This is a genomic window from Mycobacterium sp. AZCC_0083 (assembly GCF_014202335.1).
In the GTDB taxonomy this organism is placed as follows: Bacteria; Actinomycetota; Actinomycetes; order Mycobacteriales; family Mycobacteriaceae; genus Mycobacterium.
This window is the reverse complement of the sequence record NZ_JACHGP010000008.1, coordinates 113465-171135: the sequence shown is the minus strand read 5'-3', so window position 1 is coordinate 171135 and position 57671 is coordinate 113465. Positions and strand designations below refer to the sequence as shown.

Annotated in this window: 54 protein-coding genes and 3 tRNA genes (2 of these 57 running past the window's edge); 17 read left to right on the top strand and 40 right to left on the bottom strand. The window is 63.6% G+C overall.

The window, feature by feature from the left end:
- The 14 genes from HNP02_RS20825 to HNP02_RS20760 all read right to left on the bottom strand — a co-directional run.
- Positions 1–611, bottom strand: the 5' portion of a protein-coding gene (locus HNP02_RS20825) for a glycoside hydrolase family 16 protein (protein ID WP_184442046.1). It extends 160 nt beyond the left edge of the window; 611 of the gene's 771 nt are visible here — the first part of the coding sequence; the start codon lies at positions 609–611; its stop codon lies off the left edge, out of view.
- Between the two features lie 29 nt (positions 612–640).
- Positions 641–1216 (bottom strand): acyltransferase, encoded by a 576-nt coding sequence (locus tag HNP02_RS43565; RefSeq protein WP_309241644.1) that lies wholly within the window; start codon positions 1214–1216, stop codon positions 641–643.
- Positions 1213–2430, bottom strand: a complete 1218-nt coding sequence (locus HNP02_RS20815) for a glycosyltransferase family 2 protein (RefSeq protein WP_184442045.1) — start codon at positions 2428–2430, stop codon at positions 1213–1215. The genes HNP02_RS43565 and HNP02_RS20815 overlap by 4 nt, the downstream gene beginning before the upstream one ends.
- A gap of 23 nt (positions 2431–2453) precedes the next feature.
- Positions 2454–4145, bottom strand: a complete 1692-nt coding sequence (locus HNP02_RS20810) for a GMC oxidoreductase (protein WP_184442044.1) — start codon at positions 4143–4145, stop codon at positions 2454–2456.
- Positions 4142–5167: an aldo/keto reductase gene (locus tag HNP02_RS20805; RefSeq protein WP_184442043.1), complete on the bottom strand. Its 1026-nt coding sequence runs from the start codon at positions 5165–5167 to the stop codon at positions 4142–4144. Before HNP02_RS20805 ends, HNP02_RS20810 begins: the two co-directional genes overlap by 4 nt.
- Positions 5164–6195: a polysaccharide pyruvyl transferase family protein gene (locus HNP02_RS20800; RefSeq protein WP_184442042.1), complete on the bottom strand. Its 1032-nt coding sequence runs from the start codon at positions 6193–6195 to the stop codon at positions 5164–5166. Before HNP02_RS20800 ends, HNP02_RS20805 begins: the two co-directional genes overlap by 4 nt.
- Positions 6192–7157, bottom strand: coding sequence for a glycosyltransferase family 2 protein (locus tag HNP02_RS20795; protein WP_184442041.1), 966 nt, complete (start codon positions 7155–7157; stop codon positions 6192–6194). Before HNP02_RS20795 ends, HNP02_RS20800 begins: the two co-directional genes overlap by 4 nt.
- Entirely contained in the window at positions 7154–7969 is an 816-nt protein-coding gene (locus HNP02_RS20790) for an alpha/beta hydrolase (RefSeq protein WP_184442040.1), read from the bottom strand. Before HNP02_RS20790 ends, HNP02_RS20795 begins: the two co-directional genes overlap by 4 nt.
- Positions 7966–9204 carry a hypothetical protein gene (locus HNP02_RS20785; protein ID WP_184442038.1) on the bottom strand — a complete coding sequence of 413 codons (1239 nt, stop codon included), beginning with the start codon at positions 9202–9204 and terminating at the stop codon, positions 7966–7968. The genes HNP02_RS20790 and HNP02_RS20785 overlap by 4 nt, the downstream gene beginning before the upstream one ends.
- Positions 9205–9206: 2 nt before the next feature.
- Positions 9207–10940 carry a hypothetical protein gene (locus tag HNP02_RS20780; RefSeq protein ID WP_184442036.1) on the bottom strand — a complete coding sequence of 578 codons (1734 nt, stop codon included), beginning with the start codon at positions 10938–10940 and terminating at the stop codon, positions 9207–9209.
- On the bottom strand, positions 10937–12598 hold the full coding sequence (locus tag HNP02_RS20775; protein WP_184442034.1) for a glycosyltransferase family 2 protein: 1662 nt from the start codon (positions 12596–12598) through the stop codon (positions 10937–10939). The genes HNP02_RS20780 and HNP02_RS20775 overlap by 4 nt, the downstream gene beginning before the upstream one ends.
- Positions 12595–13917 carry a lipopolysaccharide biosynthesis protein gene (locus HNP02_RS20770; RefSeq protein ID WP_184442032.1) on the bottom strand — a complete coding sequence of 441 codons (1323 nt, stop codon included), beginning with the start codon at positions 13915–13917 and terminating at the stop codon, positions 12595–12597. Before HNP02_RS20770 ends, HNP02_RS20775 begins: the two co-directional genes overlap by 4 nt.
- Positions 13917–14867, bottom strand: coding sequence for a glycosyltransferase (locus HNP02_RS20765; RefSeq protein ID WP_184442030.1), 951 nt, complete (start codon positions 14865–14867; stop codon positions 13917–13919). The genes HNP02_RS20770 and HNP02_RS20765 overlap by 1 nt, the downstream gene beginning before the upstream one ends.
- Before the next feature lie 66 nt (positions 14868–14933).
- Positions 14934–15758, bottom strand: a complete 825-nt coding sequence (locus tag HNP02_RS20760; protein ID WP_184442028.1) for a glycosyltransferase family 2 protein — start codon at positions 15756–15758, stop codon at positions 14934–14936.
- A gap of 831 nt (positions 15759–16589) precedes the next feature.
- On the opposite strand from HNP02_RS20760, the gene HNP02_RS20755 reads away from it, so the two are divergent.
- On the top strand, positions 16590–17351 hold the full coding sequence (locus HNP02_RS20755) for a glycoside hydrolase family 16 protein (RefSeq protein WP_184442027.1): 762 nt from the start codon (positions 16590–16592) through the stop codon (positions 17349–17351).
- 10 nt (positions 17352–17361) lie between these two features.
- Here the strand turns inward: HNP02_RS20755 and HNP02_RS20750 are convergent, their stop codons facing one another.
- The 3 genes from HNP02_RS20750 to HNP02_RS20740 form a co-directional block, all read right to left on the bottom strand.
- Positions 17362–18615, bottom strand: a complete 1254-nt coding sequence (locus HNP02_RS20750; protein WP_184442025.1) for a DUF1501 domain-containing protein — start codon at positions 18613–18615, stop codon at positions 17362–17364.
- 12 nt (positions 18616–18627) lie between these two features.
- A complete protein-coding gene (locus HNP02_RS20745; RefSeq protein WP_184442023.1) occupies positions 18628–19941 on the bottom strand; it encodes a DUF1800 family protein in 1314 nt (437 codons plus the stop codon).
- 425 nt (positions 19942–20366) lie between these two features.
- Positions 20367–20987 carry a M15 family metallopeptidase gene (locus tag HNP02_RS20740; protein ID WP_184442556.1) on the bottom strand — a complete coding sequence of 207 codons (621 nt, stop codon included), beginning with the start codon at positions 20985–20987 and terminating at the stop codon, positions 20367–20369.
- Positions 20988–22186: 1199 nt separating this feature from the next.
- Between HNP02_RS20740 and HNP02_RS20735 the strand changes: the two genes are divergently transcribed.
- The 3 genes from HNP02_RS20735 (at position 22187) to HNP02_RS20725 (ending at position 26462) form a co-directional block, all read left to right on the top strand.
- On the top strand, positions 22187–23899 hold the full coding sequence (locus HNP02_RS20735; protein ID WP_309241643.1) for a DUF4012 domain-containing protein: 1713 nt from the start codon (positions 22187–22189) through the stop codon (positions 23897–23899).
- 167 nt (positions 23900–24066) lie between these two features.
- Complete coding sequence (locus HNP02_RS20730) at positions 24067–25527, top strand: polysaccharide biosynthesis tyrosine autokinase (RefSeq protein WP_184442019.1); 1461 nt, start codon at positions 24067–24069, stop codon at positions 25525–25527.
- 50 nt (positions 25528–25577) lie between these two features.
- Complete coding sequence (locus HNP02_RS20725; protein WP_184442017.1) at positions 25578–26462, top strand: glycosyltransferase family A protein; 885 nt, start codon at positions 25578–25580, stop codon at positions 26460–26462.
- Here HNP02_RS20725 and HNP02_RS20720 read toward each other — a convergent pair.
- Positions 26419–27576 carry an NAD(P)-dependent oxidoreductase gene (locus HNP02_RS20720; protein WP_184442015.1) on the bottom strand — a complete coding sequence of 386 codons (1158 nt, stop codon included), beginning with the start codon at positions 27574–27576 and terminating at the stop codon, positions 26419–26421. The two genes, HNP02_RS20725 and HNP02_RS20720, sit on opposite strands and share 44 nt — an antisense overlap.
- A gap of 8 nt (positions 27577–27584) precedes the next feature.
- Positions 27585–28580 carry a Gfo/Idh/MocA family protein gene (locus tag HNP02_RS20715; RefSeq protein ID WP_184442013.1) on the bottom strand — a complete coding sequence of 332 codons (996 nt, stop codon included), beginning with the start codon at positions 28578–28580 and terminating at the stop codon, positions 27585–27587.
- 267 nt (positions 28581–28847) lie between these two features.
- Between HNP02_RS20715 and HNP02_RS20710 the strand changes: the two genes are divergently transcribed.
- The gene (locus HNP02_RS20710) at positions 28848–30386 is read left to right on the top strand and encodes a hypothetical protein (RefSeq protein ID WP_184442011.1); all 1539 of its coding nucleotides are present in this window, start codon (positions 28848–28850) and stop codon (positions 30384–30386) included.
- A gap of 149 nt (positions 30387–30535) precedes the next feature.
- Entirely contained in the window at positions 30536–31783 is a 1248-nt protein-coding gene (locus HNP02_RS20705) for an oligosaccharide flippase family protein (protein ID WP_309241642.1), read from the top strand.
- A gap of 114 nt (positions 31784–31897) precedes the next feature.
- On the opposite strand, the gene HNP02_RS20700 is transcribed toward HNP02_RS20705, so the two are convergent.
- The gene (locus tag HNP02_RS20700; RefSeq protein WP_375373699.1) at positions 31898–32782 is read right to left on the bottom strand and encodes a glycosyltransferase family 2 protein; all 885 of its coding nucleotides are present in this window, start codon (positions 32780–32782) and stop codon (positions 31898–31900) included.
- Between the two features lie 139 nt (positions 32783–32921).
- Complete coding sequence (locus HNP02_RS20695) at positions 32922–34181, bottom strand: O-antigen ligase (RefSeq protein ID WP_184442005.1); 1260 nt, start codon at positions 34179–34181, stop codon at positions 32922–32924.
- 531 nt (positions 34182–34712) lie between these two features.
- Between HNP02_RS20695 and HNP02_RS20690 the strand changes: the two genes are divergently transcribed.
- The 5 genes from HNP02_RS20690 (at position 34713) to HNP02_RS20670 (ending at position 39691) form a co-directional block, all read left to right on the top strand.
- Positions 34713–35231, top strand: a complete 519-nt coding sequence (locus HNP02_RS20690; RefSeq protein WP_184442003.1) for a low molecular weight phosphatase family protein — start codon at positions 34713–34715, stop codon at positions 35229–35231.
- Between the two features lie 276 nt (positions 35232–35507).
- Positions 35508–36338 carry a class I SAM-dependent methyltransferase gene (locus tag HNP02_RS20685; protein ID WP_184442001.1) on the top strand — a complete coding sequence of 277 codons (831 nt, stop codon included), beginning with the start codon at positions 35508–35510 and terminating at the stop codon, positions 36336–36338.
- Between the two features lie 65 nt (positions 36339–36403).
- Positions 36404–37450, top strand: a complete 1047-nt coding sequence (locus HNP02_RS20680; RefSeq protein ID WP_184441999.1) for a glycosyltransferase family 1 protein — start codon at positions 36404–36406, stop codon at positions 37448–37450.
- Between the two features lie 41 nt (positions 37451–37491).
- Positions 37492–38565, top strand: a complete 1074-nt coding sequence (locus HNP02_RS20675; protein ID WP_184441997.1) for a glycosyltransferase family 4 protein — start codon at positions 37492–37494, stop codon at positions 38563–38565.
- Positions 38566–38587: 22 nt separating this feature from the next.
- Positions 38588–39691 carry a glycosyltransferase gene (locus tag HNP02_RS20670; protein WP_184441995.1) on the top strand — a complete coding sequence of 368 codons (1104 nt, stop codon included), beginning with the start codon at positions 38588–38590 and terminating at the stop codon, positions 39689–39691.
- Between the two features lie 66 nt (positions 39692–39757).
- On the opposite strand, the gene HNP02_RS20665 is transcribed toward HNP02_RS20670, so the two are convergent.
- The 16 genes from HNP02_RS20665 to HNP02_RS20585 form a co-directional block, all read right to left on the bottom strand.
- Complete coding sequence (locus HNP02_RS20665) at positions 39758–40465, bottom strand: FkbM family methyltransferase (protein ID WP_184441993.1); 708 nt, start codon at positions 40463–40465, stop codon at positions 39758–39760.
- Between the two features lie 212 nt (positions 40466–40677).
- Positions 40678–41982, bottom strand: coding sequence for a sugar transferase (locus tag HNP02_RS20660; protein ID WP_255506789.1), 1305 nt, complete (start codon positions 41980–41982; stop codon positions 40678–40680).
- Positions 41983–43241: 1259 nt separating this feature from the next.
- The gene (locus HNP02_RS20650) at positions 43242–43571 is read right to left on the bottom strand and encodes a hypothetical protein (protein ID WP_184441989.1); all 330 of its coding nucleotides are present in this window, start codon (positions 43569–43571) and stop codon (positions 43242–43244) included.
- A gap of 828 nt (positions 43572–44399) precedes the next feature.
- The gene (gene rplA, locus HNP02_RS20645) at positions 44400–45107 is read right to left on the bottom strand and encodes a 50S ribosomal protein L1 (RefSeq protein ID WP_184441987.1); all 708 of its coding nucleotides are present in this window, start codon (positions 45105–45107) and stop codon (positions 44400–44402) included.
- Between the two features lie 72 nt (positions 45108–45179).
- Positions 45180–45611, bottom strand: a complete 432-nt coding sequence (gene rplK / locus HNP02_RS20640; protein ID WP_184441985.1) for a 50S ribosomal protein L11 — start codon at positions 45609–45611, stop codon at positions 45180–45182.
- 33 nt (positions 45612–45644) lie between these two features.
- On the bottom strand, positions 45645–46325 hold the full coding sequence (gene nusG, locus HNP02_RS20635; RefSeq protein WP_309241657.1) for a transcription termination/antitermination protein NusG: 681 nt from the start codon (positions 46323–46325) through the stop codon (positions 45645–45647).
- A gap of 211 nt (positions 46326–46536) precedes the next feature.
- Positions 46537–46989 (bottom strand): preprotein translocase subunit SecE, encoded by a 453-nt coding sequence (gene secE / locus HNP02_RS20630; RefSeq protein WP_184441981.1) that lies wholly within the window; start codon positions 46987–46989, stop codon positions 46537–46539.
- A 67-nt stretch (positions 46990–47056) separates the two neighbouring features.
- Positions 47057–47129 (bottom strand) — tRNA-Trp (locus HNP02_RS20625).
- A 137-nt stretch (positions 47130–47266) separates the two neighbouring features.
- The gene (hadC, locus tag HNP02_RS20620; RefSeq protein WP_184441979.1) at positions 47267–47779 is read right to left on the bottom strand and encodes a (3R)-hydroxyacyl-ACP dehydratase subunit HadC; all 513 of its coding nucleotides are present in this window, start codon (positions 47777–47779) and stop codon (positions 47267–47269) included.
- 2 nt (positions 47780–47781) lie between these two features.
- Positions 47782–48210: a (3R)-hydroxyacyl-ACP dehydratase subunit HadB gene (hadB, locus tag HNP02_RS20615; protein ID WP_149374855.1), complete on the bottom strand. Its 429-nt coding sequence runs from the start codon at positions 48208–48210 to the stop codon at positions 47782–47784.
- Positions 48197–48646: a (3R)-hydroxyacyl-ACP dehydratase subunit HadA gene (gene hadA, locus HNP02_RS20610; protein ID WP_221317836.1), complete on the bottom strand. Its 450-nt coding sequence runs from the start codon at positions 48644–48646 to the stop codon at positions 48197–48199. The genes hadB and hadA overlap by 14 nt, the downstream gene beginning before the upstream one ends.
- Positions 48647–48723: 77 nt before the next feature.
- Entirely contained in the window at positions 48724–48891 is a 168-nt protein-coding gene (rpmG, locus tag HNP02_RS20605) for a 50S ribosomal protein L33 (RefSeq protein WP_023985310.1), read from the bottom strand.
- A 39-nt stretch (positions 48892–48930) separates the two neighbouring features.
- A tRNA-Met gene (locus tag HNP02_RS20600) sits at positions 48931–49004 on the bottom strand.
- Between the two features lie 62 nt (positions 49005–49066).
- Positions 49067–49139 (bottom strand) — tRNA-Thr (locus HNP02_RS20595).
- Positions 49140–49221: 82 nt separating this feature from the next.
- Entirely contained in the window at positions 49222–49383 is a 162-nt protein-coding gene (locus HNP02_RS20590; RefSeq protein ID WP_184441961.1) for a hypothetical protein, read from the bottom strand.
- A 169-nt stretch (positions 49384–49552) separates the two neighbouring features.
- Positions 49553–49750 (bottom strand): hypothetical protein, encoded by a 198-nt coding sequence (locus tag HNP02_RS20585; RefSeq protein WP_184441959.1) that lies wholly within the window; start codon positions 49748–49750, stop codon positions 49553–49555.
- Positions 49751–49779: 29 nt separating this feature from the next.
- On the opposite strand from HNP02_RS20585, the gene HNP02_RS20580 reads away from it, so the two are divergent.
- The 5 genes from HNP02_RS20580 to HNP02_RS20560 all read left to right on the top strand — a co-directional run bounded on the left by HNP02_RS20580 (position 49780) and on the right by HNP02_RS20560 (position 54902).
- Positions 49780–50505 carry an MBL fold metallo-hydrolase gene (locus tag HNP02_RS20580; protein ID WP_184441957.1) on the top strand — a complete coding sequence of 242 codons (726 nt, stop codon included), beginning with the start codon at positions 49780–49782 and terminating at the stop codon, positions 50503–50505.
- A gap of 113 nt (positions 50506–50618) precedes the next feature.
- On the top strand, positions 50619–51893 hold the full coding sequence (locus HNP02_RS42885; RefSeq protein WP_184442554.1) for a DUF4352 domain-containing protein: 1275 nt from the start codon (positions 50619–50621) through the stop codon (positions 51891–51893).
- A gap of 171 nt (positions 51894–52064) precedes the next feature.
- Positions 52065–53057: a DUF2235 domain-containing protein gene (locus tag HNP02_RS20570; RefSeq protein WP_309241641.1), complete on the top strand. Its 993-nt coding sequence runs from the start codon at positions 52065–52067 to the stop codon at positions 53055–53057.
- A 219-nt stretch (positions 53058–53276) separates the two neighbouring features.
- Positions 53277–54119, top strand: a complete 843-nt coding sequence (locus HNP02_RS20565) for a hypothetical protein (protein WP_375373695.1) — start codon at positions 53277–53279, stop codon at positions 54117–54119.
- Between the two features lie 72 nt (positions 54120–54191).
- The gene (locus tag HNP02_RS20560; RefSeq protein WP_184441953.1) at positions 54192–54902 is read left to right on the top strand and encodes a crotonase/enoyl-CoA hydratase family protein; all 711 of its coding nucleotides are present in this window, start codon (positions 54192–54194) and stop codon (positions 54900–54902) included.
- On the opposite strand, the gene HNP02_RS20555 is transcribed toward HNP02_RS20560, so the two are convergent.
- The 3 genes from HNP02_RS20555 to HNP02_RS20545 form a co-directional block, all read right to left on the bottom strand.
- Positions 54899–55414: a M15 family metallopeptidase gene (locus tag HNP02_RS20555; protein WP_184441951.1), complete on the bottom strand. Its 516-nt coding sequence runs from the start codon at positions 55412–55414 to the stop codon at positions 54899–54901. The genes HNP02_RS20560 and HNP02_RS20555 overlap by 4 nt on opposite strands.
- Positions 55415–55582: 168 nt before the next feature.
- Positions 55583–55894: a protein UsfY gene (gene usfY, locus HNP02_RS20550; protein WP_184441949.1), complete on the bottom strand. Its 312-nt coding sequence runs from the start codon at positions 55892–55894 to the stop codon at positions 55583–55585.
- Between the two features lie 65 nt (positions 55895–55959).
- Positions 55960–56562 carry an HD domain-containing protein gene (locus HNP02_RS20545; protein WP_184441947.1) on the bottom strand — a complete coding sequence of 201 codons (603 nt, stop codon included), beginning with the start codon at positions 56560–56562 and terminating at the stop codon, positions 55960–55962.
- 73 nt (positions 56563–56635) lie between these two features.
- On the opposite strand from HNP02_RS20545, the gene recC reads away from it, so the two are divergent.
- Positions 56636–57671, top strand: the 5' portion of a protein-coding gene (gene recC / locus HNP02_RS20540; protein WP_184441945.1) for an exodeoxyribonuclease V subunit gamma. It continues 2276 nt past the right edge of the window; the window shows 1036 of its 3312 coding nt (coding positions 1–1036); the start codon lies at positions 56636–56638; its stop codon lies off the right edge, out of view.

Here is a 57671-nt window from a genome sequence, read left to right as displayed (position 1 = left end):
GGCGCGCCATCGACGTAGCCGGTGATGCGGTCGGGCGTCCAGTCCACCGCCCAGCTGTGCCACTGGGTGGCGTCGATGGCGATGTCCGCGTGGTCGTTCGGGTCGACCATCGCCTCGATGCTGGCCGGCCGGGCATGCAGCACCGAGGCGGTCACCTGGGTCCTGGCCGGGTCGAGGATCTCCATGAAGTCGATTTCGCCGTCGTTGGGCCAGACGTTGGAGTCCGGCCAGAGTAGTGCGACCGAGTGATAGTTCGGCGACGCCGGTGTGGATTTCATGCAGACCTCCCACCGGCCGTAGAGCTGACCGGGAAGCAATGCCAATCCGCCGGAGTTGCCTTGCTCGTCTCCGGTGATCGTGAGCACTCCGTCCCCAACGGTCAGGGCATTCGGTGTGCGAATGCCATTACCCCCGTGTCCGGCACCGGCGTAGACCTCCCAGTTGGGACCGGCCGGGTACTCGTCGAAGTCTTCGGCCCGATTCGGCGGGCCCCAGCCGAGGGCGTCGGCGGCGGTGGCCGCGCACGGGTTGGACGTCGGTTCGGCAGCGGCCGGTGCGGTCGGCGCCAGCATCGCCACCGTGGCGGTCACCGCTGCCAGCCGCAGGCTCATCACGGATCCATCCTGCCATTGCGGGACGGTCACGTACGCCGCCAACCGTCGTCGACGACCAGTGTCCGGACCACGCGTGCGGGGTTGCCTGCGACCAGGGTGGCATCCGGGACGTCCTTGGTCACGACCGCGCCCGCGGCCACCACCGCGTTGTCGCCGATCGAGACACCGGGCAGGATGATCGCCGATCGACCGATCCACACGTTGTCGCCGATGTGCACCGGCGCTCGTCGGACACCGCTGACGCTATCGACCTCGTGGTGGTCGGTATCGAAGATCCCGACCAATTCACCGATCCGGCAATCATTCCCGATCTCGACGTGGTGATGCGCGACCACTGAGGCCCCTTCGTTGATGAACGTGCGGGCGCCGACGCGGATCACGCCGCCCTCCGCCGCACCGAACTCGGATCGGAGCATCACTCCGCGAAACACGACGTCGGGCCCGACACTGACGTGGCCGCGGGTGAACAGAATGGGCGGCCGGCCCGTGCACAGCACCAAGCCTCTGCTGTCGACCTTGCGCATCCTGAAGTACAAGGTCGCGAACGCCGACGAGATGGCCGCCCGAGGGTTGGCGAAGGCGTCGGCGAGTCCGAACCTCACTCGGGGGCGTTCCTCGCCGCCCGCTGCTTGCGGGCCTCGCGCACGTACAGCCAAGCGCCCTCGAGCAGTCCTCGTCGGCCTGCCCGCAACAGGTGGTCGGGAAATCCCGCCGGCGGGCCGCCCTGGCCGCCCGTCTTACGGTTGGCGAGCATTCTGCGCATCCCGCTCGGCACGATGCCGACGATTCGCCAGATGCTGCGTGGCGACGCATGGAGAGTGCTCATGTAGAACGCGGTCAGACCCGCTGAGTAGCCGAAGAACTGCTTCTCCAGCGCTTCGTCGGTGCGCCGGTGATAGTGCCAGGTGACCGCAGGCGGCCAGTGCAACACTGCCGCGCCCTTCCGCAGCAGCAATGACAACGCCAGCGTCTCCTCACCGCCATGCGTCAACGTTCCGGCGCCGAGACGGGTATCGAAACCTCCGATTGCCCGTAGCGCGCCCGTGCGGAAGGCCATGTTGCCTCCGGCGCCGAAGTTGGGCAGCGGATACAACGGGTCCGGCACGGATGCCGTTCCGGCCCGCAGTGTCTCGGGCAGCATCCCCCTGCCCTTGTTGAACCCTCCGTACCGCTCGAAGTTCACCTGCGCGTCCGTCTCGAGTTCGGCGGGCAGCATGACTCCGGCGACCGCGTCCGGTCGCGACGACGCCGCGAAACCTCGCTTCATCCAGGTCATCCAGTCGCGGTCGGCCACCTCGTCGTCGTCGATCCACGCGATCACATCGGACTCCACCTCCGCGAGCCCCCGGTTCCGCGCCCTCGACAGTCCCGGAGCGGGTTCGTGGCAACTGCGAAGCGTCAGCCCGGTGAAGCTGGTCAGATCGGCCGCCACGCCACCATCCCGCGAGTTGTCGACCACGAGGACTTCGAACTTCGAATCCGACTGGGCGGCAAGGCTTGCCAGCGTGGTCAGCAGGCCGTCGCGGCGGTCGCGGGTACAGATGACCACCGTCACCGACAATTGCCCGGCGTCCGGGCAGTCGGGCATCGGCGGGATGTCGGGCACCGCGGCGCCGTCGACCACATCCGCCAGCGACAGTGACGTGTCGTCATCGACGTCGAGGAATCGCGTCGCGACGGCCACACCGTCGCGGCGGATCAGACACCAAGCCGAGGCATACTGCTCGACGTCGACGGATGCCCCGTCACAGGTCGCCAGGTCGACGTCCAGGACACATGCGGGGCCGCGGAGTTCACCGCGTTCGATATGGTGCACAGTCGCGCCTCGATTCGTCCGTGTTACCGCGGGCCATAGAGCTGGTCGATCAGTCGAACCGCGAAGACCACCACCATGAACGTCGAGTTGGCCTGTCCCGAGGTGACGAAGACGGAACTGCTGACCACGTGTAGATTTCCGACACCGTGGACGGCAAGGTTCTGATCGACGACGCCGTCCTCCGGCGCTTTCGACATCCTGGTGGTGCCCACCTGGTGGAAACCGCCTCCGGTGCGGTCCAATACAGCCGCTTCCAGATCGTCGGAGAGGTAGTCGAGCCTCCCGATGCCGGTATCACGCAGGTATTGGTCCCACTGTCGGTGCGCTTCGAGAACTCCACGAATGTCCGCGTCGGTGAACACGATGTCGATGTCGAGCTTGGGCATCCCGAGGTCGTCGGTCTCCTCCGCCAACGTAACCCGACTCTCGAAGTGCGGCAGGTGTTCGGCGTGGTACTGGAAGGGATAACGGTTCTCCGGGTTGGGCACGAAGAACCCCGGCGGTTTGCGCCCACGCGCGAAGAGACGCTTGACACCGAAGTCGACGATGAACCGGATGGTCGAGATCGGATGTCGCGCGATGTTGGCAAGGTGGGCTCGCACCGGTGACCTGGTCGCCATGCCATATGGAGTTCCTGGGATCCTGTTACCCGTCAATGAGAGTCGCTGCACCAGTGGCGCGAACAGGAATCCCAGCGGGGAGATGAGCAACAGGTAGGTCAGCGAGAGTTGGGCATTGGCGTGGCGAGCGTCGGCCAGTTCGGGATTGGCGATCCAGCCCGAGATGTTCGGCAGGCCGTGCTCGAGCTGGTATCCCTCGGCGAACGTGAAACGACGTCTGACGTAGGAGCCGTCGACGTCGCGTTCATACCAGTAGATCGTCTCCTCTGGCGGCGTGGTGAGCACCAAGTCGGCGACCACCCCTTCGAGGTGCGCCATGTACCACCGGCCCAGGTGCCCCGAGTGGTCGCCGATACTCCGATCGCCCGGCCCTGGAGAGCACATCAGCAATCTCGTGCTCTCCAGACCGCCATTGGCGATCACGATCTCGTCGCCACCGACACTGAACGACACCCCCGAAAGCGTTTGGCACTCGATCCCGGATGCGCGGGTCTGGTCGTCGTCGAGGTCGATCCGCACGCAGGTCGAGTCCGTGATCACCCGAATGCCCGGACTGTCACGCAGTTCGTCGTAGTACACCTTGCCGAAATCAGTGGGGAGCGACCACCTTTCCAGGGCCGACGTCGAGATGTCGCCGTCCGGCAGGCCCGGAATCATTTCTTCGGGAAGGTGATCGAGCACGTGCGCATCGAACACCGGCCGACCGCAGAGCATCCACTCGCACGCGCGCTCGAAGTGTCGCTGCACCTCGTCGTAGCCAATCGGCCACACGGACTCGGGAGCGATGTCGCGCTCGATGAAGTCGATGCGGTCGTACGGCACGCAACGGCCGCCCCAGATCGCCGAGGTGCCACCGAGTTGACGGCTGACCGCGAGCTCGACGGGAGCGTGCATCTCTGGCCGCTTCCTCCGTGCCACCGAGAGGTTCTGGTATGCCCTGCGCGGCTTGCGGTTACCGGTCTCGACGAGGATGACGTCGACACCGCGCCTGCAGGCCTCCAGCGCGGTGACGATGCCCGCGGGACCGGCCCCAACGACCACTAGCCGTGACCGCAACCTAGTGTCGTTGGCGAGATCGTTGCCCGAGATGATCATCGCGCGGCCTCCGTTGCACGGCAGGCCTGGCGGATGGTGCCGGCGACCTCGTCCTCGTGACGGAGCGCGACGTTCGCCGCGGCACAGGCTGCGCGGACGTTCTCGGTCTTCGTCGATGACAGCAGAACCACACCGAACGGGTTACGCCGCACCGCATCACGCACCAACAGCGCGAAGACGACGCGCTGGTCGGTGATGTCAGCGTCGAGCAGGTCGCTGCACCGCCGCCGCAACGCCGGATCCTTCTCCAGCACCGCGCGGACGATGGGCAACGTCGCGGCGATGAAACCGAAGGTGATCGTCGGCCGCTGCTGCTGCTCGGGATCCGGTCCCGCGAAGCCACCGGTGAGGTCGTAGGGGAACTGCATGGCCGACGCGCGCCGCGACAGTTCGGTGAGATTCCCGTCCATCTGGGACAGGTCACCGGCCGGTCCCCAGTGCCCGATGACACCCCGCGACTGCTCGGTATCCAGATAGTCGGCCAGTTCGCTGATACCCGGACCCAGTTGCCCAACGGGCTCGTGCAGGAAGAAGTAGTCGATGCGTTCCGTCCGCAGGGTCCGTAAGCTGGCAGTGAGGCAACGCCTGGCGTTGCCGACCGAGTAGTCGTGCGCCCCGTAGAGGAGCCGTCCGACGGTTCCGGAACCCCGCTTGGCACCGGAGGTCTTGACCTTCGCCTTCAGCCCGGACGACCGCCGCAACACTTGACGCGCCGGCGGTTGAATCCGACCAGCAACCCGGCACAGACGGGTCGGCCGGATTCCGAACTTCGTTGTGACACAGATGTCGTCACGCCCATTCAGGAAGGACGCCAACTCCGATTCGGCGACCCCGAGGCCGTAGATCGGCGCGACGTCGAACCGTCGAATTCCCGCGTCGTAGGCGGTCTCGAGCACGGCCATGCGATCCCGTCTTGCGGGAAGTCCGTAGAGGCTGGCGCAGCCGAAACCCAGGGCAGCCGTGCGCTGCTCGGCGGACCCGTCGGCCCGCACCGAGTGCTCACCACCGACAGTCGGCGTCATACCGCGACCTCCAGACGCGACCGAGCGTCGGCGTATTCGGCCAGCAACCGTTGGCGCAGCACAGAGACCGCCGCGCGCTTGCGGGCCCGGATCGTGGCCGATTCGGCCAGTGCAGCATTCACCTGGTCGAGAAGCGTTGCCGCAGTGAGTTGATCGGTGCGAATCAAGGACGCCTCGTCGTCGATGGAGCGCGCGAAGTCGCGACACTTCGGCTGATACTCCAACGCGACGACGGGGGTACCCGACAACGACGCCAGGATGGCGGCGTGGAGTCGGGTGACGATCGCGACCGAGCACTTCGCCAGTACGTCGGCCACACCCACCGCGTCGGCGGGCAGCACCACTTCGGTACTGATGCCGTCGAGTGCCGCCCTCGTCCACCGTTCGTCATCGGGGTTCAGCAGTATTCCGACCACCCGGTGACCGGACTTCGACAGCTCACGCAGGACCGCAGACGTCCGCTCGACGAGGGCGTCGGGATCGTGTCCCCACAGGTCGTCGCCGAACCCGAGGTTTACGCCGATGAGGCCATCCTCCGGTTCGACATCGGGCAGGGGTAGCACCAGAGCCGGGTCACCCGAGATCGCGACCTCGAAACCGGCGTCGGCGAGCAGTTCCGCGCTGCGGGGTCCGCGGACCGAGACGGTGTCGAAGTCCTTCAGTATCGGCACCCATCGGTCGATCTCACCGTCGCCGGAATGGCTGCGGTACCCACCGAACACGGGGTCTTCCACCCCGATCCCAATCGCGTACCGCTGCCGCGTTCCAGTCGTCTTCGTGGCCCGCGTCACGATGGCCCGCCAGTTGCTGCGGCCGACGCATGTCCCGCCACCGATCACCAGGTGACTGCGACGTGCCCGGCGATCGGACCCCGTGACGACGGCGCGCAGTCTCTCCCGAGGCAAGTGGGGGTGGTCCAGGAACGTCGCACCAGGAAGTTGGGCGCGCACGGCGTCGTACATCGCGTCATCGCCCAAGTTTCCGCGACCGTGCCAACCAAGGTAGGAGATGAGGGGACCTGTGGTCATAGTTGTACTCCGCACTGTCGTGACCGCACAGCCGCAAGCCATTCGCGGGCGCACTCGACGTCGTGTTCACCCACCATGCGCAACCGCAGCTCGCGCAGTCTGTGCTCGGGTAGTGCCAGCATTGCCACCGCCCAACGCCAGTCCTCCGGGGATCGGCGCAGAATTCGGGGCAGCTCCTTGACGAGGGACAAGCGCTGTCCATTGCACAATCGTTGCTGAATCTCGAACGCGCCCAGATGAAGTGGGCGGGATCGATACCTTACTGTACCGTCCCCGTACCGCTGGGTCATGTCGACGAATGCACGGTACTGGTCCTCGAGATTCTTGTGGCTGTAGGACTTCGACCACTGGCGCTGCGCGACCAGCAGTTCGTCCACGCACACCAAAGTGCCTGCACGCGAAGCCTTCAGCCACAGGTCCCAGTCCTCGACGAACTTGGCGTCCTCCCGGAATCCGCCGACCTTGTCGAACAGCGAGGTACGCATGAGCACCCCGGATCCACCGCCAGGGACCATGTTCTGGCGCGGCAGCAGTCGTTCGACCTCCTGTGCGGTGGGCACCCGGTGGCCACCGACCGGTTCGAGACGTTCGTCGACGAAGATCGAACTGCACGCACACCAGTCCGCCCCGGCCGAGGTAAGCGCATCCAGTTGACGCCGCAGTTTCGTTGGCGCCCAGAGATCGTCGTCGTCGCAGAACGCAAGCCACGGCGTCTGCACCGCACGGGCACCGTCGTTCCTCGCCTTCCGCTGTTCGGTGGGGACGTCGTGGTGCACCACCGTCACGTCGGGGTAGCTGCTCAGCAGGTCGGCGGTTCCGTCGGTCGAGGCATCGTCGACCACGACGACGGTGACCGATACCTGTTCCTGGTCCAGGATTGCCTTCAGAACGTGTGGCAGCACATCGGCGCGGTTGTGCGTCGGCACGACGACGGTCACGGCGTCGGGAGCGACCGCACTCATGACCTGGCCCTCGCATCCATGGCCGTGAACCACTTGATCACATCGGCGGGCTGGACACATGACGGGTCTGAGTGCCCGCCGGAGCAGTCGACGATTGAGATGTCGGAGACCTGTCCGAACTTCCCCTTGAACGCCTGCGCATTGGCGGTCGAGTTCACCACCGCATCCCCCCTGGTGACGTAGAACCTCATGTTCGCGCGTGCAAGGTCCTCGACCGGCAACGCGAGCGGATTGAGCGACTGCTCAACGGGATTCGGCGGGTACTCCTCCCGGAACGTGGGCCATTGCGGGGTTGCGCTTGCGACGTCCAGCGCCGGGTTGATCGCGGCGAGACCGCGGATCGGCGTGTAGTCGGAGGCCATCAGGCTGACGGCGGGAATCGCGCCCATCGAATCGGCAAGCAGGAAGACGTTCTGGATCTTGTAGTGCTGCATCGCGACCGAGGCGAGCTGGCGGTAGTTGTTCACCCTCGCCGGGTTCGTAAAGTCATTCCCGCCTGCCCGGCTGGAGACGATGGCGTACCCGGCCTCGATCAGGTCCGACGTGAGGCCGCCGAAGAGCGGGTCGTTGGTGACGGTGAACTCGTCCTGATCGACACCGTGAAAGAACACCACGATGCCGTGCACCAAGACATCTCGCTTGCTGACCGCGAGTACCGACTCACCGTCGACCTGGATTCTAAGATAGTCGAACTCGGCCGTCTTGGTGCTGCACGACGTGACGAGGTTGACGAGCAGCACCAGCAGCGACGCGAACGCGATGATCACCTGGCGGCCGCTCGCGGCCGACCTCGACGTGGTGTCACGGTTCATGTCGGTCCACCAGATCGGGACGGCTGCGGTGACTCCGACACCAGGCCGACGGGGTCCGATATCGCTGCGTCCACTGCACGCTGGATGAGGTCGGCGTCAATCGCGTTGTCGTTGAACGCCACGTTGATCGAGATCATCCGTCGGTTGTCGCCGAAGAGCACCGTGAGGCCCAGTGGTCCGTCCGGTGGCACGCTGCCGCCATACACCGGCGGAAGATCGGTGAGGAAGGGCAAACCATCGATCTCGGGTGTCCGGCCCATGTTGGTGAACGTCAACCTGGGGAGTCCGTTCGGGTCGAAACTGGTTGTCGGGATCGGTGTCGCGAATCGACTACGTGCCGACGTGAGTATCTGATTGGCCAGCGGCCTTGCCGAACTCATGGTGGTCCGCATACTCGCCGACAGTTCCTCCGGCGCCATCTCGGCGTCGATACGCATCGGGACGCCTGCGAGGAAGTTGCCATCGATGTAGCGCCAGCCGAGGTAGCGCCGGAGGTCGACCATGACCCGTCGGTCGTCGGAGGTTTCCAGACCGACGCGGCGCATTGCGCGCAGCATCAACGCGATCAGCAAGGCGAAGCGGCTTGCCTTCGGTGCGAATTGCGCTCCCCAGTCGAACAACTCATCGGCACGCGACCTGGCGAGCGACCCGTAGACGGTGCGGCGCGCCGGAGTCCATGGTCTCTGTTCGCCAGGGCCGACCGGTGCGTCCGTCGTCAGGGAAACCCTGTCGCGGACGGCGTCGCGCAGCAGCCGCGGCGCACCACCGAACGTCTTGGCCGCCGCGCCAAGCAGTGGGGACGATCTGGCCCGCTGCACTGGCCACGGCACGAGCTCCCCCGTCAGCGCGCTCTGCAGCACCGTCGAGATCGTCGTCAGGAACAGCCGGCCGTCCCCGACACAGTGCGACATCCGCAGGCCGATGTGGTTGGGGTACCGGATCAGGCACAGCGGCGACGCCAGTGCGGCGTCGCCGGCGATCGCGTTCAGTGTCGAACCGACGTCGTCTCCTGGCCAGTCGCGTTCAACGACAACCGATTCGAGCGGGCGGTCGTCGTGCCACTGCCACGACGCGCTGTCGAGCCGCCAGGTAAGACGGCTGTGGGGATGAACCCGGGAAATGGCAGCTACCGCGTCGCGCAGGGCATCGGTCGTCGGCATTGCGATCGGCCCGCAGAGCACGCTCACGTACGCGTCGGCCCATGGTCTGTCGCGGCGTTGGACTTTGGCGCTCATCGTCACTTGCCGAGCTTGTCCGTGTCGACCTTGTGCACGAACACGGTGATGCCCTCACCGTCGAAGAAGGGCTGCCAGCGTTCGGTGTCGCGCTTGAGCCATTCCTTGAGATTCGGCAGCGCGTCCCACGGGAGGATGCCGAAATACCAGGAGTAGACCCGCATCTGGTCGGTGATGATGAGATAGGTGGACGCATCAGGGCGACTGTTCAGCGCGTAGACGAACTCCTCGTAGTCAGTCTGCGAGATGAAGTGTCGTCCGGCGAGGTTCGCGGCGTTGATCATCAGACCGTCGAAGTGCGCGTCGAACCGCGCGTAGTCGACGTAACGCCACGAACTGCGTTCCGGCCACACCGGCGCAACCGCGGTCAGGTACGCAGGTAGCTCGGCTTGACCGAGAACCACGCGCGCCGTCTCGACCTGCGACTTGGGCATCACGTTGGCATACCAGGATCCGGTGTAGCCCTGCGCGGACAGCGCGGTTGCGATGCCGAGGGCGGCAAGACCCGCGGCGTAACGCCTTATCCCGCCCTGCAGAACACCAACCAGCACCGGCGCCAGGACGAGACAGCAGCCGATCAACGAGTACAGGAAGACCCTGAACACCGCCTCCCCGCCGTAATTCTGGCCGCCGAGGATCAGCATCGGGCTGAGCGCCAGAATTCCTGCCGCCAAGAACGCCTGCTTGCGACGCCACCGAACGAGCAGCACGATCGCCGTGACGATCCACATGGCCGCCGACAACCCGCGCACACCCGCGCTCGTCACCCTCTGGCCGAGGACACCGACGGTCGGGATGTTGGTCTTGGCGTTGTCGAGGACGTCTGACGAGAACAGCGTGTACTGCGACGCCTGGTCCCAGTTGTAGAGCAGATACGCACCGAGCATCGCGGCCAAGGGAATCACGATCCACCACGGCTTCATTCGCCGCGTGATCACCAGAAGCCCGATGACCATGAGCGTCCAGTACGGGGTGAGCTGATGGGTGACGGTCGCGGCGCCGAACAGCAAGATGATCAGCAGCGTGCCGACGGGTCGGTCACGCGAAAGCCCCACCAGCATCAGGACACCCGCGACCAGCAACATGACGGTCGCTTGCGGCGAGAAGTAGTCCTGTTCGACCCAATTCAGGGTCGACACTAGGAATGTCGCGGTCAACGCGATCATCGGGCGCAGGCCCCAGCATCGAGCCACCCCGAAGACGAGCAGGGCGAAGACGACGTGGAACACCGGCGTGAACCAGTGCGCGATCGCGGTGACGGGCGCCCCGGTCAGGTCGGAGAACCAGGCCGTGAGCGCGAACAGGCCAGGCCACCCGTTGTAGATGTCGACATCGCGGGCCAAGGTGTGGGCGTGCTGGATGTAGTCCACTACGCCGAGGTGTTTGTACGTCCACGCATACATCGGCATGTCGGTCGCGACGGCCCTCGGCAGCCGTTGCACGATGATCGTCACCACGATCGCCACCACCATCGCTGGTGCGTTCGCCCGTCGGACTGCCACGGCAAAACCCAAGGCGGCCAGGAGGATCGAGGCCCCGTAGGCCGGTGAAGCAACCGCGAGCAGGCCCCACTGGGAGGGGACGGCAGTCGGAATGGTGCGCTCGCCGATGACGAACAGGACCAGCGCCAGTGTCAGTATCGCCCACGGCAGCCAGCCTCGACCGCGGATGCGCGGCTCGGCCGTGTGGCTGGCGGGTGCGGCCGAGGTGTGTTCGACGGCGGACGTTGCGGTCATGGCACGGCGACCGCTCGCCGTTGGGCCAAATACGCACACCGTGCCAGACCACCTGCCGTGGTGGCCAGCGTCAGGCCGAGCAGCACCCCGATTGGGTGATAGACGTTGACCATCAGCAGCCCGGTGACAGTGACCACACACGCGGCAAGGCCGACCACCGGAATGAGCGGCAGCACCGCGTAAGTCGGGAGATGAGGGTACCAGGAAAGCAGCAGACTCCCGGGTCCAGCCAGCATGAACGCGGCGACCACTAGGATCAGTACCGCAGTGGGCAGCGTACGGATGGCACCGATCGACCCAACCGCGCCGAGAACTGCCGCCAACAGTGCCAGTCGGCCGGCAATGATCACGTTGCCAGGATCACCCCACATCTGACTGCGGCGAAAGTCCAGTGCCCGGAAGGACTTCCACGAACGGAGCGGATTCGCATTGCGCCCAGCTGCACGCGCTTGCACCAGCGCCAACGGTCCCCGCAGAACTCCCGCGAGCTCACGCCGGTCCAGTCCGTCGAGGCTCGGTTCGGTGTCGAGGACGTCGGACTGGTCGACCGCGGTGATGCCTCGCAGGTGCTGGATGCCCGGGCCGACCCGGCGCAGCACCATCCCAACGGTTTGGCGATGTGTCAGCAGCTTGGCGATCCAGCCGCCCAGCCCCAATCCGTAGTTGTGAATCTGCGTCTCGAGTTCTTCGGCGGTGCGCCGATGCCGGTGCCACACCACCGCCGACGGTTCCCGGACCAGCTTGTGACCCGCCAGCAGCACCCGGACGAACAGGTCGATGTCTTCGCCTCCGCCGGTCGGCGACCCGATGCCAAGGCCCTCGTCGAAGCCGCCGAGCTCGGTGACCGCGTCACGGCGGACCGCGAAGTTGGCGCCGGTGCCGAACTGCGCGACACGCAAGGGGAACAGGCAGTCGTCCTCCGGAGGATCTGCCAGGGCGTACACCGCGGCGTCGCACCGGCGGGCCCATCCGACCCTACGATCGAAGTAGGACTGTGCTGGAGTCAATAGCTCTGCGCTGGGGACCATCCCGCAGACGCAGGCCACCCGATCGTCTTCGACGAACCTGGCGGCCAGGTTGGTCAACCAGGATCGGTCGACCAGAACGTCGTCATCGGTGAACGCGACGATGTCGTGACCGGGACTCCTCAGTGCGGCGTTTCGGGCGATGGACAGCCCCTTCCCCGGCGCTTCGATCACCCGAACTGGCATGTCGGAGAAGGACTCGACGACGGGGGGAGTCAGCCCGCTGGCCGGATTGTTGTCGACCACGATGAGCTCGAAGTCGGGATAGTCCAACCGACTGAGCGCTCCGAGAACGGCTCGCAGATGGTCGGGCCGGTCCCGCGTGCACACCACGACCGAGATCGGCGGGAACGCGGTGAGAGGTGCGCTGGCGGCAACCGGCGGCAGTGCGCCGACGCGAGCCAACACCTCGTCGCCGTCGATCGTCGCGTTGGTCACCGGCATCTCGACGAAGCCGCGCGGGCATCCCTTGGTCCAGATCAACAACCGAGCGCGGGAGAACTGCTCTCCGTCGACTAGGTGCAGCCAGCGATCGCCGAGGTCGGCCTCGTTGATCTGGCCCACCCAGGTGGCGCCCCTCCAGAGCCCCTGCTCGGAATCGATGGAAGTGATCGGTTCGAGAACACTGGTCATGTCGCCTCCTGGTTCGCCGTGTCGGACACGGAGGCGCGCCGTCCGCGTCGACGCGTGAAGAGCACGTGACCGCAGATCGCGGTGATGACGGCCAGTTGCGACAGCAAGAGCGCGATTGCACCACCGAGCGCGCCGTGGTCGGAGGTCAGCGCAGGCATGATGCTGAGCAGTAGAACCGCGCAGAAGAAGTTGAACAGCAACGGCATCTTCATGTTTCGCCGGGAACGTTGCAACCCTGCCCACACCATGTAGGTGCACCGGAACACGGTGCCCACTGAAAGGACGGCGATTACGGCCGTCGCATTCATCGAGCCATAGTGCGGATTCAGCCACCGCAGCGCGGTGGGGGCCACCAGCGACAGTGCCAGCCCGCCGGTCACCGCCAGCACCAGCACCCTGATGAGGATTGCCCGTGCCATCGCCCCCGCTTCCGCGGGCGTGCTCGAGGCATGCACGACAAGGGACACCACGAGGGCGGCACCCATGAAGTCCAACGCCTGCACGATGGACAGGGACAGCGCGAACAGTGCCCCCTCCTTCGGACCGGAGAAGACCGTCACGACGAACGGTGTCACGTTGACCAGGCCCATGCTCAACGCCGACGACACCGTTGTCTGCGCGACGAAGCGGTCGAAGGTACGGGTGCTGATCGCGCCGGCGGTGGACACATCGGGCAGGTCGTCGCCGGAGTCGATCACGCGCACGATCGTCGGGCGGAGAATGGCCACCATCAGGATCGCGGCCAGCACGAACGAAAACTCGACCGCGTGCCATACGTGGGCGATGGCCAGCAGCGGCAGGAGCGCGATCTTGCCGAGGCTCACGGCGACGTTCGCCGCAGGCAGCCACCGTGCCCGGCCCAACGCGACGAGAGTCGAGTTCTGCAGTGTCAGTGCCGACCACGCCAGAATTCCCACCACCACCAGCACGGCGATCACGATGGATCCCCGCACTTCCCGGAGCCAGGTCGTGGTTGCGAGCGCAGCCCCGATGCCGATCACCAACGCCAGCCCGAAGAACAGCCGCTGGCCGCGCCGGTACAGGGCAGGGCGGTCCGGGCCCGCAGCCGGCAATAGGGCGGTGTAGGCGTCGCCGACACCCGCGGCCACCACGACGCCGACGGACACGATGACCGCGAGCACGGCGGTCATCACACCGAGTTTCTCTGGCGGAAACATCTTGGCGGCGATCGCCCAGAACGCCATTCCGAGAACGGCGTTCGCCACCGACGACGACGCCATCGAGCCGGCATCGCGGTACAGCCGCGCGGCGCCGAAGCGCGCGGGCTGCGGCTGCAGCGTCGACTTGGTTCGCAACATTAGGCTGCGGCGCTCCCCGTGGACACCGAAGCCACCCGCCCGCGCGCGTAGCCGACCCCGGCGCTGGCCAGGCCGGCCAACATCACCGCGCCCTGCCTGCGGGTGGACGGCTGTCTACCGGCGGACCGCCGCAACGCCTCGACGAACACGGTTCTGACGTAGTCATGTTCGGTCGATACCGCCGATCCGTCGGCGAGATGGCGTTGCATGGCGGCCTTGCCAGCACCCTCGGCATAACACCGGCGCACGAAGAACCCCAGCGATGCCCGGTCGGCAGGCACGTCGTGATGGATCACCGCGTCGGGGACGTACATCCAGTGGCCACCGCTGGCGGCGGCCATCCTGATGCACAGATCGGTGTCCTCCGGCTGCGGAATCGAGCCGCGCTTGCCGAAGTCGGTTCGGAACCCGCCGACTGCGCGAAACTCGTTGGTACGCACTGCCATGTTGCCCGACCAGACATTGCGGATCGGCGCGGTCACCGTGGGCAGGCCCTGATAGGAGCCGCCGACCACCCAGGCGAACTCGTCGGGGAACCAACCGGGCTTCGAGGTACGCCAGGACGGCTCGTACTTGCCGCCGGTTCCGACGACGCTCGGATACACGAACGGCCGAGTGAGAGTCCGCAGCCACTCCGGGTCGGCAGTCTCGTCGTCGTCGAGGAATGCGGTGAACTCCGTCTGTACCGCGCTCACACCACAGTTGCGCGTCGCCGATGCGCCACGCCCATTGTCGTTGCGCACCACCTCGATCCAACCGAACTCATCGGATAACAGGCCTGCTAGCCGTGCGTTGTTGTCCACCGCCACGATGACCTTGGCGGGTTCGAGACTCTGCTTGCGCAACGACACGAGGGCGGCCCGGATGCTCGGCAGTCGATGCTCCGCATAGCACGCCAGCACCACCGAGATGTCGACGTCCGTTTCGTCGTCAGCACCACTTCCAGTCACGAATCCTCCTTTGAGCAGCCGTCGTCAGGCGACTTGGTCTGTCGCCCAGTGTCGTTCACGGCGACCCTAGGACGCTTGCTCGGTTTTCAGACGCGCGGCATCGCCCGCCGAACGGACGTTGCGACGCACGGCCGTGCTGGACCTCCTGGCGAGGAAGAACTCTCTGCGGATGGTCCGCAGCACCCGAGTGCCGTCCTTGACCGCGTTGAGGTTGCTTACGCCATGGATCCGGCGTGCTTCATAGCTGCATACTTCGGCGATCTTGAGCCTGCTCGCGGCGACCCGCACGTTGATCATGGTTTCGATCTCGAACCCGTCTCCCCATTGCGGAGCGGGGTGATCGGTTGCGGGGAGCCGCATTACGTCGAGCGACTGCCGCCAGAACGCGTTGTAGCCGTAGCAGAGGTCGGTGTAGTTGGTGGAGAACAGCATGTTGACCATCGCGTTGAGACCCCAGTTGCCGAGCCGACGGAACTTGGTAATGTCGGCGCTGCCGCCGCCCTGGATGAAACGTGAACCCTTGGCGAAGTCGGCGCCCGAGATGAGCGCGCCGACGTACCTCGGAATCTCCATCGGGTCGGTACTGCCGTCGGCGTCGATCATCACGATGATGTCGCCGGTCGCGGCCTCGAACCCGCACGCCAGCGCATTGCCCTTGCCCTTGCGCGTCTGCGTCACGTGCACGCCATCCGGCCACAGCTGGCGTGCCACCTCGGCGGTGTTGTCGATCGAATTGCCGTTCACGAACACGACTTCGTCTATGTCGCTTGGCATTACGGCTGCTACGTGAGGAAGGTTCTTCTCTTCATTGAGAGCGGGAATGACGACCGTTACCCTCGGTCGCTCGGTATCGCGAGGTAGTCCATCCCAAATGGTCGCTAACTTGGCCACGAACACGGCCTTTCTGTCATTAAGTTATTCAAGAACTCGATGCCACCAACAACGGAAACCAGGTGGTGTCACGGAGCCCAAAGTCGGTTGCTCACATTGCAACCACTACCAACTGGCTTGGACCCCCGCACGGACGCTGCGCCGCGCCCTCGTCGCCCCGGCGCTGCCCCCGGCCCCACCGCTCGGATGCTTAGAATCCAGCAAATCGTTGGCGAACTCCAAGAAGTTTCACGGTTATCTCACCCTGGCATACCCATGGGGGGCCTGCAACTTGGCCAGGGACCCGCGCTACGACCAAAAGTGTTGTGTTCGCCACACCTCCACCCGCGGCCGTTCGCGGGGGATCTGCACTGCTCAGCTGCATTCGATAGCCAGCCGAAACATCCTCGTGGACAGCCGATCCGTCAAGTCGGGCGCCTTCTCGCCTCCACAGGTCGACGACGCGTTTGCTGGTGACCCATTTGGTGACCACGTGCACTCACAGCAAGGGAACAGGGTTCCGTGCGAGACCTCCGGTCGGTCGCGGCCCATGGCGGTCTCTGGTCCGCGAGGCAACGCCCTTGTCCCGCTCCTGCAATGGCACGAAGGGCGTACCTCTCGCGGCGCAACGTCTCGACATTTCTTACTCAACCGTCAGTAGTGAATGCTCTGTACAAGCCATTGTTGCGCCCGTCCACCACGACGCTATTTCGCAACAACGACGGGATTCGCCACGGTTGCAGTTCATGTCGTCGACGTGGCTCACACTGGTCATCGCTCAACGGGCAGACTCTCGCGCTCCACGTAGGCTGTCTGCACCTACGCGGCGAAGGGTTGGCGACAACAGTGGACATGAGCCGCGGGTGGCGGTACCGAAAGAACACCCGACTGCTTGCCGTCGTCACAACACTGGTGGTCACGAGTTGCGCACCAGGGCCTGCGGTGAACGCCGCTCCCCCGAGCAATTCCGGGCCGTGTCCGAACACCGCGGCCGCCCAGCATGACTGGGGAACCCCGAACCGCCAGGATGACTTCGACGACTCGTCTCTGGGCGGCTGGCACGTATACGACGGACCCGGCCACGCCGGCAATGGACGGCGCACCCCACACGCGATCTCCGCGGCCGGTGGCGTGCTGACCATCACGGGGGATGGGGGTGGACGCTCCGGTGGCATGGGCTGGGACTCGGGGCAGAAGTTCGGCCGATGGGAGGTGTGTGTGAAGTCGCCCCCTTCGGCACCGGGATATCACTCGGTGGCGCTGCTATGGCCAGACGCCGAAGACTGGCCCGTCGGCGGGGAGATCGACTTCATGGAAGCGATCGACCCAAGCAGACAAGTCGTGGAGGGCTGGCTGCACTACGGTCCGGACGACCGCAGGGATGGAAGCAGCGTCGCGATCGACGCCTCCCAGTGGCACGCATGGGCAGTGGAGTGGACGCCTCGCGACGTCACCATGTACCTCGACGGCGTGCGGTGGTGGACCACCGCCAACACCGCCACCTTCCCGCCTCGGTCACTGCACCTCTGCCTTCAGGTGGACGACTTCGGCGGCGACATCGCCGCGGGCGGCCGTCAGCTCGTCGACTGGGTGCGTCAGTACTCGTTGCCGTGATCGCGAACGGTCACAGGAACCCGATGTCGGTGCGACCAGTTCCGACGGCGGGCTCGGGATCGGCGCCGACGGTCTTGGAAAGGACTTCGTGGTAGATGTCGCGAAAGTCGATGCTGCCCTTGAGATCACCGTCATCGAGGTCGGTCAGGCTGGGCTCCTCGCCGTAGAACCCGCCCTTCACCGGCACTCCCGCGACGAACACCGGCCCCGCAGTTCCGTGATCGGTGCCGTGCGATGCGTTGGCCCCCACTCGTCGCCCGAATTCGGAGTACACCATCACGACGACGTTCTTGCCGTGCCGGTCGGTGCTCATGTCCCGAAGGAACGGCGTCAGCCCGCGATCGAGTACTTCGAGGAGGTGCTGTTGGGTGGGACGTTCGTCGGCGTGGGTGTCGAATCCGCCGAGGGCAACCATGTAGACCCTGGTCGGAAGACCCGCCTTGATGCACTTGCTCACCACGTTGAGTCTGTCGCTCAACGGATTTGGCGCGTTGGTCGCCGCGGCGGTGAAGGTGAGTCCACCGGCAAGCGGGTCGATCGACACGGTGGGGGCTGCGGTGCCTAGCACGGGGCTGACCGCGGCGCCGAACGCGCGGGTCGACCGGTAGGCCGAGCACACCGCCGACATCGCAGGCGTATCGTGGGGGTCGGCGGCGCCAAGGGCAGTAAGGGATTCGCTGACCTCGGTGGAGATCGGGCTGGAGTCACCGGCTAGCGCCGACGCCGCCTGCTTCTCGCCGACCGCCATGAGGGGCAACACGGCGCCAATGTTGATGGCGCGCATCGGGTCGTCGCCGGTGGCATCGAGCCACCTACCGATCCAGCCCGTGCTGACCGGTTCCTTCGGCGACGCGGTCTGCCAGATGTCCATCGAGCGGAAGTGGCTTCGGTCGGGCTTCGGATAGCTCACGCCACGGACGATGGCGAGCTGGTGCTCCGACCACAACTGCGACAGACCCGACATGGCCGGGTTGAGCCCCAGCTGCGCATCGAGCGGAAGCACTTCGGACGGCGCGTACGCCAGATCCGGGCGGGCATCCTGATAGGCGGTGTCCGCGTAGGGAATTACGGTGCTCAGGCCGTCGTTGCCGCCATACAACGTGACGATCACCAGGACGCCGTCGTTGTCGCCCAGTGTGCGTGCTTCCCCGGGCCGCGGCAGATCGGACGTGCCGCACCCCACGACGCCGGTCAACAATCCGGCCGCACCGACACCCACGCCTGCGCTTGCAAGCAGAAATCGGCGGCGATTCACTTCAACCATTTCGGCACCTCGTCACGCAGTGAGATATTCGGGGGTGTTGACCGCTGCGGTGAACAGCTGCAGCGGATTCTTGGTGAATGCCCGCAGGGCCGACGCCGAGCGATCGGACCACGCGCCGACACCGATCAGATACCCGGCGGCGTCCACCCGGTCGCCAGGCGCGGCGTGCTCGATGACGGACAGGTCGCCGCGCTTGGCGAGTTCGCCTGCGGCCCAGACCTGTGCGGCGGTGCTCGCCGTCGAGACCCAGACCCGGCCCTGCGGCCAGCCTGCCACGTCGGGCGGATAGAACGGCTTCTGCCCGAGGCCGGTCAGTGCCCCGTCGATCGCGTACGCCGTCTCGGGCGAGTCGACGGGGACTCTCAGAGTGCGCATGACGCCGATGAGCCACTCCGCAGGCATCGTGATGGCGCTGCCCGACGCGAATGCCGGGTCGGTCAGGATCGCCTTCGTCAACGCCTTGAGGTCACGGCCGTTCCCGTAGGCGGTGACCAGACGAGTGAGTGTCTCCTCGCTGGGCGGTGCGTCGGAGGCGAGTTGACGCCACAGCCTGCTCGCGACGTACCGCGCAGAGTTGGGATGGTTCAGCACCGCGTCGCAGAACCCGGCGGCATCGAGCGGCCCGGTGGCGCCGAGCACCGTCTTGATCCCGACGTCGTGCTTCTCGGCGCGCAGCCGGGTGCCTCCGCGATAGTCGTCCGTCCAACCAGTCAGCGCGCGGGCACCTTCGCGCACATCCGCCTCGGTGTACCCGTTGCCATGTCCCAACGCGAAGAGCTCCATGAATTCCCGCGACAGGTTCTCGTTGGGCGACCCGGCGACGTTGGCGTGTCCGTCCAGCCAGGACAGCATCGCGGCATCGGTGAGCATCGCGTATGCCAACGTGTGGAAGTCGCCGAGCTTGAGGCTGCGCAGCGTCCGGTTCTGTGCGCTCATGTAGCACGCGAACCTGGTCTTCAAAGCCGAGGTGGCAAAGTGGTTGTGCCACACCAGCGTTAGCTTCTCGTGAATCGGCTCCTGCACCGCGACCATGCGCCGCAGCCACCACCTGGTCAGGTCGGCCATCTGACCATCGACCAACTGATTCCAGGCGTTCTTGGCGGCACCGTCGGCCTGCTCGCCCGGATACCTCGGCACGTCCGGATAGTCCGGCATCGGTGTCGCTCGTGCTCCTGGGTCGGCCTCCGGATCCGTGCCGAGCACGCCGTCGAGGTAGGCCCCGAAGTCTTGGCCTTGCAGGGCATCCACTCGGGACCCGGTAGTACCGAAGCCGGTCCTCCTAAGCAGGCGCGCGGTGGCGATCCACCGAACGGACTGGGTCGACATCCCGCCTCCCAACAACGACACGTTTGCCATCGGCGCATCGATGCGCGCTTAGGCTTCGAAATTCCAAATGCTGTATATCGCCTGTGAATTGCCTGTCTTCACGGCGGCGGTCACGGGAGTCATTCAATTACTCGGTGGCCGGTACGTCGTGAATGCACGAGCACGCTTCGGTGAATGCCCTTCGCAGCAAACACTAAGACATCGGCGGCAAACGCGCCGACCGAAGAATCGCGCCCTGAGCAGCAAAAGTGACATATGGAATTTACAATTTAGTTGCCTGCACCCCGGGATGATTGCGGGACAGCAACTTTCGCTACCAGTCACGAAACGCCCGTGATCAGCCCATCTGCGCTGTACGTGCGGAGCAGCGAAAGCGCAGTCAGGTCAGTTGGTTTCGCTCAGATGGTGCGATTGAGTGGCAAAGATCAATTTACGGGCACGTCGAGAATGGGCCGTGGCACGTCCGCGCCGGGGCCGTCGAAGTGCCACCACTCGCCGGAATAGACGGTCAGACCGCCGGCAACCATCGCCGCCCGGAGTCGCTCGCGGTTGGCCTGCTGCGCCGCGGTGACGCCCTCGGTGGCGTTCGCGTGGCTGCGCGGTGAGAAGTCGTCGAAGTCGGTGCCCATGTCGACGCGCCATCCGTAGTGCCCATCGGCCAGCGTCACGTCGACCGAACGGCCGGACTCGTGACTGCGTGCGTATTCACTCGGACGGGCTACCCAGTTCGGGTTGGGCACCGCCGCGAACATCCGCACCTGAACGTCGTGCGGGCGGTAACAGTCCCAGAAGGCCAGCACCTCACCGCTCTTGCCGAGGACCTCTGCTGCCACGGCGAGTCCCTGCGCGAGGTCCTGGTGAACCAGACATCGGGCGTCGGCCGGATACAGCTGCTGGCCGGTGAAGTTGTTCGCCGTGGCGTAGCGCATGTCGATGAAGGCGCTCGGTACCACGCTCAAAACATCGACCAGACCCGCGGCATGCGCCTGCGGTGAGACGGGCGGAGGAGCCGCCGAAGCCGTTGCCACGTGAGTCAACACCACCATCAACACTGCGCCGAGACATGCGAACGTCCACTTCCTGCAGGCCCTCACGAGATCAGTGTGCAGCACGTGGACACTGAGCCCCGGGCAATCAGGCCTCGGTGAAGGTGCGGGTCACCGCCGGGTTGATCGGATCACGGTGCCGGCGGGAGCCGAGGCAACGGCGAGCACCAATTCGTCGAACGTCGTATTTGCAGATCGCGAAGTGCAGGTCGTCCTGCCGTCCCCCGCGGAAATTGGATGTTGCCGCCCAGGATCCCCTCGATCAGGTCGTCGCTGGCGGCGCTGCCGACGCCTGCCACCTGCGCACATCGCGCTTACGGGGCCGGGGGCGGTCGATTGCTGACGCGAATGACTATTTATTCGCTGACGCGGACGATATTAAAAGAAGTCAGCTGCCGACGACACTTTGCTGAAACTGTATAAATTGGGAGAACCAAATGGTTGACAGGGTATATCGAAGTCTGCGAAGCTAGCACAAGCTCAAGCGAAAGAAGGGCTGGGGGATCATGACCAACTTTGCTAAGAAGCTTCAAATCGGATCTGCGGCGTGCGCCATCGCTGCCGCAACCGCGCTAGTGACACTGCCGACCGCTGAAGCGGCGCCTGCTGTGGCACCGCCCGCCGCGCCGATGACGCAAGTGCTGGACAACTTGCCACAGGTGGACTTCTGGTGGCTGTTCAGTAACAACCCGGATCCCGGGCCCGCCACGCCATCGACGAGCTCGTTCCTGATCGGTCCTCAAAATCCGAACCCGCCACTTCGTACTACGTTCCTTAGTTTCCAGCCACTCACTCTCCTTCCTAGCTTCATTCAGCCATTCTTCGGTTGGTTCCAAGGACTCAACTTCGAAGTATGCGTTGCGGGCGTTAGTGCGAGAGTCGGGCCCTACGGCACGGTTTCGGCATCAATCGGCCAAGGTTGCTAGCCTCGTCGCACGTTATCCCGTAATCGTTGGGTATCGGGCCGTCAACGCGTCGTTCTGAGGTAACTCCTGTGTTGCTCGACTCTCGAAGCTCCGACCTCAGTCGAGTCTTGGATAGGGGCCTGAGTGCGAACTTTCTCACGACATCCGTTTGGACGTCAATCGGACAGTGAAGACGACCGCCCTCCGCAAACGGACGGCGACGATCCTGCGAAGAGAAGACGGCGACTCTGGCCTCGAAGTTGGCGTGGGGCTACCCTTTTGGGCCTGTTATTGGTGGTCATTGCGTTCGGATGTTGGCTGACCTTTCAAGCCTTTCAAGCCAAGTCGAACCTCGAAGATGCGCGCAACAACGCCCAGATGGCGAAGGAAGCGCTCCTCAAGGGGAATACCGAGGACGCCGCGAAATGGGTCGACGAAGCGCATACCCATGCCCAGACAGCACGGGACGCGACACATTCAGTGCCATGGAACATCGCGTCGGTCGTGCCGTGGCTGGGCGGCCCCTTCGAGACCGGTCAACAGATATCCGATGTCGTACTGGGTCTGGTAGCCGACGTCTTGCAGCCGGCCGTCCAAGTCGGAGAAGCGATCTCCCCGGACCGGTTGCTCAAAGGCGGCGGCCATGTGGATGTGCAACTGCTCCGAGACGCTGCACCCGAGCTCAGCGAGATATCGACGGCTGCCACCAAGCTCAACGCTCAGGCCAGCACGATTTCGGATCCGAACTATTCCTCCACCATCCGCAACGCTCGCACGGATCTTCAGGCCCAAACTTCTGACATAACGGGACTACTCGAGAACGTGGCTCTGGCCGCACGCATTGCCCCGTCGATGATGGGCGCGGACGGCCCCCGCACCTACTTCATGGGGTTCCAAACCAATGCTGAAGCCCGCGGCACCGGTGGACTACTAGGCGGATTTGGAATTCTTCGATTCGACAACGGCACTCCCAGCGTCGAGGCATTGGGACCAAACACCGAACTCAACAAGGTATTTGCCCCCATCGATCTCGGCCCGGAATATGCTTCTCAATACGGATTCACCAATCCCACAACCGATTTCCGGAATAGCAATCTAAGTTCCCATTTTCCGTACACGGCCGAAATCTGGAAGTCCTTGTGGGCGCAGCAATCGGGAGCGAACGTCGACGGAGTCATCGCGATCGACCCGGTCGCTCTGAGTTATGTCCTCGGTGCGGTTGGACCCGTAACCATGCCAGACGGTGAGATGGTGACGAAGGACAACGTCGTCGAGTTGACGGAGTCGACCGTCTACAGCCGTTTTCCCGCCGACCAAACCGCGCGCAAGCAGTATCTCCAGGACGTCGCCAACGAAGTCGTGAAGAAAATTACCGGACGGGTGCAGTCGCCGCGCCAGCTGCTCGAAGCCCTGGGCAAGGCAGCCAGCGAAGGCCGCATCGCGGTGTGGAGTTCATCGCCGGCCGAACAGCAGCTTCTCGAGGAGACACCACTCGGACACGTCGTTCCGGAAGATCCAGGGCCATATGCCGCGGTGGTGATCAACAACCTCGGCGGAAACAAGCTCGATTACTATCTGAAGCGACATATCGAGTACTCGGCCGATCCTTGCGACGGCGAAACGAGGAAGTCGACCGTCACCATTCGGTTGACGAATACTGCTCCTGATACGCCGTTGCCAGATTACGTGGCCAGTTCGCAGGGGCTCCTTCCTGGGCTTCCGGTCCAAGTGCCGAATGGCGCCAGTGTGTCCTCGGTTTCTCTCATCGCGACGAAGAATGCGAAACTGACGAGCCTGATCATCAATGGCGTGCGAGCGCCGTTCTTCGCCGGCACTGAACGCGGTCACCCGATCTACGAAGTGCAGGTGCCCATACCGCGCGGGCGCACCCTCGAGCTGCGGTACCTACTCACCGAGCCGACGTCTCCTGGTGCAGCTCGCGTTCCGATTCAGCCGTTGCTGGACGATGTCACTCCGATTGTGTCGGTGCCCGAATGCTCCGGATGAGGCCGTAGGACACAGTCAGGAGGCAGGGCATGCGAAGGCTGATTACGTTTGCTGCGGCTCTTGCCGTTTGGGGCCTGTGACGTAATTACGAACTGTATGCTTCGGCAGATCGCCACGTCGCCAGACGAAGCGCACGAGTCAAGACAATCAGCGATGAAGGGCCAGCATTGAATATTCAGGACTTCGTGCAACTGTTGCGTTCTCGGTGGCTCATCATCTGCGTCACCATCGTCATCGCCGTTCTGGGATCCGTTGCGTTCACGTTGCTGACGACGCCGCTCTACCAGGCATCGACAAGGCTCTTCGTGTCGACGAATTCCAGCGCTTCCGCAAACGAGATGTACCAGGGCACGCTATTTTCCCAGCAGCGCGTTATCTCATACACCAAGCTCATCATGGGAGAGACCCTGGCTCGGCGCACCATCGACAAACTCGACCTGGATATGACCCCAGCCACGCTACAGGCCAAGGTCAAGGCTAGCGCGCCACCCGATACGGTCTTGATCGACGTAACGGTCCTTGACGAGTCAGCCGTCCGGGCACGCGACATTGCCGACGCATTGTCCGACGAGTTCGTCGTCATGGTGGGCGAATTGGAGACTCCGGAGGTAGGCGCCAAGCCCGATGCTCGCGTTGTCGTCGAGCAACACGCGTCCATTCCCACCGATCCGGTAATTCCGAAGCCGACTCGCAACATTGCCATCGGGGCCGCACTGGGCGTGCTGCTCGGAATTGGGCTTGCGGTTCTGCGCGATCGATTTGACAACACCATCAAGAACCGACAAATTCTTGAAGAGATTGCGGATGTCGGACTCGTGGGCAACATACCGTTCGACAAGGACTGCCGGAATGAGACAGCGATATCTTTCGCGAGCGATCACTCACCGATAGCCGAAGGGTTTCGCGAGCTCCGGACCAACTTGCAATTCCTCGAGGTCGATAACCCGCCGCGCGTGCTCGTAGTCACTAGTTCGCTTCCAAACGAGGGCAAGACCACTACAGCAATAAACCTAGCGTTGGCATTGGCCGAAGCCGAGCACAACGTCGTGCTGGTCGATGGCGATATGCGACGCCCCAAGTTGGACAAGCGCCTCGACTTGGTCGGGAAGGTCGGATTGAGCACAGTGCTGGCCGGCCGGGTCTCGCTTGAGGACGTGCTGCAGAAGTCACGTTTCCCGGGGCTGACCGTCCTGACCTCGGGAGCTGTCCCGCCGAACCCGAGCGAGCTACTCGGGTCGTTGGTAGCCAAGAAAGTCATGAGCGAAATGCGTGCGCGCTTCGACTACGTCATCGTGGATTCGTCTCCGCTGCTGGCTGTCACGGATGCCGCGATCCTGGCGGCGGCTTCCGACGGCGTGTTGGTCATTGCTCGATTCGCCGGGACCAAACGCGACCAGCTCGCACACGCCATTGGAAACCTCAGAAATGTCGGGGCCCCAATCCTCGGCGCCGTATTCACGATGACACCCGCGCACGGAAAAGGGTCTTACAACTACAGCTACTACGGCGATGCGGACAGTTCGCCTGCGACCTCTTCGCGCGCTGAAAAATCCCGATCGCGGCGCCGCAGGAAGCAGGGCCAACGCCATGCTCAGCCCGCAATCCCCTCTTCAGTCCGAGGTACCTAGGGCCCGGGATGTCGCATCGGCAAACTGGTTCAAAGCCGCTCGTCTCGGTCGTGCTGATCTTCCTCAATGAGGAGCGCTACCTCGAAGAGGCAGTGCAGAGTGTTGTTGACCAGCGGCTGGCGGACTGGGAGCTGATCCTCGTTGACGACGGCTCCACCGACCGAAGCACACTGATCGCTCGCGATCTCACGGGCCAGGACGACAGGATCCGGTTCGTCGACCATCCTGGACACGCCAACCGCGGAATGAGCGCGTCGCGCAACCTCGGCGTTGCCCACGCCACCGCGCCCTACATCGCCTTTCTCGACGCGGACGACGTGTGGATGCCGGACAAGCTGGCAGAACAAGTCGACCTGCTGGAGAACATGCCGGACGTGGCTATGGTCGTGGGCGCCATCGAATATTGGTACAGCTGGGATCCGGCATCAACCAAAGCGGACCGCGTCATGCTGACTGGCGGGTTGGCCGAGCGCCGCCTCGATCCGCCCGAGGCCGCATTGGCGCTGTATCCGCTGGGTTCCGGCGCAGGCGCCGGTGTCACTGGGCTCGTCCGGCGCAGCGCCTTCGACGCGGCCGGCGGATTCGTAGAGCCCTTCCGCGGACTCTACGAGGATCAGGCTTTCCTGGCGAAGATCTTCTTGCGGTATCCCATCTACATCTCTTCCCGCGCCACGTACCGCTACCGGCAGCACGACACCTCCTGCATTGGGCGAACGTCCCGGGCCGATCGCCGGCGCCTGCGCGGTACCTTTCTCGTCTGGTTGGACACATACGTCGGGCCACGCGGAGACGCTCGAGTTGTCGCAGCTGTTCGGCGCGCGCGCCGCGAACTCACGTACACGAGACTGGCGGCCCCAGTTTACGAAGCGTATGACCGGCTCCCCGAGGAGCTCAGGGCGCGGCTGCGCGCCCTGGCTGGGCGGAGTGCGGACTAACGGACGGTATCGCGAACCCCGCCTCGACAATCCACCGTGCCATTCGGTCGAGCGCCTCATCATTCGCGACCGGTCGCGTCCAGTCCGAAACCACGTGAGGGCGGAACTCGTGCTCGCTCGACAGAATGGCGAGCAGGTCGCGGTCCTGCGGCACCTCGAACGGGTCTACCGCGAGGCCCGCGCCGAGCGCCGTCTTGGTTTCGAATATCGCGGCGTCGATCGCGGCGTCGATCGCGGAGACTCGCGCGAGCGAACGCCTCGTTACGCGCCCGATCGGCCCCTTGTAGACCATCCCAAGCGTTCGGGCGAGTGCCGGGCGGAGTGTCGCGCGTGCGGGTGGCGCGATCGGCGCCGCCAGTACCGGTGCTACCCCCACCGCGTCGGCATATCGTGCGACGATAGCCGACCAGCGCAGCGCGCTGAGGTCAGCGAAGTGATGGTATTGGCCGAATTCCCCTCTCGATGACGTAGGCGTGTCCACCAAGTGGCCGAGATAGGATGCGATGTTCGGCGCGAATGCGGCGTTGGAATACCCGTCTCGACCGTCGATGCCGACTGGACGACCGTCGATGAGCCGCTGCGCGAGGTTGGCCGTCCAGCCGGGTGACCCTTCGCCGACGATGTTCCCGAGCCTGACGATGTCGAGCCGATGTCGCGCGCCCGACTGCAGTTTCTCGAGCAACAGCTCGGCATGCACCTTGGATTCCACGTAGGCGTCGCCAGCGCGGCGGACTGCTCGCATCGGGCGCGGCGGCTCCTCGAACTTGTAGCCGAACACCGCCTGCGTGCTCACGTGGACCAGACGTGCAGCGCCGAGCCGCACCGCCGCATCATGGACGCGCTGCATGAGCAGCGCGTTCTGCTGGATGAGTCGATGGGGCTTCTCTACCTTTATATAGGCGAGATTCAGGACAGCTGCCGCTTCGCCGGCGGCACCGAGCTGATCCGGCGCAATGACCGTAATCCGGTCCTTCCACGGGTAAAGCAGGATCTCGCTCACCGCTGGGTTGCGCGTCACGGCAAGAACTCGATAACCACGTTCGAGCAGATCATCGAGCACGTACTGCCCGAGGTAGCTCGTCGCCCCGAAGAGCACGACCGTTGACGATGACATGGGCGACATCACGCGCCGGCCAGGGTATCTAGCAGGTGAGTGAGCGTGACGAACCGCGAGCCCTCAAGCAGAGCACCGACGTCTGCATAACGAGCGGGATTCGCCAGAGCTTCGTGCTCCAAGCGGAAGCACCCGGCTGCGTCGGCGGGCCGGGGGACGTCAATCGGGAGGTCGAGCCGCATCACGCTCTTGCCTGCGACGACCGTCGGCTGCTGGCCAAAAGCGCCGCCGACAACGAGCGATGCACGCTCACCGTGCAGCACGACGCTCCGAGGGAGAGCCTGTGTGCGACTCACGCGGAAGTCGACGGAAAGCTCATTTCCCCCTAGGCACAGCCGGAAGCGAGCGCGGAAGTCATGTGACGGTTCGGCGTCGCGATCGCGCGCGACCGACTCGACAGCCACCGTCGGGGCCGCTTCAGGGTCGTCCAGGCCGAGCAGAAACAGCAGCGTGTCCAGGACGTGCGCGCCCGTGTCGTAGAGCACACCACCTATCGAGCTCTTCAACACGTACGCAGAGGCGGCGGGCCACTCCCACCGACCGCCTTCGCGCGCCTCGGCCGCGCGAATGTTGCCTAGGACGCCTGAGCGCACGACCTCTCGGGCCACCTGGATCGCCGGATAGAGGCGGCGCTGGTGCCCAACGAGCACGTGAGCGTTCCCCGTGCGGGCAGCGGCGAGCAACTTCTCAGCGTCTGCGAGTGTCGGGGCGAATGGCTTCTCGATGAGAACGCTGCGGCCGGCCAATAGATAAGGGAGGGCGAGTTCCGCGTGGAACTCGGGCGGTGTGGCTATCAGCGCCGCGTCAGCGCCCGAAACCCCAGCTTCGGTGATACTGGCTGCGGGCGTAGCGTGCAAACGCTTCGCCATCAGTGCGGCTCTTTCGAGCGACGTGTCGATACACGCCCGGATCGTCAGGAGTCCCTCGGCCCGAAGGCTATTGAGAATAGGGGCGTGATACTGCGCCGCCACTTCGCCGCAGCCGACGATGTCATAACGCAGCACGCCAACACAGTACCTTTGCTAAGCCCGCAGCGACGGCGATCTTGACGACCCCCGGGGGTTCGGACGGCACCGGCCCCAGCAACGGACTCAGCCGAAGGGGGTGAACCTGCTGGTCAATAGGGTTCTTTGCATCGAGGACGGATTTTGGCAACGCCCAAATACTAATAACTTGCCTGGTCATGAGACACGACAGGGCCAGGTGAGCTACTCTTTTCCTCAGGCGATGGGGGGCCATACCGTTGTCTCGCGTACGCCGACAGGGACTGGGTGGATGACGTGGTTAGCAAGCGCAAGATCATATTGCTCGAGGCAAATGAAATACCGTTCAGAATCTTTGACGACTACATCGACGAGCGGCCAAAGAGTTACCTCGCGAAGTTAATGGCTACGTCAAAGCAGCTGTCCACCGTTTGTGAGGATCAGGTCGAATTGGATCCGTGGATCAGCTGGCCGACACTGCACCGTGGGGTGATCGACGAGGAACATCAAATTTTGCATCTGGGGCAGTCGCTCAGCTTCGCCGACGAGCACTACCCACCGATCTGGCAGTTGCTGTCCTCACAGGGAGTCAAAGTCGGCGTAATGGGCTCGCTCCACAGCTCCAGCACTCCAAGCGATGTCGACGGCTATGCGTTTTACGTCCCAGACTTCTTCGCCAACGAATCATTCGCGCACCCGCCGGACCTAGCCGCGTTCCAGCAATTCAATCTGCTCATGACGAGAAGGTCGGCTCGAAATGTCGAGACAGGGTTACCGCTCAAGTCAGCCGTCGAATTCCTAAAGTTCTACGCAACTCACGGCGTGTCGAGAACGTCTGTAACAACCACGTTCAAAGCGCTTGTGGCGGAACGTTTTCATCGCCACCTTCGCTGTCGCAGGCGGTCCATTCAGCCCCTGCTGTCGCTCGATCTATTTCTGCACCTAATGCACCGTACCCAGCCTGATTTTGCGACGCTCTACACAAATCATGTTGCAGCGGCAATGCACCGATACTGGGCAGCGGCATACCCCGACGATCCCGGGGGAACGGTAATGCCCGACGAATGGCGTCGGTTGTACAAGGACGAGATCCGATATGCAATGGATTGTCTCGACTTAATGCTGGGACGCCTCATGACGTTTGCGGAAAGAAACGACTACATGCTGCTCGTTTGCGGAAGCATGGGGCAAGCCGCACACAAATCTGAAGCGACGAGTGGTTTCATGACCATCGTTGATCTCGATCAGTTCATGACCCGAATGGGGCTTTCCCGATCGGAGTGGACCGTGGGACATGGGATGGTGCCTTGTGTGAGCGTCGCCGTTGATCCAGCTAGGGCCGACGCATTTGAGGAGCAGCTCCGCAGCATCTCGTATGACGGCCGATCCATGTCACTGGAGCAACGCGAGATTCCGCCACTCAGCTACGACCGCTCGGGCGAGACTTTCCACTTGTTCGTGTACTTTGAAAGACATACGGGGGCCCTGAAAGCCGAATTCGGCAGTGAACCCGTGACATTTGAATCGCTTGGCTGGGGTTTCTACGAACATCAGGACAATATCGACTGTTCTGCACGGCACACTCCGTACGGGTTGCTGCTGGTTCACGACCCCGCGATAAACACGGCAAAGAATAGTTGCCGTTCCACAATTTCGACACTCGACATTGCACCCACCCTATTGAATTATTTCGGTGCTCCTGTTCCGAATTACATGCACGCTCCCGATAGCGCGATTCTTGACCCGGCAGTTCCAGGGACGGCCGTAGTAGTCAGGGCAGAAGGGGGCGGCGTCGAAGAAATGGTCAAACGAGATGCGTCCAGGTAGTGGTGTGATCGACACGCACCGATCTGGATCGCGGTCGGGCTAGCCGCCAAGGTCGGCGAACATGCCGTGGCATCGGTTGCACGTGTCACAAGTCGCCGCGCGGCTAAAGGCGGAGCGCAGATGGAACGAGCTAGAGGGAAGTATCCGAAATGGCTGGCTTTAGGAGTTTGGGCTCCGCTGTCCTCCGGTCCCGGGATGCTCGGATGTCCCTTGAACTCGGATTGGCTACCGCGCTCGGTCCCTTTGCCGGCTTCATCGCAAACGTCATATACGCGCGGACGCTGGGGGCGAGCGGACGAGGTGATCTCGCTGCGGCAGTTGCCGCGCTGTCAGTATGCGAGGCTGCTCTAACGCTTGGCCTACCGGACATCTTGGCCCGCCACGTTGCCAAAGGCTCCATGCCCCCCGGCGCCCAGCGCACTCTCGCGGGAGTCGCTGTCGCGGTGTCGATCATTCCAGGCGCGCTGGTCGCAATCTATTGCCACAGTTGGCACTTCAGTTGGCCTGTCGCGATTGCCGCCGGGTTGGTAGTCCCGTTCACAACGGCCACGATGATCGCAAGGGGAGTCCTCTTAGGCCAACACGCCTATCGAAAATTGACTGCGTCGCAGGTGGTCGGCGGTGTCTTCCGCCTCGTAGCCCCACTAACACTCCTGCTCGTCGAGCGCCCGACCGAGAACCTCGGATTGGTCGTTATTCTCGGCTACTACGTCGCAGCGGCAGTCCCCATTTATGCGTGTCGACCGTATGCGGGACGCGCCGCCGGCTTCCGTAAGGTCTTACCTATTTTGCGGGAAGCGCTGATTGTTTGGCCTGCCTATGCGGCCTGGCCGCTCTATGCGAACCTGGATCAGCTCGTTCTTGCAGCAATGGTGTCGCCCGCGGATCTGGGCAGATACGCCGTCTGCGTGGCCATCGCCCAAGCGCCGGCCGCGCTTGCGAGTGGCCCACGCCAGGTCCTCCTGGCACGAGCTGCCAAGTCGCAGAGTTTGGATGAAATTCCGAAAATCGCACAGGCGATCCTCGTAATTGCTGTGGTCAGCGGAACTGCGTTCGGATACTTCGCGGGACCGCTGTTGGCAGCAGTGTTCGGCCCGGAGTTCCAGGGTATTTCGTTTGTGCTCGGCATACTGCTGGCGGCAACTGGCTTTGAGATCGGCCTGGGGATGCTCAACACCGGTCTCGTTGCGGTTGGCCGCGTGCGGTCCGCAACGGTTAATCAGAGCATCGCGTTATTGATAACGGCCGTCGTCCTTCCCATCGCCGTATCGCTCGGGGGCGGCATCTTGGCGGCCGCGGTAGTCAGGTTGGTTGCTGCTGCCTCCGCGTGCTTGATGTCTCGCCTAGGCGTTCAACGCTTCAGTCGGTCACAACAAGTCGATTCAGAGCAGTTGTGACGGGCTCAGGTGGGCCGGACTCATGTCAAGGTTGTGGTGGCAGAACGCTCGCAGCCGTCGGACATGTCTTCGACATTCTGGTGCACTTCTTGTTACCAAGCAGCACGTTGAGGGTCACAAGTGCGCTCCATAGATGCGCGTCATACAGTGCGTAGCTATCCGCGCAGCCCTTAGCATCGATAAACGATCTTTAGACGGAAATGTGGTCGCCGCCTTCCGCACCGCCCTAATAAGGTTAATGGCTGCCTCCACCTCATTGGGCTTGGCGGACGGCCCACTCAGAGCGGAGTAGGCGCCCACTTCGCTGAATCCGAGTAGTCGTTGGCTTAGTTCATGATGAACTTTTGCCGTCTCGACGCCCTGCGCATGGGCTGACTTCCAATCCTTGCTTTCCGAGGTCTGTTGGGCGTGGAGGCGATACAAGAGCGTTGGTAAGGCGATCCGACCCAGGCGGCAACCTCGTAGAGCCAAACGGATCCAAAGATCCCAATCTTCCGCAGGCACACGCCGATAACCTCCGGCGCTGACGACAGTGCTCCGCCGTCCGACGAGTGTCGGATGCATCAACGAATTAACCAAGAGTAGCTCGAAGGGCGATGCGGCCGGTCCGGTCGAGAAAGGGGCTTGAGTCCTGAACAGACCGCGAAAGTGGCCGAAAAGAATAAGTGTCGAAAATACGACGTCAAGATTTTCTCGATACATCGCAGGAATCTGACATCGAAATCTCCATGGGAGGGAGATATCATCTGCATCCATGCGTGCAATAAGCGGGGTGTCGGCAGCGTCGATTAACACATTCAATCCTCCCGCAACACCGACGTTTGCATCGGATGTCAACAATCCGACGCGGCCGTCGGCGCGCGCAAATCCGGCCAGAATTTTGCGCGTATCGTCTTCGCTCGCATCGTCGAAGACCAGCAGCCTCCCGTCGTGTGGAAGCCCTCTAAGAATGGATGAAACCGCGGTTCGGATTGTCTTTTCGGCGTTCCGCGCGGGCATGATCACTGTAAGGCGCTCCATCGTTAATTCGACAATCCATCCACGAACAAGATAGCGCGCGGCGCAGCGCGCTGGCGTCGTCGAGTGATTCGTCGATTACGCATTCCACCCCAACCAGCCTGCCGTTGTGAAGTCGAAACTAAACCCCATGAACACGCTCCGACTCCGATCCAGCTCGCGACCGTGCGCCGAGCCGCGCAGCCAATATTCCGTCTGCCAAACCCATTGGGAGGACCAGAAAGACCATGCCTGGATAGCTCAGTGTTAGGCCGCCCAACACGATTACCGCGCCCATCACTGCGAAAGGCTCCGATCTGCGACGGACAAAACAGACAAAACAAGCCAGAATGGTTAGGCCAATGGCGAGGCCAATGATGCCACCCTGCCCAAATAAAGTCACAAAAGTGTTGTGCGCTGCATCTGCGACCTCAGTTTTTGTGCCAATTCCGACCCCGAATGGAAGATTCTCGATGCTAAGGTCGATCCATGAATCGAGCAATTGTCGACGCTCTTGCGCGACGAAAGCATCGACCGCATGCTCGGTGCGCACACTATTCTGGATGCCCGCTTCGATGAGAACTGCTTGGACTACTCGATCGCGTTGGCCACCGACGTTGAACGCAAACAAAGCGATCAAGCAGATGGCAAGCAGGATTAGAGGTTTCCGCCCTTTGGTCACGAGCCCGGAATTGGTGGTCGACGCGCGAGCCATCAACGAAAATGCCAATGCCGCAACAGCAAGGAGAATCCCCGCACGCGAATTGGTCGAATAAAGGCCCGTCGCAAGAACCACCAAGGCTGGCGCACGCAGGTGCGTGAATCGCCAGCTCACAATCAACGGTACAATGCTTGCCAACAGAATGGCCGAGAAATTTGGGTCGGCCAGAAAAGCAGCGCCGCGGAGCTCACCAGAGGCTGTCGTCGAAAATCCCCACCGATCGCGCGCCATTGGCCCCAGGACGCCAAACCGTTGCAGAGTCGCGACGGCTGCACTTACCACTGCGAAGACCACAAGGAGGTCGGTCAACTTGCGGCGTTGACCGTCGTTCGCGAGAGCGCGCGCAAGCAGAACCATACCAGCGAGGGAAAGCAGCTCAAGGATCAGAACTGCCCCCGCCGCAAATGTCCCGACTTCATCATGGAGAAGAATGGGAACGAGGATGTATATGGGAAGTAGCACGTACATAGTGGTGCAAAAAGGGGTCCGAACACCGCCGCCCCCGAAAAGCAGAAGGGGGAAGATCAGCACCGCGAGTAGACGAGTCGAATTGCCGATGATCGGTAGCGAAACATCAACGAATAGCAGCAAACACACGAGGAATATGGCGATGACCGGTTGTTGGACCCGAACGCCGGCGAGTCGTTGGTCGGACCCGCCAGTTCGGAGGTTGTTGATCATTGGGCAGTCGGTCCCGTGTCCCGCGCGAGAGGAATCCCGCCAGCTGGGGCGTCGACGAACCCGTATGGACATCAAACTAGTGGCCCATCAAAATCCGAGTATCCGACGACCGGCACCCCTGTGGATTCGCCTTGGCTCGAGATGTTCTGTTGGGGAGCAGTCGGGTCGGACGTGCGACCACACCAAGCCGCGACTCCCCGCCTCGCCCAGGAATGGCTCATCTCCCCACCTTTGCCCGCGCCCCGTACGCAGACGCATCACTCTACCGGCCAAGCCCCTCTCAGCAGACCGATCGGTGCGTTATCGGTCGATTCCGGAAGTTTTGCCCGAGGCGCCGAGATGAGTGGGGCCATTCGAACTGGGGGACGGTTCCCGGCCGACTTCCGCGCCTCCCGACATGTTTGCCCCGGCCGCGGACGAGGCCATGGGCAGGCAGATACTGAACGCAACCAAGTGAACGATCGCACGCCAACCGGCCAACGCCTCCAATCACCACTCACGAGGGTCGTGAGTTCAGACGAGGAGCTTGCTTTGAAGATCCTGTTCGTCTGCACTGGAAACATTTGTCGTTCGCCGACCGCCGAACGACTCGCCATCGCGTACGGCGCTCGGTCGCACCTTCAAGACTTCACAGCTTCGAGTGCCGGCACCCACGCGTTGACAGGGCATCCGATGGAGCCCAACGCTGCACAGATCCTCGAGAAGCTGGGTGGTGACGCATCCGATTTCGCCGCACGACAGCTCTCGCCGACGATTGCCGCAGATGCCGACCTTGTCCTCACCATGACGGGCAAACATCGCGACCATGTCCTGAAACTTGTGCCGCAGCAACTCCACAAGACCTTCACACTGCGCGAAGCCGCCCGCCTCATATCGGAGTGCAACGCACGAAGCGTCGCCGACCTCGCAGCGTTTCGTCCGCGACTCCGCCATCACGGGCAACCGGATGTCCCCGACCCCATGGGTCACGATGAGGTGTTCTTCGCGATGATTGGGGCACAGATTGCTGACCTCCTGCCACCGATACTCGAGCTTTGCCAGCGCAGTTGATACTCCTGTAATCAGTAAGCGGTTCTGCGGCGCTGGTGCAACGAGGACGTTATGCTCGTCATGTTTGCTACGACTTCGCCCTCGAGACAAGGAGCGGCGGCCATCCCACGTGGAGGAACCCATGCCGCGATCCCCGATCGACCCCGAGGCCCGTTCGCGGCTGGGCGGGGCTAGGCACCGGTGACCAACACAGAGCGGGGCCCGGGCCCCGCGGTTCAGGCGTGCTACGGCGGCCCGCCGTCACGTCTGAGTTTCGCTCAAGCCCTCAATCGCCGTGTGCGCCGATGGATCCCCTCGACTGCGTTGCTTTCGCGGGGCCGGCTGTTCCGTGTGATCTCCTGGCTGCCCGACCTTTTCGCCCGAGCGGTCCTTGGCCTACTCACCCGCCAGCCGCTCCCGCCACTGCCCCTCATGGTGCGAACCGGCGTCGGAAACTCGATCCTGTTTCCGCACTACTACTACCTCACGGCGTCGGCCCCCATTTGGATGTACTTCTTTGCGAATCGCTACGCGGGCCTCGATTCCACCATCGTGGACATCGGCTCCGGCGTGGGGAAGAGCGCGGTCGGCTTGCGCGACGGGGCATACATGGGCGAACGCTTTCGCGGGCGCTATCTCGGTTTCGACGTCGATCCCGAGATGGTCACGTGGTGCCGGGCTCACTTCCCGGCCGATCGCTTCGCGTTCACGCGGGTGGACGTGGCGAGCACCGTGTATAACCCGGCGGGCTCGGCGTCGCGACCGCGGTTGGAGTGTCCGGACGGCACCGCTGACCTGGTGTTCTCGCAATCTCTGTTCTCGCACCTGCTCGAGGAGGATCTGCGCCACTATCTGGCCGAGAGTCACCGCATGTTGAAGCCCGGCGGCTGGATGCTCATGACCTTCTTCTGCCTCGACGATCTCGAACGCCTCGGCCTGATGGAGGGTCGTTGGACCTTCAGCCATCCCGTCGGCCCCGCGCGGGTGGAGAACGCACGCTATCCCGAGAGCGCCGTGTCCTACGCGCGGTCGTGGATGATCGAAGCGGCACGGTCGGCCGGATTCACCGAGGCGGACGTGATCCTGCCGAACTATCAGAGCACCATCGCCTGCCGGAAGGGCGCCTAGGGCTACTGCGCCCGTCGCTGACAGGGACACACACCTCACAGCGGACCACTAGCGGAAGGACCGCCATGGATTCAAGACGGATTTCGCCGGTCTACGTCGATACCCGCGAGGCCGGTGCCCACAAACGCTATGGCGTCAACCACGGCATCGCGCGCTACGCGCGAGAGATCATTCCTCGCCTAAACATTCAGTGGGCGGCGTTCGATCGGCCCTTCAGGCCATCCACACCCATGGATGTGCTCAATCCGAACCGTGCCCGACTCCCCCGTTCCGCATTGCTTTATAGCCCTGGATACAGCGCGGGCGTCGCCAGGTGTACTCAGCTGTTGACCATTCATGACCTCACCCATCTGCGTACCCGAGATTCACGGTTGCGGTACCTAACCCGTGCGTACTACGACGGCGTCGTGAAACCCGCAGTCAAGCGGGCACGTCATGTCCTAACCGTGTCCGAGACATCGGCCAACGAGATCCGAGACTGGCTCAACGATCAACGGGTGACGGTCCACAACACTGGAATTGGGTGTTCAAGTGCGTTTACTCGCAAGGGGCCGGCATGCACGCTTGACCGCCCCTATTTTCTCTACGTAGGGAATTTCAAGGCGCACAAGAACCCAGGTCCACTATTCGAAGCGATGGCTTCCTTCAATGATCACCTTCTCATCGTCGTATCGGCGGCCACCGACGTGGCCGCTGCGATGGCATTGGCGGAGCAGTATGGCCTCACCGACCGCGTCAAGATCCAAACAGCGGTCAGCGACGAAGCGCTCGCGGCGCTCTATCGAGGGTCGGATGCGCTGGTCTTCCCATCCCTTTGGGAGGGCTTCGGTCTGCCGGTACTGGAGGCACTAATGACGGGCACGAAAGTGGTCTACTACAGCGCCGCAGCCTCCGTGTCCGAGATCTGCCAGGGTGGGCAGTTCGCAGTCGAAAACTCCGCCGATGCAAGGGAATTCGGCAGCCAAATGGCGTTGGCGATCGATTCCCCATTTGCGTGTCCGACTGATCTCACACAGTTCCGCTGGGAATCGGCTGCTTCCAATGTCGAAACGCTGATCCGTCAGATCCAGCAGCCGTCGAACGTGCCGAATCAAGCCTCTGACCATCAATGAGCCCAGGATCGAAAGTGCCGAAAGGGCATCGTGTAGTGCTGGTGACCACCCACTATCCGCCGCTCGTGGGCGGCGCGGCGACATATTTCGCGTTACTCGCCCAGACGCTCTCTGCACGTGGCGCGGACGTGGCCGTGCTGACCACGCGGCAACCGAACCTCCCCGCCATAGAGCACGGCGTCGTCGACGTCTGGCGCGTGATTCCGAGTCTCGGCGGCGCGCCGGAAGCGATTCGCCAGTGGGCGCAAGCCGCGGCAACCTTCATCGCACTGGTGCTGCTGAGGCTCCGTGGCCGCGGTCGAATCGCGCACGTCCACGGGAGCAAATCGGTGACCGTTGGAACGGCGGCGTTCAGCATGATGTCTCGCGTGCCTGTGGTGTACGACGTCCAGGACTTCTTCTCGCGACCGATGGTCATCCGCCGCGGCGCCAATCCGCAGTACACCGCCGCCGGGAATCCGATCGCCGATCGACTCGCGTCGCTCGGGATCGCACGCGACCGCGTACTCGTCCTGCCGTCGATCCCGGACGACCAGGCACGAGCACCGGTGGCACCGCGCTCGGGTGCCGGTCCGTGCCGATGCCTCTTCGTCGGCGAGGTGAACCATGCAGTGAAGGGGTCCGATCTGCTCGTGCGTGCGTTTGCGCGCGTGCACGCCGTCGAACCGACGGCGCTGCTGGACGTCGTCGGCGATGGCCCGGACCGAGCCACAGACGAGGCGTTCGTCCGCGACAATGGCCTCGAGGCGGCCGTACGGTTTCTCGGCGTGATGCCGGCCGAGCAGGTGCTCGACGTGATCAACTCGACCGACATCGTCGTGATGGCATCCCGCACCGAGGGCATGCCGCGGGTCATCCTCGAAGCGTTTGCGCGCGGTGTTCCGGTGGTTGCGCCCCGAATCGGCGGCATCCCCGAAGCCGTCCGTGACGGTGAGACCGGCCTGCTAGTCGCTCCGGACGATTGGGCCGCGTTGGCAGACGCGCTCCTGCAATTGATTCGCGATCCAGTGCTCCGCCGGTCGCTCGGCGCGCGTGGGCGTACGTGGGTCGACGGGCTTCCGACCTGGAACGGGTTGGGCGCCCTGGTCGAGTCGGTCTACGACCGAGTCCGCTAGGTCGCCAGGGTGAGGCGCATTGATGTCTGAACAGGTAACGCTGGTAGCGCATGAATGGATCGCTGAGCTCGGCGGCTCCGAGAATGTGTTCGAGCAGATTCGCCTCGCCGTGCCGCACGGCCGTGCAGTGTGTCTATGGAACGGCAACCCGGTTCGATTCAGTGGTCTCGAGGAGACGTGGTTGGCCCGCTCGCCACTGCGAGACCGCAAGGCAGCGGCCATGCCATTCATGGGAAGTGCGTGGAAGCGGGTAGACCTCACCGACATCGAGAGGGTCGTCGTCAGCTCTCATGCGTTTTCACACCACCTCGCCAGCCGTGCTGCACATTCCGGTATTTCTGCATTCGCCTACGTACATAGCCCAGCGCGGTACGTCTGGGCTCCCGATCTCGACGAGCGGGGCAACTCGCTAGTTGGGCGTCTTGGACGCTCCTATTTCCGGCAGTGGGATCGGCGCCACGCTTCAAACGATGTCAACTATGCGGCGAACAGTCAGTTCGTGGCGAAGCGGGTGGCCGATGCTTGGGGCGTTGAAGCCTCTGTGATCTATCCGCCGGTAGATACCGACCGCATCCACGCCTTCGGCGGTGAGCTTACCGACGCTGACAACGCAAGGGCTCGCGCACTTCCGCCCACCTTCGTCTTGGGTGCGTCCCGCTTCGTTCCATACAAGAATGTTGACGCCGCAATCAGCGCGGGAGAGATTCTGGACCTACCAGTCGTACTCGCTGGGACGGGCCCAGATGAACCGCGTCTCAAAGCTTTGGGAGAGCATGCGCGGACCCCAGTCATATTCGTCGGACGAGTGAGCGACAACCTGCTGCTCGAAATGTACCGACGCGCAGCACTGTTCGTCTATATGGCCGTCGAGGACTTCGGCATCATGCCGGTAGAGGCCATGGCGTGCGGAACTCCCGTGCTAGTCAACGAGATTGGCGGCGCCAGGGAGAGTGTTCTAGGCGTCTCAGGCGGCCTCACATCAGGGTGGCGGGAATCGCGCTTCGACGACCCGGCTGCGGTGGAAAGGGCTCTGACGATCGACACGAAAGCTGCTGAGTCTGCGGTGGCGAAGTTTTCAAACGCTGCGTTCAGAAGCAACCTTCTCTCATGGGTGACAGTAGGTTGATCGCACATCGCAGACGAGTGCTCTAACGAACGCGATTGCTACGCAATATCATCGGCCCCATCCGAATCACATTTCAACGGAATGGCGTGAAGCCGAAACAGAGCCACGATGTTCCGGCTCTCCCGAGCGCGAAACCGTCCACTTCTTCTCCTCGACGACGTTGTGTACCTCGTCGAGACCAGCAGCTGCAAGGTGGCAGAACAATTCGGCGATATCGTATGGCGAGCCCTGCTCGTAGTCGAGGTGTACTTCCGCTACCGGTGCGAGTGCGTCGGCTGTGGCCGCCATAAGAATGGGTCCCGCGCTACCTTCGACATTTGCTTTTACTACAACCGATTGGCCGGGCCGCTTCTCAGCCGCACGTTCCAAGAGCGTCGCCAAGGTAACCATCGTGACCCTCTCGACGGACACGGCATCAACCATGTTCGCATATAACGAATGCGCCCAAGATTCAGGCGAGACGAAAAGCGATACCTCGCCTGCGTTGGCGCCCACGGCGATGCGCATTACTTCCCAGTCGCCCGAGCGGACGTTTTCCGAACGAGTCCGCTCAAGTACGTCGTAGTTGCCACTTTCGGGCTCACAGCTGATCACAAACGATGCGCCATGATTGAGGGCCCAAGCTCCGAAGTAGCCCTTGTGAGCGCCCAGGTCTAGAACCACGCGATCTTGGCAGGACACATTGAAGACACGTTCGTTCCAAAGGTAATCGAAGACCAACGCATCTATGTAAAGCGAATCGCCACCAAGATATACCGGCCCGCCTGGCAGCATTAGCCGGAGGTTTGTTGAGCGCGCCCTGTGCGTTATCAGCCGCGGCGCCTGCATAAGCAACCTAACGCGCGAATGCAGTGTTAGCTCACCCCCGATCTTCGCGATTCTAACTACTGTTAGGGCGTCTTGAACGCGAGGTGGCAGCGCCTCGATAACCTTCGCCTTGACCGACTTACTCACATCCACCGCCTGAGTCGTATTCGGAATCTCGCTCAATGTCCACGGCGGAGAAGAACCTCTGCAAATGTCCTCAGTACGATCTTGATGTCCAGCCATAGGGACCAGTTCTCGATGTAGAAATTGTCGTAGCGGGCGCGGTCGGCGATGGAAGTGTCACCCCTCAGCCCACTCACCTGGGCGAGCCCGGTGAGGCCGGCCTGTACGCGGTGACGGTTGGCATATCTGTCGAACTGCATGGAGAACTGCTCGACAAAGTGCGGCCGTTCTGGCCTCGGCCCGACCAGAGTCATATCTCCCCGAAGAATGTTCCACAGCTGAGGTAGCTCGTCGATCGACGTGCAGCGCAGGAACCGCCCGATCGGGCCGATGCGAGAGTCTGCGGCCACACACCACATCGTCTCCGACTCGAACTCATTCGCCGGCCGCATCGTTCGGAACTTCAAGAGTTGAAAGTGCTTGCCGTCGCGCCCCACTCGGACCTGCCGGAAGATGACGCCGGGCCCACCGTCGATCCGGACCATAAACGCAACGAGAACCAACATGGGCAGCAGCACGGCGGACGCAGCCGCCACAACTGCGATGTCGAACAGACGCTTGATCAACCGCGACGGCCCGCGAAGATTGGGATTGCGGATTCGCATGACTGGAATGGAGCCGATGTGGTCGGCCAGTCCCGTTTGAGTATGGAAGTAATGGATCCGAGGAACGACGAGCAGGTCTGTCTTCTGGCACGCCTCGGTACGCACGGCATCGATCAACGCGCGTTCGTCGATGTTGCCATCGGCGACGAGCAGAGTAGCAGCACCAGTTGCCGTGACCGCGAAGTCGAGATCGGCGAGGCGGCCCAAGCGCGGCACGTACTTCTCCGCCGGAAAGAGTTCGCCATCATCGACGAATCCGTCCACTTTGAGGCCATACGCCGGATGCTCGTCAAGGATTTTCGCCAACTCAGCCGCGAGCGGACCGCCCCCGATGAGGACGGTGTGATACGTCGCAATCCCTCTTCGGCGCCCCAAGGCAATGAGACGTGTAGTGATGACGCGGCCAACGAGAACCAGTGCGATGGCCTGGCAGGCGGTCTCGAGGAAGGTGATTACGGCTTCCCTTTGGTGCAGACACACGATTACTGAAGCAACCACCGCCACCGCCGCGAACAGCCGGGTAAGGATTGTGGGCAGCTCATCCAAGACGCTGAGGTGGAGCGGTGCGCGATACCGAACGCCGCCGGTCAAGAGAATTGTCGCAAGAACGGCCATCGCGACGACCGCGTGGATCTGGTGCGGCCGCCACGCCAATGGGGCCACTATCAGGACGATGTCGACTGGCGGCACGACCATCCACGCTCGGACGCGACTGGCGGACCGTACGCGGGCGGCATCATATCCGACGGCCATGCCGGAGGCTCCCACTTTGACTTCGAGAGTCTCTGGCCGCCGCGCGGCGTGACTGTTCGGGGACTGAGTCGCCGTGTCCCCCTGAGGGCTACGTAGATAAGTAGGGTCCGCCAGGGTCATGATTGACCCCTTGTTGAGCCGTGACAAGAATTTGCGACTGCGTTAGTTAGCAAACTTTGAAAGTTGGGCTTCGGTACCGCCGCAGCAGTTGGATTGGTCTGACGAGTCGGACCAATGCTGCGCGTGGCCAATGTGCGACCCCATGCACTGTCCATGGGGTCCACACCGGCCGGTCCCCCTGGCCGACGAATGGCGGTCCTACGCATCTGGACGAACCTCGCTGTTCGCATTTCATACCCCCCCGGGTTGCAGTCGACAGCTTTGCCGTTGAGATCCAGGGAACCCGCGCTAGCTCCTTCACCGTTTACGGCTGCGACAATTCGCGGATCCGACAGCGCGACCATCCCTGCATCTAAAGCAAACCGTAACTCATTAACCAGCATTCGCCAAGGGTTCGGGTGTATTGCAAGTTTTTTGTTGAACAGGTTCTCAAATACGCAGGTAAACGTCAATATTTGAACCAGCAGACGATGCGTTCGGCGCACCGATCAAAGTTTGCTGTAATTGACGGGAGCGACACAAATGTTCGCGGAAGAAATTGCACAGGCATCGTCTAGGACAGTGGTCGCGGTCGGACGGCAAGAAACGCAGGCGAGCCGCAGCTGTGCCGCACATGCACACCCGCACTTCGCGCGCCGTCATGTCAGTGAGTCGCTCGTGTCACGGGCAGGCTGTTGCGACGTTGCCGCCCCACTGGCTCCTTGGGTACTCGAGGTGATGCAGATCCTGGGCGACGGATGGCAGATCAGTTGGAGTCGCGTTGCCAGCCCACCAGCCGCCGCCCGCGGCCGTCTCAGCGGGCGCCATGACAGCCGCCGCCCGAACATCTAGCAACCGATTGCAAGTTCGCCATTATGGTTCGTTTCGTGGGCAGAGGCATGCCACGATTGGGGCATGGACGCGAAAGTCCCCCACACACTGTGGGGGACTATGCGCCTGCTCGCGCCGCCTCGGCTCGCTGCAATTTGCGGGTGACCGCCGGGTCGACCGGGATGCCGGGGCGGGTGGTCGTCGACCCGTCACCCCTCTTGAGGTAGCGGCCGTTCACGGCGACGGTTTGGGACGCGACGCCGCTGGCGTCGTCAAATGGGCTCGGCGCCGACGATCCAAACCGGTCGCGTCCCGGCAACCGTATAGATCACCCAGCTGGCGTCGACCTGACCGTACTGGCCGACAGACGCGGAGATGAACTGGGCGAACACCTCATAGTTGACCGTTATCCGATTGCCGGCGATCGTCGCGTGCCATCCCGCTGCCTCCAGGGCGCGCGAGCCCCACCCGATTGCGGGGATGCCGGCCAGTACTCGTGCGACTTGCTCGACGATGAGCGTGGCATCGACATCGTCCCCGGGCAGCGCCGGCGGAACATCAACCGCCGCAGGGTCTTTGAGATCATTACTGTAACCGAGCATCGTGCCCCCTCGAGAAAAACGTTTGCCAGTAGCGGTGCTCGCGGCTGAGCTGCAAGCTTGAGATGGAGAATCGAGATTTCAACCTTTTCCCTTGTGCGGGTAAGGATTACGAGTCATCACGTCAAGCGCCGAGCCCTTGGGCTCTCCGTGGCGCCGCAAGCTGCACCTGGTCGACCGCCCCCGCGGTCAGCACCGATGCCGGGTCTCGACCCCTCCATCCCCCGCGGGCCGGTTCGCTTAGGCCCTCTTGTCCCGAACGAGCGTCGGATGTCAGAAGGCTGACACACGGTTCGCCTGACCGCAAGCAAATCCTGTGAATTCGATAGTAAAGTCCTTGCGAATGGAAGGAATGCCCCTTGGTGCTCGTAAGCCCTGGCTCGACGCAATACTGGAACCAAGCCCGCTGTGGTTTGCGACGAGACCATGGATCGTGTCAGTATTGCGCAGCGGCGACCTGGGCCAGCTCGTCATAACTCACGAAATGGCGAGCACGAAATCCCACATTAAGGCCACCTGACCAGGGCACATGCCTGGCTCAGCCGATCCTCGAAGGAGTTATCGCTTCCGGCGCGAGAATCGGACTCCGCGGATAGCTGGTGACCGCACGAACGGCGCGACGAACCGCACGATCATCCGCCGACCGTGGCGAACGACGTGACCAAAGCGATCGGGATCAGTTGCCCGGAGGCGCAAATTTTACAAAGGCTTGTTGATCTAGCAATGAGTCTAGAAGCGCTAATTAATTGACGCGTGCGCAGTATTTCGTCCATCCCCGACTGCGGATCGTTGGCTGTCGCAGTCGGGGCACTCATCGCACCCTCGACAGGTTTATGCCTCGGTGAAGTTGCGCGTGACGGCCGGGTCGACCGGGATGCCCGGGCCGGTGGTCGTCGAGATGACGATCTTCTTCAGGTAGCGGCCCTTGGACGAGGCCGGCTTGGCCCGCAGGATCTCGTCGAGGGCGGCGCCATAGTTCTGCGTGAGCGCAGTCTCGTCGAACGACGCCTTGCCGATCACGAAGTGCAGGTTGGCCTGCTTGTCGACGCGGAAGTTGATCTTGCCGCCCTTGATCTCGGACACGGCCTTCGCAACGTCGGGGGTGACGGTGCCGGTCTTCGGGTTGGGCATCAGGCCACGCGGGCCAAGCACGCGGGCGATCTTGCCGACCTTGGCCATCTGGTCGGGCGTCGCGATGGCGGCGTCGAAGTCAAGGAAGCCGCCCTGGATCTTCTCGATCAGGTCGTCGCTGCCCACCTCGTCGGCACCTGCGGCGAGTGCGGCTTCGGCCTTCTCACCAACGGCGAACACGATGACGCGGGCGGTCTTACCGGTGCCGTTGGGCAGGTTGACCGTGCCGCGGACCATCTGGTCGGCCTTGCGGGGATCCACACCGAGGCGGATCGCAACCTCGACGGTGGCGTCCTGCTTCTTCGACGACGTCTCCTTGGCCAGCTTCGCGGCCTCGAGCGGCGTGTAGAGATTGTCGCGGTCGATCTTCTCGGCGGCTTCGCGGTATGCCTTGCTGTTCTTGCTCATTGAAAATCCAATCGGTTTCGTTGGGTTGTGGTTGGCGGGCCGGAGCTGGCCCTCCCACGTCCTGCGGTACTGCTACTTGACGGTGATGCCCATGGAGCGGGCAGTGCCCGCGATGATCTTCGCCGCGGCGTCGATGTCGTTGGCGTTGAGATCTTCCTTCTTGGTCTCGGCGATCTCGCGCACCTGGTCCCAGGTCACCGTGGCGACCTTGGTCTTGTGCGGCTCGCCGGAACCCTTCTGCACGCCCGCGGCCTTCAGCAGCAGCCGGGCAGCCGGCGGGGTCTTCAGGGTGAACGTGAAGCTGCGGTCCTCGTAGACGGTGATCTCCACGGGGATGACGTTGCCGCGCTGCGACTCGGTCGCGGCGTTGTACGCCTTGCAGAATTCCATGATGTTGACGCCGTGCTGACCGAGCGCGGGACCAACCGGCGGGGCGGGGTTGGCCGCGCCAGCCTGGATCTGCAGCTTGATCAGCCCGGTGATCTTCTTCTTCTTCGGGGGCATGCTCGTTCGATTCCTTTTCTTTTTCTTGCGTCTTTAGATCTTGGTGACCTGGTTGAAGGTCAGTTCGACGGGTGTCTCGCGGCCGAAGATGGACACCAGCACCTTGAGCTTCTGCTGTTCGGCGTTGACCTCGCTGATCGACGCGGGCAGCGTCGCGAACGGGCCGTCCATGACGGTGACCGACTCGCCGACCTCGAAGTCGACCAGGATGACCGGCCGCTCGAGCCCACCGGACTCCGACGCCGCAGCACCGGCCGTGCTCTTCGCCGGCTTCTTCGCCGCGGCGGGAGGCAGCAGGAACTTGACGACGTCGTCGAGCGTCAACGGCGACGGCTTGGAGGTCGCGCCGACGAAACCGGTGACGCCGGGCGTGTTGCGCACCGCGCTCCAGGACTCGTCGGTCAGCTCCATGCGCACCAGGATGTAGCCGGGCAGTACCTTGCGATTGACCTGCTTGCGCACGCCGTTCTTGATCTCGGTGACCTCTTCGATCGGGACTTCCACCTGGAAGATGTAGTCACCGACGTCGAGGTTCTGCACACGGGTCTCGAGGTTGGCCTTCACCTTGTTCTCGTAGCCCGCGTAGGAGTGGATGACGTACCAGTCGCCTGGCCGCGAGCGCAGGTCCTTCTTGAGCGCCACGGCGGGATCGACGTCCTCGTCCTCCACCTCGGCCTCGGCCTCGGCTGCCACCTCGGCGACATCCTCGGTCACTGCCTCGGCGACATCCTCGGTCACCACCTCGGCGGTGTCGGATGCCTGCTCGTCAGTGGCGTCGTCGGCGGTCTCGTCAGCGGCGGAGTCCGCCACCTCGACCGCCTCGTCGACGATCACGTCGGACTCACCCGAGGGCGTATCGCCATCGAAGGTCGTCACGGTTGTCAATCCTCTCTAAATTCTTCAGCTCGTCATGCGGGGTGCAGGATCAGCCGAACACCAGGCCGACGAGCTTGGCGAAGCCGAGGTCGACTCCACCGATCAGCGCCACCATGAACACCAGGAAGACCAGCACCACGGTGGTGTAGCTGACCATCTGCTTGCGGTTTGGCCAGATCACCTTCCGCAGTTCGGCGACGACCTGCTTCAGGAAGTTCCATACGAAGACGAAGGGGTTCTGCCGAGGAGCGCTCTTCTTGGCGGTCTTCTTCTTGCCAGAGCCGTTCTTCGACGTCGTCTTGGTCTTGGTGTTGGGCTCAGCCTCGGTTGCTACATCCGCGTCCGAGTCGGTGACGTCGCTCTCGAACGTCCCGCGGCGCGACCGCTTGCCCGTCGGGCGCAGCGGCCGGGTACCCACGGCGGTCTGTCCGCCGGTCTCGTCGGTGTCCGTGCTGTCGGTCACGTCGCCTGCGGCGCCAGCACTGTCGCGCTCGTCGCTCACCGCACGCCTTTCGTCTGGTTTATGTGGTCACCTTCCAGTGTCCACACGTGTCTAGTCTTCAGTTGAGCAGGGGCGACAGGACTTGAACCTGCAACCTGCGGTTTTGGAGACCGCTGCTCTGCCAGTTGAGCTACGCCCCTTTACGGTTGGCAGGCCAACCTGCGGGCCTCACACAATTTTGCGCGCTCCCCGATCGGTCGATCAGCAACCGACGGACAGCGCGCTCAAATGGGTGAAACCCCGAGGACCCAGTGTACATCGGGCCAGGTCCGAGATACTAATCCACTACAGCCGCGGTCCTGATGACCTGGCCGCTCTCCGGGTCCCACTTCACCGAGATGGAATTGTCGCCCTCGTGGCCCATCAGCGTGGTGAAACCTTCGAGTACCACCTCGCCTGTGTCGTCGGTGCAGACGCTGCGGGTGACCACGATGTCCGCCCCGAACCGTTCGACGATGGATTGGACCTCCATGCTGGCCCGCAGCTGATCGCCGGCCTTCAGCGGGCGGTGGAAGACGAAGCTCTGGTCCACCTGCACGATCTGCATGGTGGCCAGGCCGACGTCGAACTTGCGGAAGAAGTCCTTCTGCACCAGCAGCGCCAGGATCGCAGGGAACGTCAGCGGTGCGATGAGGTTGTCGTGGCCGAGTTCGGCGGCCGCCTTCTCGTCGAACGTCGCCGGGTCGTCGGCCTTGATCGCCCAGCCGTACTGGCGGACCTGTTCGCGACCGATGACGAAGGTGTCGGGATAGTGGTGCACCATCCCCAGAATCTCAGGATTGACGGGCATGGCTAGGCCAACTTCGCGGTCGCGATCGCGCGCCCGAAGATCTTCTTTCCCCCAGTGGTCGCCGACAACGCGATGGTTATCGACTTGGACTCGGGCTCAACGGATTTCACACGTCCATTGAACACGATTTCAGCGCCGACGCCGTCGTTCGGGACCGGCACCACCGCCGTGAACCGCACGTTGTACTCGGTGACCGCAGCCGGATCGCCCACCCACGACGTCACGTAACCGCCGCCGAGGCCCATGGTCAGCATGCCGTGCGCGATCGCAGTGTCCAGGCCCACCTGCTTGGCGATCTCGTCGTCCCAGTGGATCGGGTTGAGGTCACCGGACACCCCGGCGTAGTTCACCAGGTCCCCCCTGGTCAGCGGGATTACCCGCTCCGGAAGCAGGTCGCCCACCTTTACCGAACTGAACTCACGCAGTGCCATCGGAAAAGCCCTCTCCACCGTCGTCTGAACGACCCGCCAGGGTCGTAAAAGTCTCTTGCACGGCCTCACCCTGCTCGTTGGAGATGAGGTTCCTCGTCACGATGATGTCGGTACCGTGCGCTTGCCGAAGGGAATGCACGGAGACGTCGCAGTACAGGCGGTCGCCGGCCCTGATCGGCTTGAGGATCCTCAGCTCCTGGTCGACCTGAACGATCTGCGCGTCGGTGATACCGATGTTGGCCTGGGCGAAGAAGGCCGTCTGCGCCTGGTAGCCGAACACCGAGATGAAGGTCAGAGGCGCCGGCAGCGAGCTGTGGCCAAGATCCGCCGCAGCGGTCTCGTCGTGGTAGGCGGCATCGTCGTTCTTGACGGCGACGGCGTACTCGCGGATCTTCTCGCGCCCGACCTCATAGAAGTCGGGGTAGCGGTAGTGCATGCCGACGATCTTCGGAGATAAGGCCACGGATTCAGAACCTAACCGTCAACCCCGAGCCGAAGCCCGAGGGTTGACCGCTAACGCGATTCCTTGTGCGGCTGGTGATGTCCGCAGTTCGGGCAGAACTTCTTGATCTCGAGGCGATCGGGATCGTTGCGGCGGTTCTTCTTCGTGATGTAGTTGCGGTGCTTGCACACCTCGCACGCCAAGGTGATCTTGGGCCGTACGTCGGTACTGGAGGCCACGTCTGTTGTCCTTCTTCATCTACTTGCGTTGTCGTCTTGTAGCGGTGGGGAGGCTCGATCTCCCGACCTCACGATTATGAGTCGTGCGCTCTAACCAGCTGAGCTACACCGCCATGCCGGGTTGCCTCGGCTCGCGGGGTTTCTCCCGTCGCTCCGCTCGCCCAGGTGTCCACCGAGCCCCCTAACGGAATCGAACCGTTGACCTTTTCCTTACCATGGAAACGCTCTACCGACTGAGCTAAGGGGGCCTGACCCCCAGCGTCGGACAGCGTCCGCGTAGTGGGCCTTAAAGAGGGTACATTCTCCCGGTTTCAGTAGCCAAACCGCTGCTCACAGAGCGACCGCAACACCGTCCGACAATGGCCCGCCGCGAAGCCAGATCGACTCGAGGTCGGGGCCCTTTGGCACGTCGAAGACCACTTCTGTCTCGATCGACGCGCCAGGAGCGACTTCGGCCACCATGTTCCCCCAGGTACAGCCAAGCCTCGTCATCGGCCTCGAACACCGTGGTGCCGTCGGACAGCGTGTTGAACGAGGCAAAGAATCGTTGACGACGAAGGCGAAGTCGCCGTCGCGCACCTCCTCGCCCGTGCCCGCGGCCTGCGGCTCGGTGGGCCCTTCCTCCCCGATCTCGGACGGCGCGCTCGCCTCCGCCGGGCGCTCAGGTGACGGCGATGCTGTCGACGTCGGTCTTCGTCGTCAGCACGACCGCGACCACCGCACCGACGATGAGTACGACGACGGCCGCCGCGGCCACTCCTATGAGCAGCCTCCTGTCGGGACCGTGCGATGAGGTGGGAACGGCGTCGACGAGCGGCGGGGCGTTTGCCAGCCCCGCCGACACCGTGCGCTCGACCACGCGGCCGTCAGACGTTTTAGTCTTGGCGCATGGCGCCCGCAGAAGATGATGACCGGCTGTACTTCCGGCAGTTGCTCTCCGGCCGCGACTTCGCGGCCGACGACATGATCGCCCAACAGATGCGCAACTTCTCCTATCTGATCGGCGACCGGGAGACGGGCGATTGCTTGGTGGTCGATCCGGCCTACGCCGCAAACGATCTGGTCGATGCCCTCGAGGCCGACGGCATGCACCTATCGGGCGTGCTTGCCACGCACCACCACCCCGACCACGTCGGTGGGTCGATGATGGGTTTCGAGCTCAAGGGTCTTGCCGAACTGCTCGAGCGGGTCAGCGTGCCCGTGCACGTCAATTCCCGTGAGGCGGAATGGATTTCACGCATCACCGGCATTCCGCTCGGCGACCTCACTTCACACGACCACGGCGACAAGGTGAACGTCGGCGACATCGAGATCGAGTTGCTGCACACCCCGGGCCATACGCCGGGTAGTCAGTGCTTTCTGCTCGACGGCCGCCTCGTCGCCGGTGACACGCTGTTCCTGGAAGGCTGCGGCCGCACCGACTTTCCCGGCGGCAACGTCGACGATATGTTCCGCAGCCTGCAGGCGCTGGCTGCGCTGCCTGGCAACCCGACGGTGTTTCCGGGGCACTGGTATTCGACCGAGCCCAGCGCGCCATTGTCCGATGTACGTCGCACCAACTACGTCTATCGGGCAAACGACCTGGAGCAATGGCGCATGGTGATGGGTGGCTGACGCGGCCCAGAGATTGACGCTAGCGTTAACCGAAACTGCGCGTTGTTTGCGGGCCTGCGATATTGTCCGGTTTCGCAGCGCCGATCGGGCGTATGACGGGGAGGACCTCACCGATGACCACACCTAGCACGCCGGCCGGTTGGTATCCGGACCCTGACGGCTCGGGCGGCCAGCGGTACTGGGACGGCTTCATCTGGACCGAGCACCGCTCCCCCGCAGTGGGTTCGCCGGAGCCTGCAGGCGAGCATTCGGGGAGCGAGGCTGCGACGTCGGTGGTGTCGCTTCCCGAGCAGCCGACGACCGTTGTGCCGACGGGCGCGCACCGCGCACCGGACCCGGCACTCGAACCCGAACCCGAACCCGAACCGGTGATTCCACCGGCAGAGCCCGTCGCGCCGTCCTTTGAAACGCCATCCTCCGAAACGCAGTCGTATGGGACTCCGTCCTACGAGCCACCGACGTTCGAGACGCCGTCGTTCGAGGCAACTGCGGCAGCGGCAACGTCGTACGAGGCGCCGACATTCGAAACGCCTTACGAGCCACCGACATTCGAAACGCCTTACGAGCCACCGACATTCGGCGCACCCTCCGCCGAGCCACCGACATTCGGCGCACCCTCCGCCGAGCCATCGTCGTACGGGGCACCTTCGTATGATGCGCCGTCGTTCGGCGCACCCTCCTCCCAGGCTCCGTCGTACGAGGCCCCGACATTCGAAACCCCGACCTTCGAAACGACGGCCTACGATGCGCCGCCAGTCACGACACCGTCCTCCTTTGCCGGCTCGGATGGCACGGGCGGTCCGCCCGACAACCGCAAGGTGCTCATCGGGTATCTCAGCGGCGTCGGCGTGCTGCTGCTGGCGCTGATCCTTGCGGCGGTCTACGGCTTCGTGATTCGCGACAACACCCCGCCCCAGCTCGCCTCGCCGAGCACGTCGACGTCGTCGGCGACGTCCAGCGAGTCCTCCACGACGGAGACCACGTCGGAATCGCCAACCACGACGCCCGGACTCGGCGATGAGGCCACTGACGGCGACTTCGTGTTCTCCGTCGCGAGCACCGACAGCGGCGACACCATCACCTCGCCGATCGACGAGAGCGTCGTGAAGACCGCGAACGGCGAGTACTTCGTCGTCTACCTCAACGTCGGGAACAACGGTGCTTCGCCGTTGACGTGGCTGTCCGTGCTGCAGATGCTCAGCGACGGCACCCAGACGTTCGCGCCGGACGTCGAGGCATCGGCCGCTCTCACCGGCGATGTCATCACGATCGATCCGGGCGCCCAGCTCGAGGTGGCGCTCGCCTTCGACGTGCCGATCGGCACCGTTCCGACCACGATCCAGTTGCATGGCGACCCCGGCAGCGCAGGAGTCGAACTGCCGGTGTAATCCGGTGCGATTTGGGGCTTTCGCGACGGATTTCGTGGCCGGAACGGTTGCGTGGGCAAGAAACCGTCGCCTCGGTCGCGATTTGGCCGGGCAAAACGCGCGACATTGTCGGAGTCTGCTGGCACACTGAAGCATCGGGCAGTTCAATTTCTTCGCCGGGGGGCGGTTGTTGTGAGGAAGAACGTCGTGCTGTGTTTCGACCAGATGCGCCATGAACCGGGGGATGGTGGCGACACGAATGCGACGGCGCTGTTCAGCCTTCTCGAGCGGTCGGATCACCAAATCAGCTGGTATCACGCGGGCACACCGCGGCGGCCCAGGCAGCGTGACGCGCATGCCGACGCCCGCGCCGTGGTCGGCGAGGCGTACCGGTTCCTGGCGTGGAACTTCGTGCCGGGCGACCGCGTCCTGGTGTTCGGCGCAGGCCGTGGCGGCTACTACGCGCAGGCGTTGACCCACCTCGTCGGCACCGTCGGGATCCTGCCGCCGCGGTGGGCCGAGCTCGTCGATTACGTGGTGTCCTCGTATGGCGTGCCTCGAACGCGCCGGACCTCGCGGGAGTGGGCGATGGTCGAACGGGTGGCGGACGGACTCCATGGCCGCATGGTTGACGTCGCCTTTCTGGGGTTGTGGGACGCGTTGCGACCGGCCGCGCTACCGACGCCGCCGTCGGCTCCCGCGTTGAACGTGCGGGCAGGAAGGCACGCGATCGCAATCGACGGAGGATCGCTCGGCCATCGGCTGGTGAGGGCGGGCTCCGACCGCGTCGACCAGGTCTGGTTCAGAGGCGGGCACTGTGACGTTGCGGGTGGTCCTGGCGCGTGTGCGCCGTTGACGGACATCGCCCTCGACTGGGTTCTCGACGGCGCTCGCACGGCGGGTGCCGTGCTCCGGGCCGACCACACCGTCGCATCGCCGACGCCGGACCAGACCGATGCGCTGGCCGGAAGCGCCCGCAACCTCTCGCTGCGGCGACTGCCCACCGACGCCCGCGTGCACGCCAGCGTCGACGTGTATCTGCGCGCGCACCCCGAGTACTGGCGGCGACTGCCGGATCGGATCGAATGGTCGGATCAGGGCTGGCTGGCCCGCGGTGAACGCCTGGTCCCCGCGGCCGCCACGCCGGCAGTCGTGCGCGCGGAACTCGCGGCCCTCGCCTCCTGACTTTTCTCCGCCGAGCAGACGCAAACTGCCCTTAATCACTAGAAATGAGGGCAATTTGCGTCTGCTCGCGGGGGTTGATTCCCTCCCCCGCTCGCAGCGCGACACCTCGCGCGGTAGCCTTGTTGCCGCACCGCTAGCAAACTGAGCACCGGACTGTTTACGGATCTGCCAGCGAAGCGCTAGGGTCCGGAGCAAACCAATCGACCACATGAGGGCGCCGTGGACTGGATGAGGGATCGCTGGAACGATCTGAACAACCTGGGTTCTGGAGGTTGGCTGGCAATCGCCGCGTGGACGTTGGCGGCGCTAGGCGTGGCCGGACTAGTCTTCGCCAACCGCCAGCTCAAGAAGAATCGCCAGCTCAAGTCCGACCTGATCCGGCCGCAGGTTGCGATGTTCATGGAACCGCACCCGTCCGACTGGCACGTCATCGAACTGGTCGTGCGCAACTTCGGCCAGACCGCCGCACACGACGTGCGCTTCCAGTTCATCAACCCACCGACGGTCGCCATCTACGAGGACAACGTCTTCGACGAGAAGCCCGACATCGCCGAACTGGACCTACCCAGCGAACTCCCGTTCCTCGCACCCGGGCAGGAATGGCGAACGGTCTGGGATTCGGCGATCAGCCGCGAACAGCTGGGCGGATCCATCCAATCCCGGTTCGACGGCACGTTGACGTACTTCGACGGGCCGCGGCCGGATCGCGACAAGAAGCGCCGTTCTCGGTTCTGGAACAAGCGCCAGGAGTTCCAGTCGAAGGTGTTGCTGGACTGGGCGACGCTGCAGCCGGTACAGCGCCTCGAGCTGCTGACCACTCACGACCTGGCGAAGCGGGAGAAGCAGAAGCTCGAGTTGTTGCGCAACGTGCTGACCTACTTCCACTACGCATCCAAGGAAACCAGTCCCGACGTTTACCGCGCCGAGATCGACAGGATCAAACGCGCGGCTGAGGAAACCCAGGACCGTTGGCGGACAAGGCAATTCGACCAGACCACCGAACTCGAGTTCCCGTGGATCCAGAACGGCGATGGGGGCCGTCACCACGCCGGCTTGAGGTGAGCGACGGCGCCGAGTCGTGGATAACGGCGTTAAGTAGCATCGGCTCGAGTGTCCGCCACCCAAGGAGAGTCGATGAGCACGGTCAGCTACGAGCTGAATGAGTCGGTTGCGACGATCACGCTGGACGACGGCAAGGTCAACGTGCTGTCGCCGACGATGCAGCAGAACATCAACGACGCGCTGGACACCGCCGAGAAGGCTGCCGAGAACGGCGAGGTCAAGGCCATCGTGCTGGCAGGCAACTCACGGGTGTTGAGCGCCGGATTCGACCTGAGCGTCTTCAGCTCCGGTGACGCCGCCGCCGCGCTGGCCATGCTGTCCGGTGGCTTCGAACTGTCGATCCGCTTGCTGACCTTCCCTGTGCCGGTGATCATCGCGGCCACCGGACCCGCGATTGCGATGGGGTCTTTCATGCTGCTCAGCGGCGACCACCGGGTGGGGTCACCGAAGACCCGATGCCAGGCCAACGAGGTGGCGATCGGGATGATATTGCCGATCTCGGCCATCGAGATCATGCGGCAGCGGTTGACCCGTGCGGCTTTTTCGCGCGCCGTTTCGCTGGCCGCGGTGTTCTCCGGCGATGCGGCGGTCTCGGCGGGTTGGCTCGACGAGATCGTCGAAGTCGAGAACGTTGTGCCGACGGCTCAGCAGGTGGCGGCCGAAGCCGCAGCGACGCTACATGCGAAGGCACACCTGGCCAGCAAGTTGAAGGCCCGCGACGACGCACTCAAGGCGATCCGCGCCGGAATCGATGGGCTGCCAGAGGAATTCGCCCGCAGCTAGGCGGTCTTGCGCCCGGGTGCCAGTTCGCGCATCGCGGCATCGGCGAGCTCGACGGCGTCGGCGGGTGTGCCCATGAACTCGAAGTGCATCCAGTCCCGCTTGGGTCCCTGATAGTCACCGCCCCACGCGAAACCGTATTGATTCCACACGCGGGCCACGTGGGTCGGGAGGTCGTGGCGGTTTCCCATCGTGAAGGGGTTGTCGTGTCGGTTGATGTCGACGTCGACCGCCCAGGAGTGGTTGAACGTCGTATCGGAGACGGCGATCGGGTGGCGGTCACAACGGCCACAGTCGCCAGGTCTGAGTAGGTAGTTGCCGCCGCCTTCGCGCTCGGTCCAGTCGATGAGCGCGCAGATGAGGGTGGCCAGCGCCGTGCGGACCGCGATGCGGGTGCCGGACCGGCTGGCGACGACGGTGGCGAGGTCGGGTTCGGACACACCGCGTGACTCGTCGGTAGTGCCCCAGCCCCGGTCTCCTGCGGTGTGGGCGTAATCGTCGAGATCGATGAACATGATTCGATCGTGTCCGCCGAGGTCGGCGGACGCGCGCGTAGTCGACTACCCGACTCTGCGCGGGGCGACCGCAGGTAGCCGTGGGCTGGCGGCATGTTGATACTGCGCACAGGGTCGTTGCGCCTCGAAGTGCGCAGCCCTCAGCGCAATGTGAACGCCGACAGCGGTCTAGACGGCGTGCCGCTCCGAGTCGGGCCTGCGATGCTCGGCCCGCCATCGTTGCTCGATGCGGTTGACCCTGCGGTGCTCAAGGAAGATCAGCCCGCCGCCTGCCGTCACGACCGCACCGCTCACCAACGCCAACGGAAGCACCCAATCGGTGTTTCCATACGCAGCTGCGGCGACGATGCCTGCCAATCCGATGATTCCTACTGCGATCAGGATCAGTCCCGGAAACCACAGCGTGTCGATCATCGATTCGCCGGCATGCGGTTGCGTGGTACGGGAGTGATCCACGGGATCGTGATGCGCGCCCTTCATCGCATCTCCTCTCCTCATTGAGATACTTCGACGGTAGACCTGTCCAGGGCGAACGACCAGGACTTTTACGACTTGGTCGCCGTCACCAGATCGTCCAGCTCCCCCAACACCCGTGCGAGTTCGGCGACCAGCCAGGTGGAGTTGCGGACCTGATAGACGGCCAGCAGGGAGCGGTAGTACCAGAGGTGTTGCTGCGGATCGTGAACGCTGAAGCGCTGCCACAGTTCTGGGCCGGCGATGCGATAGTCGCGCAGGATGGCGCGGGCATTGTCGAGCTTGTCCGCCAGCGACACCAGGATGGTGGCCTCCGACGCGTCGCCGAGGTGGTCGATGTAGTCCTGCTTGCGTTTCTTCCACGGCGGCTTCGGGACGATGTCGGTGTCGCTGCACTCGGCGACGATGGTCGCGACGTCGTCGCCGAACTTCTCGCGGATGTCGGCCAGGACCGGTGCCCCGCCCTGATCCTCGACCGCGTCGTGCAGCAGCCCGGCGATGGCCTGCGTCTCGGTGCCGCCGCCCTCGATGATCAGGCTCGCCACCGACAGCAGATGGCCGATGTAGGGGACGTCGCCGCCCTTGCGGGTCTGCGTGCGATGAAGGTCGGAGGCGTAGGTCAGGGCCTCGTCGAACCGCTCGGACAGTTTGGGTGTGGTGGTTTGCTCTGGCATCTTCTTCCCGTCTCTCACCTCACTGTGGCATAGGGCCACGACATGTCAGTCGGGCGTCCTAGGCTTGTGCTCAATGGCCTTGCATCTGCACCGCGCCGAGCGAACCGATCTACTGGCCGACGGTCTCGGTGCCCTCCTCTCGCAACCACTCGATGACCCGTTCGCCACGGAGTTGGTCCTCGTCCCCGCGCGCGGGACGGAGCGGTGGCTGAGCCAGCGCCTATCGCATGTCCTTGGCCGCGGCTCGGGTACCGACGGGGTGTGCGCAGGCATCGAGTTCAGGAACCCGCACTCCCTGATCGCGGAAATCGCGGGCACCAACGACGACGACCGCTGGGCGCCTGACGTCATGGTCTGGCCGCTGCTCGAGGTGATCGACGAAAGTCTCGACGCGCCATGGTGCAAGACGCTGGCCACCCACCTCGGCCACTTCGCGACGGGCGACGAGAGGGAGCTCCGGCTGGGGCGCCGCTACTCGGTGGCACGTCGCATCGCGGGGCTGTTCGCCTCCTACGCCAGACAGCGCCCGCAACTGCTCGCCGACTGGCGCGACGGCAACACCGACCTCGACGACGATCTCGACTGGCAACCTCCGCTGTGGCAGGCCCTCGTCGAGCGCGTCGATGCCGATCCGCCGCACGTCCGTCACCAGACAACCGTTGCCCGCCTTCGTGAATCGGCGATGGATCTGCCTCCGCGACTGTCGCTGTTCGGCCACACCCGGTTGCCGATCACCGAGATCGAGCTGATCGAGGCGTTGGCCACCCATCACGACGTGCACCTGTGGCTGCCGCATCCGAGCGACGAGCTCTGGCGTGCGCTAACCGGTGTGCGCGGACCCATCGACCGTCGCGACGACACCAGCCACCGGGCGGTTCACCATCCGTTGCTCGCCACCCTGGGCCGAGATCTGCGCGAATTGCAGATCATCTTGCCCGTGGAGCTGCGCACCGACGAGTACCTCGCTGGCAGCCTGGGGCGAGCGGAGCGACGGGAGAATGATCTGGAACACCCGGAAACCCTGCTCGGCTGGTTGCAGTCCGACGTCGCCGCCAATGCCGTTCGGCCACATGGTCGTTCGCATGACAAGGGCGACCGGTCCGTCCAGG

Coding starts and splice junctions, on each gene's coding strand:
- HNP02_RS20810 (WP_184442044.1), bottom strand. CDS start 4,145: ATGATCATCTCGGGCAACGATCTCGCCAACGACACTAGGTTGCGGTCA.
- HNP02_RS20805 (WP_184442043.1), bottom strand. CDS start 5,167: ATGACGCCGACTGTCGGTGGTGAGCACTCGGTGCGGGCCGACGGGTCC.
- HNP02_RS20800 (WP_184442042.1), bottom strand. CDS start 6,195: ATGACCACAGGTCCCCTCATCTCCTACCTTGGTTGGCACGGTCGCGGA.
- HNP02_RS20795 (WP_184442041.1), bottom strand. CDS start 7,157: ATGAGTGCGGTCGCTCCCGACGCCGTGACCGTCGTCGTGCCGACGCAC.
- HNP02_RS20790 (WP_184442040.1), bottom strand. CDS start 7,969: ATGAACCGTGACACCACGTCGAGGTCGGCCGCGAGCGGCCGCCAGGTG.
- HNP02_RS20785 (WP_184442038.1), bottom strand. CDS start 9,204: ATGAGCGCCAAAGTCCAACGCCGCGACAGACCATGGGCCGACGCGTAC.
- HNP02_RS20780 (WP_184442036.1), bottom strand. CDS start 10,940: ATGACCGCAACGTCCGCCGTCGAACACACCTCGGCCGCACCCGCCAGC.
- HNP02_RS20775 (WP_184442034.1), bottom strand. CDS start 12,598: ATGACCAGTGTTCTCGAACCGATCACTTCCATCGATTCCGAGCAGGGG.
- HNP02_RS20770 (WP_184442032.1), bottom strand. CDS start 13,917: ATGTTGCGAACCAAGTCGACGCTGCAGCCGCAGCCCGCGCGCTTCGGC.
- HNP02_RS20755 (WP_184442027.1), top strand. CDS start 16,590: ATGAGCCGCGGGTGGCGGTACCGAAAGAACACCCGACTGCTTGCCGTC.
- HNP02_RS20750 (WP_184442025.1), bottom strand. CDS start 18,615: ATGGTTGAAGTGAATCGCCGCCGATTTCTGCTTGCAAGCGCAGGCGTG.
- HNP02_RS20745 (WP_184442023.1), bottom strand. CDS start 19,941: ATGTCGACCCAGTCCGTTCGGTGGATCGCCACCGCGCGCCTGCTTAGG.
- HNP02_RS20740 (WP_184442556.1), bottom strand. CDS start 20,987: ATGGTGGTGTTGACTCACGTGGCAACGGCTTCGGCGGCTCCTCCGCCC.
- HNP02_RS20720 (WP_184442015.1), bottom strand. CDS start 27,576: ATGTCATCGTCAACGGTCGTGCTCTTCGGGGCGACGAGCTACCTCGGG.
- HNP02_RS20705 (WP_309241642.1), top strand. CDS start 30,536: ATGGCTGGCTTTAGGAGTTTGGGCTCCGCTGTCCTCCGGTCCCGGGAT.
- HNP02_RS20700 (WP_375373699.1), bottom strand. CDS start 32,782: ATGCCCGCGCGGAACGCCGAAAAGACAATCCGAACCGCGGTTTCATCC.
- HNP02_RS20695 (WP_184442005.1), bottom strand. CDS start 34,181: ATGATCAACAACCTCCGAACTGGCGGGTCCGACCAACGACTCGCCGGC.
- HNP02_RS20680 (WP_184441999.1), top strand. CDS start 36,404: ATGGATTCAAGACGGATTTCGCCGGTCTACGTCGATACCCGCGAGGCC.
- HNP02_RS20670 (WP_184441995.1), top strand. CDS start 38,588: ATGTCTGAACAGGTAACGCTGGTAGCGCATGAATGGATCGCTGAGCTC.
- HNP02_RS20665 (WP_184441993.1), bottom strand. CDS start 40,465: ATGCTGCCAGGCGGGCCGGTATATCTTGGTGGCGATTCGCTTTACATA.
- HNP02_RS20660 (WP_255506789.1), bottom strand. CDS start 41,982: ATGGTCGTGCCGCCAGTCGACATCGTCCTGATAGTGGCCCCATTGGCG.
- HNP02_RS20650 (WP_184441989.1), bottom strand. CDS start 43,571: ATGCTCGGTTACAGTAATGATCTCAAAGACCCTGCGGCGGTTGATGTT.
- rplA (WP_184441987.1), bottom strand. CDS start 45,107: ATGAGCAAGAACAGCAAGGCATACCGCGAAGCCGCCGAGAAGATCGAC.
- rplK (WP_184441985.1), bottom strand. CDS start 45,611: ATGCCCCCGAAGAAGAAGAAGATCACCGGGCTGATCAAGCTGCAGATC.
- hadC (WP_184441979.1), bottom strand. CDS start 47,779: ATGCCCGTCAATCCTGAGATTCTGGGGATGGTGCACCACTATCCCGAC.
- hadB (WP_149374855.1), bottom strand. CDS start 48,210: ATGGCACTGCGTGAGTTCAGTTCGGTAAAGGTGGGCGACCTGCTTCCG.
- hadA (WP_221317836.1), bottom strand. CDS start 48,646: ATGCACTACCGCTACCCCGACTTCTATGAGGTCGGGCGCGAGAAGATC.
- HNP02_RS20590 (WP_184441961.1), bottom strand. CDS start 49,383: ATGACGAGGCTTGGCTGTACCTGGGGGAACATGGTGGCCGAAGTCGCT.
- HNP02_RS20580 (WP_184441957.1), top strand. CDS start 49,780: ATGGCGCCCGCAGAAGATGATGACCGGCTGTACTTCCGGCAGTTGCTC.
- HNP02_RS42885 (WP_184442554.1), top strand. CDS start 50,619: ATGACCACACCTAGCACGCCGGCCGGTTGGTATCCGGACCCTGACGGC.
- HNP02_RS20560 (WP_184441953.1), top strand. CDS start 54,192: ATGAGCACGGTCAGCTACGAGCTGAATGAGTCGGTTGCGACGATCACG.
- HNP02_RS20555 (WP_184441951.1), bottom strand. CDS start 55,414: ATGTTCATCGATCTCGACGATTACGCCCACACCGCAGGAGACCGGGGC.
- usfY (WP_184441949.1), bottom strand. CDS start 55,894: ATGAAGGGCGCGCATCACGATCCCGTGGATCACTCCCGTACCACGCAA.
- HNP02_RS20545 (WP_184441947.1), bottom strand. CDS start 56,562: ATGCCAGAGCAAACCACCACACCCAAACTGTCCGAGCGGTTCGACGAG.